This is a genomic window from Rathayibacter sp. AY1A2 (assembly GCF_002930935.1).
GTDB lineage: Bacteria > Actinomycetota > Actinomycetes > Actinomycetales > Microbacteriaceae > Rathayibacter.
This window is the reverse complement of record NZ_PSTP01000009.1, coordinates 53,535-111,205: the sequence shown is the minus strand read 5'-3', so window position 1 is coordinate 111,205 and position 57,671 is coordinate 53,535. Positions and strand designations below refer to the sequence as shown.

The window sequence follows — 57,671 nt, the reverse complement described above, 5'->3', positions numbered from 1 at the left end:
GACCGGAGCCGCAGTGATGGCGCTCACGACGACGCTCATGGCCGGGTGTTCCGGCCCCGATACCGAGGCCTACTCCGATTTCAAGCGGGCACAAGACGAGCGAGACGCTCTTCCCGACGTCGGCACTGTAGGAGACGGCTACGACCCCGCCTCGATCCGTTACGTCGGCTCAGCCTACGGATTGGAAGTCTGGATCGGGTCGCAGATCACGACCGGAGGCCGGTGCGTGATCGTGGACGGAGAAGGCGACAACGAAGACGGAAGCGGCTGTGGGGATGAGTTGTCGCTGAACGGAGCATGGGTCGTTCAGATACACACCGATGGCGCCGGTCCGGACGACGCTGATGGCCTCGACTGGACGAGCCTCGGTGAGAACGTCTCTATCCGCCGGTACTAACCACCCCGTTCCTCACGTCGACCGCGCGGACGAGCATGTGAGAACGACCCCTACCGGCCGTCCGGTCGACCATCCCTTAACGGGACGCTGATCAGTCAACCTTTCAACGATCTGATGACGTTCGCGGTTGTCAGTTCTCGAGGTCCTCTGCACAGATCTTCAAGGTCGTCTGCACAACTACCGGAGCCGTCTTTCGGAGCGTACGCCGACGTCGGCCAGCTGCGTCTAGGTGGTCTTCCGCCCGAGGACGCGGAGGCCGTCTGGTCGCACCTCACCCGTGGGCGAGACGTGGCGGTAGAACGTCTGGCGGGAGATGCCGAGTTCTGTGCAGAGAGCGCCGATGTTCGTTTCCGGCTTGCCCATCGACGCCATTGCGAGTCGCACCTTGGCGGGCGTCATGGTGAACGGGCGCCCGCCGACCCGACCCCGTGCTCGAGCGGACGCGAGGCCCGCGATGGTTCGTTCGGAGATGAGCTCGCGCTCGAACTCGGCGAGGGCCGCGAAGATCCCGAAGACCAGCTTGCCGGCCGCGGTGGTCGTGTCGATCGCCGCCCCCTGACCCGTGAGCACTTTCAGCCCGATGCCGCGGGCGGTGAGGTCATGGACCGTGTTCACGAGGTGGTGCAGGTCGCGTCCGAGCCGGTCGAGCTTCCACACCACGAGCGTGTCGCCCTCGCGCAGTGCTTTCAGGCACGACAGCAGGCCCGGGCGATCATCCTTCCGGCCGGATGCGAGGTCGGAGTACAGCTGAGCATCCTCGACGCCGGCCGCGAGCAGCGCGTCGCGCTGCGGATCGGTGGTCTGCGTCCCGTCGGTCTTCGAGACGCGCATGTACCCGACGAGCACCGCTGGCTCCTGTCACTTATACGGCCGAATACGTGACAAGCCAGCGTCAACGCGGTGTGGAGTTGATCGCTTTGTGGCGGCAGTCTTTGATCGCTCCTTGACGTCGCGCTACGCGTGCGTCGGATCACCGAGGATTTCAGCGAGTCAGGAATTTCGCGAGAAACGTGCGGTAAATCACTGTGAGCTGGTGCAGATCGCTTACCACGACGTGTTCGTCGATCTGATGGATTGTGCTGCTGATGAGGCCGAATTCGGCGACCTCGCCATAGTGGGCGATGAATCGCGCATCGGAAGTTCCTCCGCCGGTATCCAACGAGGGAGTTCGCCCGGTCACGGATGTTACCGCCTCGGATAACAGCGCGACGTGGCTCGATCCAGCAGTGATGAAGGGGTCGCCACTTACCTCGACTAAGAGGGTGAAGTCGGTTGCGAACTCTTCTGCCGCCCGGCGGATCAAGCCCTCGAGGCTCTCGGCTGAATGAAGGTCGTTAAAGCGAATGTTCAGATGCGCGGTTGCTTCGGCGGGCACCATGTTGTTCGCCGCATTGCCGACGTCGATCGTGGTGATCTGGAGACTCGACGGCTCGAAGCACTCGGACCCCTCGTCGAGTGGTGTTGTGGCGAGTCGGTTGAGAACGCGGATGAGGCGGTGCACCGGGTTGTCGACGAGGTGGGGGTAGGCAACGTGCCCCTGGAACCCGCGCACCGTCAGGTTGGCGTTAAGGCTTCCGCGCCGTCCGATCTTGATCACGTCGCCGATACGCTCCGGGTTCGTCGCTTCGCCGACAAGGGTGAAGTCCGGCATGTCGCCGCGATCGGCGAGCCACTCGAGCACACGCACGGTGCCACCCGTGGCCGGCCCCTCTTCGTCTCCGGTGATCAGGAGGCTGACCGACCCAAGGTCGAGCACTTCGGGCTGCGTCTGCGAGACCGCTGCGAGGAAAGCGGCGATGGCGCCCTTCATATCGCTGGCACCTCGACCGATGATCGTCCCGTCGCGGAGTGTCGCATCGAAGGGGTCGGAGCTCCACTCGTTAGAGCCTGGGGGAACGACATCGGTGTGACCGGCGAAGCACAGGTGCGGTCCGTCGATTCCTCGGCGGGCGTAGAGATTCGGGGTGCCATCGAAGTCCAGCCGATGAACGATGAAGCCAAGGCTCTCAAGTACGCCTGCCACGACATCGAGGGCTCCGTCGTCGCTCGGGGTGACCGAAGCACATCGGATCAAAGACTGCATGAGCGCGACGGGGTCCACGGGAGCGAAACTATTCGGCACGGAGACACCGTACCTGCAACATCAACTGCATCTCGGAAAACAACAGCTTTCTGAGACGCCCGGTCGGCATCGCTGTCGCGGTGTCGGGTCCGCGCGATTCCGAGGTCGCAGATGTCTCGAAAATGCGTCTCAACAGAAACCGTCTCAGGGTCATGACTGCGAGGGGTTTTTGAGTCACACTGGTCGAGTGAGACTTCTTGGATACACCCGCGTGAGCACATCGAGTCAGGATGCGCAGTTGCAGCTCGACGCGCTGGTGGCTGTCGGCGTTCAAAAGCGCGACGTGTTCGCTGATGTCACCTCCGGGAGCAAGACCGCGATCGAGCGCCGAGGGATGAAGAAGCTCCTCGAGCATGCAGAGTCCGGTGACACCGTGGTCGTGTGGCGAGTTGATCGGCTTGGCCGCTCCTTGATGGACGTCCTGAACACGGTGAACCTGCTGCGTGACCGCGGCATCCACGTCCGGTCTATCTCTGATGGCATCGATCCGGCGACGTCGACGGGCCGGCTGATGCTCAACATGCTGGCCACCCTCGCCGAGTACGAGCGCGAACTGATCGTCGAGCGGGTGAATGCGGGGATCGCAGCGGCGCGGCAGAACGGCACACGCTTCGGCCGCCCACTGTCCGATCCTGCAGTAATCGCCGACAAGCTCGCCATCGCCTCCGATGCTCGAGCGAAGGGCCGCACCGCCGAAGACGCAGCACGACTCGTTGGCTGGAGTCGCGCCACCCTCTACCGTCACCAGCAAGCCCTCGCCGGCCGCGAGAGCACCGCCATGTAGCAAATGCCATGGACGGTGACGAGCGGTGGCGAATTCTCCGACTTCACGTCGAAGATCAGATACCCCTCGCCGCCCTCGCACGAGACATCGGCATCGGCCTCCGCACACTACAGCGCTGGCATCAGCTCTACCGAGAAAGCGGCGTCACTGCTCTCGATCCGCACCAGCGATCGGACGCTGGTGTACGTCGAACGCCGCCTGAGCTCTTGGCGTTCATCGAACGACTGGCTTTGAGCAGGCCGCGACCAGCGCTGACCACGCTGCACCGCCTAGCAAGCGCTGAAGCAGATCATCATGGCCTGTCGGCGCCGAGCTACGCCACCGTCAGGGAAATCGTGCAAGCTCTAGACCCGGCGCTCGTAACACTCGCGTTGGAAGGACCGGCCGCCTATCGAGACAAGCACGAGCTGGTGTTTCGCCGACGCGCCGAACGTCCCAACCACATGTGGCAGGCGGATCACACCGAACTCGACATCCTCATCATGGGCACCGGGGGCGCGCCCGATCGGCCGTGGCTGACGATCGTGATGGACGACTATTCGCGCGCGATCTGCGGCTACATCGTCTTCGCCGGGGCACCGTCCGCGATGAACACAGCACTTGCTCTCCGTCAGGCGATCTGGAGAAAGCCCGACCCGACGTGGGCTATGTGCGGGATACCTGACGTTCTCCACGTCGACCACGGCTCCGACTTCACCAGCCACCACCTCGAGCGCACCGCCATCGAGCTGCGCATCCGCATCATCCATTCCATCGTCGGCAGACCCCAGGGCTGCGGCAAGATCGAACGCTTCTTCCGCACCATCAACACCGAACTCCTCGCTACCCTCCCGGGGCACCTCGGGCCCGGCAGCAGAAGCCCCCACCCAGTACTTGATCTGGCGGCCCTCGACCAGGCGATCGGCGCCTTCGTCAGGACCTACAACGAGCGCCCGCATCGCGAGCTCGAAGCCTCTCCGCGAGACGCATGGGTTGCTGACGGCTGGCTCCCGCGTATGCCTGACGGCCTCGAACAGCTCGATGGGCTTCTTCTCACTGTTCCGAAGAATCGCGTCGTGCAGCGCGATGGCGTTCACTTCCAGGGCCAGCGCTACCTCGCCCCGACGCTCGCACCCTTCGTCGGGCACACCGTCACGATTCGATATGACCCACGTGACGTCTCAGAGATCCGGGTCTACGACCGCGACACCTTCGTCTGTGTTGCCGTCGACGAAGCTCACCCCAACCTCCGACTCAGCCTCCGCGACATCGAAGCCGCCCGCCGCGCCCGCCGACGACGACTCCGGCACGTCATCAACGACCGCATTCCCACCGCCACCGTCCGGGAGGAGCCGCACAGCGTCGCGCCCGTTCCCCATCGGCGCCGGCTACGCACCTATGAAGAGGACGAGTGATGAACCAGGCCTTCATCGTGACCAAAGAGCACCGACGCTTCACCGAGTTCGCCAACGCCGTCCGCGAGGAACGAACCATCGGCATCTGTCACGGTGATGCTGGTGTCGGCAAGACCAACTCCGCCCGCCGCTATGCGAACTGGGACGCTCTCGAGCCCTACATCAACGAATGGGGCCCGCGAGGAGATCACGACGCCAAGCACTACGCCCTCGCCAACCGATCCCGCACCGTGTTCTACACACCCGAAGTACTCTGCCGACCCAAAGACCTCATGCACGACATCGACCATTGGCAAATCAAAGTCGGCCTCTGCGCCGACGAACATCTGCGCTCCCTCGAACCTGACCCGCCTTTCAAAGCACGACCAGTGGCTCACCTCGTCGAGCTACTCATCATCGACGAAGCCGAACGACTCACACCCACCGCACTCGAGCTGCTCCGCGACCGACACGACCGCGAACACCTCTCCATAATTCTGATCGGCATGCCCGGCATCGACCAACGCTTCCGCCACTACCCGCAGCTCTACAGCCGCCTCGGCTTCTCCCACCATTACCGCGCCCTCGGTCTCGACGAACTCCTCTTCGTCCTCGACCGCCACTGGAAGCGCCTCGGCCGCACCCTCGACCCCGACGACTTCACCGACGCCCAAGCCATCGCCTCCATCGAACGCATCACCCGCGGCAACTTCCGCCTACTCGAACGACTCTTTCCGCAGATAGCCCGCGTGCTCAAGATCAACGACCTCGAAACCATCACCGACGACGTCATCGAAGCCGCTGCCAGCATCCTCGTCATCGGCAACTAGCGCCACGCAACGATCAAGAGACGCCGCCACTTAGCGATCAACTCCACAAACGCGGCGCGCCGAGCAGTGTTGTCCTATAACTTGTCACTCATTCTACGACTCGTGAAAGGGTCGGGTTCGGGGTTCTGTGACGACCGATGCTAGGCGAGGGACGATGATCTCCGTGACTTCGCTGGTGCCATTACCGGGTTTTGATTCCCAGGCCCACGTCTCCTTCATTCGAAGCAGCCCGGTTGGGTCGAGAACAATCTCGGAGACGCAGGATCCCGTCGAGGTCTCGCCGTCCTCGTTGAGCTGGCAGTAGCGGAACGCCACCGTGTCACCGGTTCGAGTGCCGACAAGGAATCCCCGCCGGACTGCGCCGCCGGCGTAGGTGGCCCACACCTCGCCGTCCGCTTCGTGGTAGTCGAAGACAGTCTCAGGTCCTACTTCGCCGCCGACTGTGTCGCGGACAGCCGCGAAGCGGTAACCGTCAAGAGAGGGCAATGAGCTCGATGCGTTCATAGGAAAAGACTAGGGACGAAGTGACGGCAACTCCGGGGCAGGGGATCTACCGCGTCCAGTGCAACATCTCCGGCGAGGAAGATCATGCGCGAGCCGGCGGGAACTGTCGCGGCGTACGCATACTGCGCTGCGCCGGAGAGGCTGTTGGAGCGGATGAGGCTCACTACTGAAGTCACTGGCGTCACGCTCCGCTGTCGTCGGCCCAACGAGTCTTCCACGGCCGGGCACCAGATCGGCCCGGTGAACCATCCCGATACGGGACGGTGCCGGCCCCGCCTGCCGGTTGCAAGTAGACAAAGGCGCGGTCTTGAGTACGGTGGCGCCGTGAAACGAACAGGCGAGGGAATGGCGGGACGGCATTGCGCCGCTACGGCGCTCATTGCTGCTGGCGCACTGATGCTCGCCGCGTGCTCAGGTTCACCAGCTCCGGAGGGTGATCCGATCCGGGCAGCTCGCGCGTTGCGCGACGCGCCGCTGATCGTGCAGGAAGGCAACGCTGCCGACACCTGCGGAGAGTTCGTGCTTGATCACACCGAGCTCGTGCCCATCAACGCGGTCGCATGCCTCGACACGGCAGCAGCAGCGGGCGAGGAGGCGGAGCTCGCCTGGAGTTCTCTCACGGATGAAGGGGATCCCGTCGTCTCTTTCGCCTACACGGCACCCTGGAACGCAGGGATCGTCTTCTCTCTGACAAACGAATACAACTCCTACGCGGATGATCACGGTTGGACCACCGGCCTCTGCCCGGACGCAACCACCGCAACCTCCGATTTCAGCCCCGAGACGTGCCCCGGTCCTGTGGAGGGATGAGTCCACGCGGACGACGAAGATGGCCCGCTCAACCATCCCCTTACGGAACACATGATCGTGGAGTGCTGAACGTTCTGATTCATGGCGTGTTCACCGACGTGCCGGACCATGATGCTCATGGAAACACGAGAACTGGCATGGGGCATTCTGGCGTGGCCTGCCGTTGCGGTCCTCGCGCTGGTGCGAACCGCGGGCAGCTGGGATGTATCGGGCGGGTCCGCAGCAGGGCTCATCGCGGGCACGGCAGCTGCGTTCACTGTCGCGGGCGCACTCCTGTGGCTTCCCTCGAGTCTCTGGCTCGACCGGCGGACACTCCGCTTCCCGCGCGTCGGGCAGGCGGCCGCGTTCCTGGGCCTGGGACTCGCGATCGGCGCCGCCGCCTCCACCGCGCTGGTACTCGCGTCGGGAAACGCGACCTGGCCCTCCTCCGCGGGCCTCATCACGGAATACGCAGTCACGGCAGGAATCGCTTCCCTCCTCGGCTGGCTCCTCGCCGCCACCCTTCGTGCGAAGAAGCTGCCGATCGTTCAGACGGCGGCGAATCGCGTGAACCGCTGAATGATCCGGGTCGTCGATCGATCAGCGTGCCAGCAGCAGTCCGGCCAAGCCGATGACGACCGGCACCACGGCAAAGGCCAGGAAGAGGTAGGAGAGCACGAGTCCCACCGTCGACTCCCAGCGAGGACCGACGTGTCGTCGCGCCTGATGACCGACGAGGACGCCGGCCAGCGGGAGAAGGTACTGCAGCGTGGTCGCGACTCCGATGACCAGGGGATCGCCCACCCACAGGTGGGCCACCGCCAGGTATCCGACGGCGTAGGACACGACGGCGAGAACGCCCAGCACGAACGCAGCCCGCGTCCACCCTCGTCCGCTCCGCCGCGCGGTATCCGTCTCCTTCATCACACTCATACCTCCACTGTACGAATCGCTCCTCGCGCACGCCCGCCCCTCGGAGCATGTGCCGGTCCTTCGCCCGACGTCTCGTTCGGTGACACGACCACGCCTCGGCGAGCTGCTGTCCAGCGTCAGCCGGCGAGCCGGCGTCCACAACGAGGACGCGACTCGGATTCGGAACATGTCCGATGGCCGCCTCGATAGCCTCAGCGCATGAAGATCCGAGCCGGTTCGCCTGACGATCGCGGGCCCTGCATCGACCTCTGGCTGGAGGCACTCAGAGCACGAGACGGATGCAGTCAGGACGACGCGGTCGCCGAGAGGGCTCGAACGAAGTTCCACCGGCCTCTCGTTCGGTTCGCCGTCATCGGCTCGGATCCCCTCGGGTTCGCTCTCACCGTCGACACGGGCGATGGTCCGGGCCGACACAGTGCGCTGCTCGAACTGCTCGCCGTCGCACCGAGCGAGACAGGGCGCGGGCTCGGCCGGACACTGCTCGACGACGCGGTCCAGTCCGCCTCTCAGCTCGGCTACCTCGTCCTGAAGCTGCACGTCCGCGCCGGAAACGATCGGGCGGAAGGGCTTTACAAGGCGTCCGGCTTCGAGCCTCACGGGGATCCCGCGCCGCATCCGCTCGGTGGTCATCCGATGATCGAGTACGCGCGGACTCTGACTCACGTCAGCAACTGAGGACCTCCGGCCACCGATCCCCGTGCGGGCCACCTCGCGCGACCGGATCACATGCGCACTCAACGCTGGTCGAGCGGTCGGGTCATGGCAACCTCATCCCATGAGCGTGAGCGACGGACAGGCCTGTGCCCCACGGGACCTCGACGTGTTCACCGACCGGCTCCGACTGTGCCGGCCCGCCGAGACCGACCTGGACGAGCTGTTCCGCCTCTACACCGATCCGCGGATCGCGGAAGAGGATCCGCTCCTCCTCCATCTCTCCGCCGATCAGACCCGGGCCGTGATCGCGTATCGAAGGACCCAGTGGACACGGGACGGACTCAGCAGCTGGGTGATCCGCCGGCGCGACTCCCCCATCGACAGCCGTGATCTGATCGGAATGGGTGGATGCACTCTGCTCTCCGACGCAGCCTGGAATGTGGCGTTCACCCTCCACCCCGACCACTGGAGCAAGGGCTACGCGCAGGAGGTCGCCCTCGCCGGCATCGAACTCGCCCACCGCCTCCGACCGGAGCTGCCCATCACCGCGGTCGTCGCAGAACGCAACGCACGCTCCCGCCGCACCATCGAACGACTCGGCCTCGCGCTCAGATGGGAGGGTCCGGACGCGCACAGCCCAGACCCGACCGCACGAGTCGTGCTCTTCGCCGACCGCCAGCTCTCCGCTGAACAGGTCCGCCGGCTCACCGGCTGAACCCGATCGCCGATCGGCTCATCCGCCAGCTCAGCGAGAGCTCCCCTCACGGGCAGCGAGTCGGCACCGCCGGTGAGCATGGCGATCCTCCGCTGCGGGAACTGCAAGCGAAGCCGACCTGTCGGTCCACCAGCCGGCGCCTCCCCCTCCCCGCTCCTCGATCCCCGACCGCAGGGCAACGAGACACGACGACGCTGCGCTCGGGAGTCCACCGGCAACTCCTTGAAGGGGCACGGCCGTCCGTCGCCGGACGGATTCACGTCCACCTCTTGTTCATTCCGGCTTCGTTGTCCAGCGCCGTCGGCTGCCCTAGCGTTCGGCAGGTGGACACCAGGAGATCGACCTCGACCGGCTCTAGCTCCGTTGTGTCCTGGGTCGCTCTCGCGTCAACCGGCGTCGCCGCCGCGACACTCTGGATCGCGGACGCCGTCTGGTACGGGATCCCCGAGTCGGGTGGACCGGGAGTCAGTCTGCTCTTCATCGGCGGATGGGGTCTTCTCACGTGCGCCGCCCTGCTCACGGTCGGCGTGCTCATCCATCTGGCGCCCTCCGCGCTGAGCCGCCACGGAAAACGCCCCGTCGAGTTCGTGCTGCCGAGCGCCGCACTCGTCCTCATCGCGGGGATCCTGCTCGCGCATCCGCTGGCGGGCAGCGCTTTCGCCTGACCCTCACCGGCATCGACCCTCGAAAATGTCTCGGCGCCTCCGGGCCCTCTCGTCAACGGGCTCTGGTGGCTTCACAATTAGAGCGAGGGGTACAACCGTTCGGGTCGGTGCACCCCTCGCTGCCGGTTGGCCGAACGCGCGCCAACCTCGAACGACCAGCAGCCAGGGATCGCCGATCGAGCGGTCACAGCCTAGATTTTCTAGACGGTCTAACTAAGTCCCCTTTCCGGGTGAGGTGGATCGTGCAGGCGATGCTGGTGCTTCGGCTGACCGCGGGCGCCGAGTTGGGAGCGGCCGGCGTGTTCGAAGTACTCGCCGGCGACCGCTACACCGCCACCACCGCCGGGCTGTCCCCCGCAGACACAGTGAACCCCGCGATTGCCGCGACCGTCGCGGAGCTCGGTCTCGACATCAGCGACCGCACCCCCCCGCCGTCACAGTGGAGGACCTCGAGAACGCGGACATCGTCGTCGCCATGAAGCCCGGCCTCGCGATCCCCGCGACGACCCGACCGACTGGAGCGCCGAGAACGTCCGCCCCGCCGCGAGGCCGTCGCCGCCCGGAGGCAGGTCGCTTCGGCCGGTACGGTGACCGCATGGACGACGACAGCGAACGTCAGAATCTGGTGATGAGTACCGAGATCATCAACGCCTGCATCAGAGCCATCGAGAACCCCGAGAAGCTGTTCCGGTTGTGCGCGAGCGTCTCGGGAGGTCGCGACGACGAGAGGGCGGCCGTTGCCGCAGCATTCGGGACCAGCGACGTCGTGGCCGATGCGATCCTCGACATGCAGGTGAGGCGTTTCACGCCGAGGTCGATCGAGCAGATGCGTGCCGAACTGGCCCGCTATGACCGTCGACTAGCTGAACTCGGCTGGCCGTAGGACGATTTCCGTACTGGACAGCAGAGCCGAGACGCGCTTGAGGACGACACCGGCCGAGCGCGTCGAGAAGTCCCGCCGATGTCAGGAGGGATCCCGGTCTCCGCGCACTGTGAGGACCCAGACGGTGTCGTTGTCCGCGTCCGATGGGGTGGCGTCGACACTCGAAATCGGCTTCTCACCGAGCGACGCGGGATCGATCTCGTGTGGGCCGTCGGCGCAGTCGATAGCGTCGAGGGTGGTCGTCGTTCTCGTCGTCGGTCCCCCAGCCCTGGAAAGCGATCCGATTTCGAGGTCGATCACTCCTGGTACGGGTCGAAGCGGTGGGCGGGGCGGGGCGGGGTGCGGTGGTCGTGGTGGTCATGGTCGGGCCTTCCTGTGCAGCAGTGGGAGAAGAGGAGGGGGCGGGGACCGGCTCGAGCCGGTCCCCGCCGGGTTGGGCTAGCTGAGCCCTGCGGCGTCGGCGGGGGTGCTGTCGCCGGTGACGACCTGCTCGACCGGGGAGAGCGCGTATCCCCAGGCCGCGAGCTGGCGGAAGTGCTCGGCCGTGCGCTCGTCGCCGCGGCGCCAGGACTCCTTGCTCGTGTGCGCCTCCTGACCTTCGAGCACGACGGCCAGCGCGACCAGGCGGGCCTTCGCGGGGTTCCCCTCGATCAGCGCCGCGAGAGCGTCGGCGCGGTAGCCGGAGGGGCGCTCGATGCGCAGCAGCGCGTGCGCGAGGTCGCTGCCGCCCGTCATCCCGGAGGACACCGCGAACCGGTGAGCGGTGAGACCGAGGGCGATGACGCGATCCGCGTCCTTGGGGAGGGTCTTGCGGGCGAGGAAGGTCGCGATCCACTCGCGGCGCACCTTCTCGGCCGCGTTCCACGCCTTGTTGTTGGCGATGAGCACTTTGCGCTCCGCGGACTTCTCGGCCCGCTCCTCCTCGGCCTCCTCCTCGGTCTGCGGCTGCTCGGGGGCTCCGTAGGCGTAGGTGAATCCGGCGGCGGTCGGGGCCTGAACCAGGAGCGTGACCTCGACCTCGCCGCGCCAGCTGGTGCCGATGAGCACTCCGCGTCCGGGAACGGCCGCGACCTGCTCCGGGGTGACGCTCTTCCCGTCCTCGCCGCGCAGCTGCCGCACCGGCGTCCACGTCGCCTGGTCGCCGTAGGCGTCGGAGCGGGTGAGGATCTGGAAGCCGTTGCTGGTGTACTCGGCGGCGGTCGCCGCGAGGAGCGCCTGGTGCGCGGCCTCGTCGCGGAGGGTCTGCGCGGTGTGCTCGAACTGGGCCGGGTCGTGGGTGGCGACCTCGATCAGGTTCGCGCGGGCGTCGGCGTCGTCCTCGAACTCCAACAGCACCGCCGCCTGGTCCAGGGTCAGCTCGTGCTCGCGGAGCGCGGATGTGACGGTCGCGGACTCCGCGACCGCGAGACCCTTCTTCACGGCGTCGGTCTTGGTGCCGGTGCGCTTGGCGATCGCTGCGGCGGACACGCCCTCGAACGCGAGCTGCGCCCACGCGGCGGTGCGGTCCGCGACGCTCAGCTCGGCGCGCTGGTCGTTCTCGATGATCTGCTGAACGATCCGGTACTTCCGGGCCGCCAGCAATCAGTCAGGTGGACGAGCCGGTCGTCGGCCCGGCCCCTATGCGCACCAGTCGCGCGAGCGCCCGTTGACGCTGCGCGCGGTGTCGCCGGTGCCGAGGTCGACGAGCACGGTCGAGGTCGCGCTGAAGCCCGGCTCGCCCGGGTAGTCGTCCGGCCGACCCTCGACCGAGACGGTCTCGACGGCGAGGTGCTGCCCGTTCGGCGAGAGGCAGACGCCGCGGATGCGCCCCGTCGGCGAGGTGCGGAACACCTCCGAGGTGCCGGACGCGTCGACGCGGACGACGGAGTACTGGGTCGCCCCCGTCTCCGGCGCGTACTCGGCCTCGAGCTCGACGTAGCTCCCGGAGTCGAGGAGCAGGATCTGCACGGGCGACGCGGTCGCGCTCACGTCCGCCGGCGGGAGGGCGAGCGTCTCGACCGAGCCGTCGGCCAGGTCGATCAGCGAGCCCGACTCCGGATCGGCGACCACGAGCCGGTTCGCGCCGGGCACGAATCCGCGCAGCTCCGCGTGCTGCCCGAGCGGGCTGATCGAGCCGGGCGTCAGCAGGTCGAGCAGGAGCACCGTGTCGTCGAGCGAGTGGGTGACGACGGAGGTGGTGCCGGGCACGAACATCCAGTCGCGCGCCCGCAGCGGCCCGCCGTCGATCCCGAGCACGGGGACCGCCTCGGCCTTCTGGTCGGTGAGGTCGTAGGAGTAGAGGGCGCGGTCGAGCGGGCCCGACGGCGCCTGCCCGGTGAAGGTCCAGCCGAGCACGCCCTTCTCGGGCGAGGAGTGCAGCTCGCGCACGGTCCCGGGGCCGGGGAGCGGGATCACGCCCTCGGAGCCGGTGTCGAGCGTGACCGTGCGGAGGAGGTTCGTGTCGTCCGGCTCGATGGTCACGACGACCAGCACCGGGCCGACGACGGCGTAGTCCTGGATCCGGTCGGCCGTGACGAGGACCCGGGCGTCGCCTCCGGAGAGCGGGCGGACGCGGACGGCGTCGGGCTGCGAGGGGTCGTCGGCGGTGCGGTCGAGGGTGAACAGGTCGGGGTCCTTCGTGGTGAAGGAGGCGGAGACGTCGGCGGCCGAGCCGGTCGCGGCGCTGCGGGCGTCGTCGATCCCGATCTCGTAGCGGGTGGCGTAGCGGAGGGTGTCGGTGAAGGTGACGGTGAGCACGCCGCCGTCGAGCTCGGCGATGTGCGGGGCGTCCGGAGCGACGCGGACACGGTCGAGCGCGTCGGGCTCGAGCGCCTGGTCGAGGTGCAGGCGGGCGCGGGAGCCGTCGCGCTCGACCACGCCGTCGGTGCTGACCTCGAGGGAGGCGACCCGGGGCCCCTTCGCGACAGTGGCGGCGGTCAGGCCTCCGACCGCGAGGACGAGCACCGCGACGACCGCCCAGAACAGGCGGGGGAAGCGGGAGGCGCCTGCAGGGAGGAGGCCGGGAGCGGGCCGCGCGCCGCCACCGAGTCGTCGCCCGCTCTGCGCCGACGTGCCGCCGCCGGGAGACGCGCCGGGCTCGGGAGACGCGCCGGGCTCAAGCGACGCGCCGCGCTCAGGAGACGCGCCGCGCTCAGGATTCGCGCCGCGCTCAGTAGACATACGGCATCGCAGGCTCGTCGATCGGAGTGAGCGCCTCCGGCTCCAGCACGACCGCCTCGGCGCTGGTGACGCTCGGGTTCGCGCCGAAGCCGCCGCTCGCCTCCAGCCACTGCCCCTCCGACCAGGTGTCGGCCCAGCCGGCCTGGTACACCGGCACGCCCACCGGCTGGGCGTCCACCGCGCAGCAGGTGACGACGAAGCGGGCGATGTAGAAGACGTTCTCGGGGTCGGAGGCGTCGGGGGTCACGAATCCGCTCACCGTGGCCGTGCGGCCGGCGAGGAACTGCTCGCTCGCGCCCTGGCGCAGCAGGGTCGCCCAGTCGCGCACGCTGAACGAGGCGGTGTCGCCGGTGGGCGCAGCGGCGGTCACGGAGGCGTCGACGGCGCTGGTGTTGACCTCGCGCTGCGTCGCGGTCGAGGCGGTGAGGGCGGCCGGCGGGAGCACGAGCAGGGCGACGGCGGCGGAGGCGATCACCGCGACTCCGGCCGCGACCGCGACCACCCGGCGCCAGGGGCGGGCGGGCGCGGGGAAGTGGAGGTGCTCGACGTCGTCCTCGTGCTCGTGGGCGTCCTCCTCGGCGCCCGGCACGACCGCGAACGCCGCGATCAGCAGCACTCCGGCGATCACCGCGAGCACCACCGAGAACTCGAAGTAGCGGGGGTGGATGTAGAGGCCGAGCCGGCCGGTCGCCGCGAGCCACAGGGTCGAGACGACGCCGATCAGGCTGAGGACGACGCCCTTCCAGCGGGCGAGGAGGCGCTCAGAGCGCATAGTTCACCGCCAGTCCCAGCACGGCGGCGGCGAGGGCGACCAGCACGGTGACGCGCACCAGCGTCGCGGCCGAGAACGTGGTGCGCAGCAGCGCGAGCATCTTGACGTCGATCATCGGGCCGAAGACGAGGAACGCGATGATGCCTCCCGGCAGGAACGTGGAGCCGAACGAGAGCACGAAGAACGCGTCGACGTTCGAGCAGATCGAGATGACGAAGGCGAGCACCATCAGCGCCAGCACCGACCAGAGCGGGTCGCCGCCGAGCGTGGTCAGCACGTCGCGCGAGACGCCGACCTGGATCAGCCCCGCGATGGCGGCGCCGACGAACAGCGCCGGCATCATCGCCCCGGTCTCCTCGGCGAACAGCAGCACGCTGCGCCGGGAGCGGTCGCGGAGGGAGCGGGAGGGCCGCTCGCCCGCCTCGCAGGCAGCGCGGAAGCGGTCGGTGAGCAGGCTCATCGGCTCGGAGTGGCGGCTGAAGATCCAGCCGACGAGGTTCGCGATCGCGAAGCCGCCGACGATGCGCCAGACGAGGATCCCGTCGGCCCAGCCGAAGGCCTGGTAGGTCGTGACGATGGTGATCGGATTCACGATCGGCGCGGCGAGCAGGAACGTCATCGACTCCGACACCGAGAGGCCCTTGACGATCAGCCCGCGCGCGAGCGGCACGTTGCCGCACTCGCAGACCGGGAGGAGCACGCCGAGCAGCGAGATCACGAGCCGCCGCGGGAGCGACCGCTTGGGCAGGATCCTCAGCAGCACGGCCTCGGGCACCCACAGCTGCACCGCGATCGAGAGGACGATGCCGAGGAACACGAACGGCAGCGACTCGATGACGACGCTGATCGAGAGGGTGAGGAAGTCGCGCATCGCGTCCGAGAGGGCGTCGCCCGCCGCGTCCGGGGCGAGCAGGCGCGTCGCCACGAGGACGGCGACCAGGGCGAGCCCGAGGAGCGGCCCGCGCCGCGACCGCCGGGCGCCCGGGGACGCGCGGGTCGGGGCGGCGAGCGCGGATTCGGGGGACATCCCGACCCATCGTAGGCGGGGGCCCTGCGCGGGCCGGCGCGGGGCGCGGCTGCGACGTACCCGGCGAGTGTGAGCCCGGCCGCGCGAGGTCCGGCCGCCCGCGCGTGTCCGATGGTCGTCGCACTCGCGCTCGAGTGCGACGACTTCTGGACACTCGGTGCGAGGGCGGGCGCCGAGGGTCGCGGGAGGCAGTCGCGGCACTCGCGCAGCGGCCCTCCGGGTGCAGGATGAGCGCATGCCCGCCTCCCCCGCGCACCCCCTCCGCGTGCGGATGCAGCCGCGCGCGATCGACGAGGCGCACCGCGTCTCGAGTCCGCTCGAGCTGCTCGTCGACCTGACCTTCGTCGTCGCGATCGCGCAGATCGCCCAGCAGCTCGCCCACGCCACCGAGGAGGGGCACCTCGCCGAGGGGCTCCTCCCCTTCGGCATGGTGTTCTTCGCGATCTGGTGGGCGTGGATGAACTTCACCTGGTTCGCCTCCGGGTACGACACCGACGACGTGCCCTACCGGCTGCTGACCCTCGCCCAGATGGGCGGCGTCCTGGTGCTCGCGGCGGGAGTGCCGGCCGGCTTCGAGGAGGGCGACTACCGGGCGATCACCATCGGCTACGCGATCATGCGGTTCGCGCTGGTGAGCCAGTGGATCCGCGTCGCCGTGTCCACTCCGGAGCACCGCACCGCCGCCGTGCGCAACGCCGTCGGCTTCTCGATCGTGCAGGTCGGCTGGCTGCTGCGGCTGCTCCTGCCCGAGGAGGTCGGGGTGGTGAGCTTCCTGCTCCTGGTCGCCTGCGAGCTGGCGGTGCCCCTCTGGGCGCAGCGGGCGGGGGACGCGAACTGGCATCCGCACCACGTCGCCGAGCGGTACGGGCTGTTCACGATCATCCTGCTCGGCGAGGGCGTCCTCGCGGCGGTGATGGGCGTGCAGCGGGCGGTGACGGAGGCGGGCGTCAGCGCCTCGCTCGTGCTGGTCGCGGCCTGCGGGCTGGTGATCGTCTTCGCGCTGTGGTGGCTGTCGTTCTCGCATCCCTCCGGCGAGCTGCTGGAGCGGCGGCGCGGCCTCTCCTACCGCTGGGGCTACGCGCACTTCGCGGCGTTCGCGGCCCTCGCGGCGCTGGGATCCGGGCTGGAGGCGGCCGTCGCCGCGACCGCGGGCCACCTCGAGGCGTCCGACACGGTGATCGGCGCGGCCGTCGCGGTCCCGGTCGCGGTCTTCGTCCTGACCCTGTGGGCGGTGCACGCGCCGCTCGGCGAGCACCAGCCGATGCCCGCGCGCCTGGCTCTCCCCGGTGTCGCGCTGGCGCTCGCGACTCCGCTCGTGGCGGGGGCAGTCGGCGTGGGCGGGGTGCTGGTCGCGCTGGCCGCGGTCTCGGCGGGGCTGGTCGCCGCGGTGGTGGGGCGCGGGCGCACCGCGGAGTGACGGGGTCGGCGGGCGAGGCGCGGAGCCGTCGCGAGAGGCGCGTTGTCGGGGCGGAGGAGCGGACCGCGCCTCGAGACACAGCCCTCGTCGACGAGACGCCGTCCTGGCGGCGGTGTCCCGGCGGGGGCGGAACGCCTCGGCGAGCGCACCGCGGCAGCGGCTACCCCCGGCGCGGCAGCGGCTCCGGGCGGCGGGGCACCCAGCAGCGGACGCGCGAGCGGTAGCGCTCGAAGTCGGCTCCGAAGCGGGCGGCGAGGTCCGCCTCCTCCAGCGGGCGCACGGCCTGGTTCCAGACGACGGCGCCGAGGAGCGCGTACAGCACGACCAGCCACGACGAGAGCAGCAGCCCGACCGCCGCTCCCTGCACGATGCCGGCGACCGCCATCGGGTTGCGGACCCAGCGGTAGGGGCCGGCGATCACCAGCCGGTTGGTCATCGCGATCGGCAGCGGCGTGCCGTCGCCGAGGAGCGACATCGTGAGCCCCGACCAGATCCCGAGCGCGCTCGCCGCGACCAGCAGCAGGACGCCGACGCCGACGACCGCGGGCGGTGCCGCTCCGAGGCTCACGCCCCAGCGCTCCTCCAGCGCGGCGATCACCAGCGGGACGACGACCAGCGCGCCTCCCCAGAACACCACGATCTGCCCGAGGGTCGCGGCGAGGTGCGAGCCGGGCCGGTGGCCCGCGGTCGCGACGCGGAAGGAGAAGGGACCGGAGGCGATCCAGCGCGTGGGCACCCGGCCGAGCAGGAGCAGGCACGCCGCGACGACGGAGCCGCCCGCCGCGGTGAGCATCGCGACGACGCCCCAGCCCGCCTCCCCCGTCAGGGTGGCCCAGACGGTCAGCGCGACCGCGACGAGGAGCGTCCAGGCCGTCGCGGTGACGGCCGCCCAGCGGATCCCGGCGGCGGCGAGAGCGGAGGCGCCGACGAACAGCGGGAGGTCGAGTGCCGCGACAGGGACGGGATCGAGGCTGCCGAGCGTCGCGATCCGCACCGCGGGGACGAGCGCCACGGCGACCCACCAGGCCGCTCCGCCGAGCGCCTGCACGGCGAAGTAGAGGCGTCCCCAGGGCATGGCTGCACGGTACTTCATAGCTGAACCCAAGGAACGACCCAGGGCGTTGACGGGCTCAGCGCCCTAGGCTCGGAACCAGTTCCCGCCGCCTCCACGAGAAGCGGCCCACCACGACGCCAAGGACGACGCCGATGAACCGCACGACCGTGATCACCGCACTCGCCTGCGGGCTCCTCCTCACCGCCGCCGCAGCCACTCCCGCTGTCGCCGCGACCTCGGACACCGCCGGGGACTCCACCCGCTCCGTCGACGAGTTCGGCGTTCTCGCCGCGACCGACGGCGACACGCTGCTGATCAACGGGCGCGCCTTCCTCCTCGAGTAGGTCCTCCCCGCCGGGCACGGCCGCGAGGACGCCACTCGCGGCGCCGGCCTCCTGATCCGCCGCTGCGTCGACGTCGACGCCGCCGCGGCCGTATTCCTGGTGACGACGGTGCACGGCTTCTCGGGGCCCGAGATCCTGCCCGCCTACCGCGAGGCGCTGCGGCATCCGCGCACCGCGCACCTGGTGTCGATCTCGGACAGCGACCGCTCCCCCGAGCTCGACTACGCGGCGACGGTGCACCACGGGATCGACGTGGACGGCTTCCCCGCCGGATCCGGAGGCGAGGACCTCGTGATCCTCGGCCGGATCCACCCCGACAAGGGCACGGCGGAGGCGGTCCGGATCGCCGCCGCGGCCGGGCGCCGGCTCCTGATCTGCGTCATCGTCCAGGACGAGCGCTACTGGCGCGAGGAGGTCGAGCCGCTCGTCGACGGGACGCGCGTCGTCTACCGCGGCTCGGTCGGGCCGGAGGAGCGGGCCCTCGTGCTCGGCGGGGCGCTCGCGCTCCTGCATCCGATCGGCTTCGACGAGCCGTTCGGCCTCTCCGTCGTCGAGGCGATGGCGTGCGGGACGCCGGTGATCGCGTACCGCCGCGGATCCATGAGCGAGATCATCGACGAGGGCGTCACCGGGTTCGCGGTGGGCTCCGCGGCGGAGGCGGTCGCCGCGGTCGAACGGGTCGGACTCCTCGACCGCGCGTCCGTCCGGGAGACGGCGCGCCGCCGCTTCGCCGTGGACCGGATGGTCGACGAGTACCTCGCGGTGTACGCGGGAGTGCTGGGGCGCTGACGCGGGCGTCACGTCGGCATCGGATGCTCGCGTGACTCCCGGCCCTCTGCACCGAGTCGCCCGAGAAGGCTCGTTCTCGACGCGGAGAACGAGCCCTCCCGGGCGACTGAGCGATGCTGATAGGAAGAGGCCGTGCCTCGACCTCATCTCTTCGTCACCCGCGGAAGCCTCCTCCACTTCGCCTGCGACGCGTGGCTCCTGCCGACGGACCGCTTCCTCTCGTTCACCGACTTCTGGCGCGGGGTCCCGCAGCTGGAGGATCGCGCACGCGCCGTACTGACTCCGGAGTTCTCGGACGGCCGACAGGCGGCACTGCCGCTCGCGCCGCGCGACGGCGAGCCCACTCCCGTCCTCACCGCCGTCCCCGATCGCGCCGTGCACGACGCCGAGGACAGCGAAGGACTCGCCGACATCGCCCGCCGCCTCCGAACCTTCGTCGAGGTCGCCGCGCGGACGGCGACGAGGGATCGGCGCACGAGGCGGCCGCTGCCGCTCCTGGCCGTGCCGCTCTTCGCGACGGCGGGAGGAGGATCAGGGACCCTCCGCGACGCCGTGCTCGCCCAGCAGCTCCGCGTGCTGCGGGAGGCCGCCGAGGCGTTCCGGGTCGACATCGCGATCGTCACCCTCCGCGCCGACGTCCACGCCTTCGCCCAGTCCAGGCGACGACTCGATCCCGCGACGTCCTGGCCCGAGCTGGAGGCTCCGGCCCTCGAGGAGGCGCAGAGCCTCGCCGAGCGCGCCCGTCGCCGCCGGCTCGTGCCCTTCCTCGGTGCCGGGACCAGCGTCAGCGCCGGCGGCCCCTCCTGGGACGGACTGCTCGAGGAGCTCGGCCGCGAGATCGGACTCGACTCCGAGACGTCCGCGGTCCTCAGCGGGAAGAACGTGCTCGACCAGGCGTCCTACCTCGCGACGCTCTTCGACGAGGAGAAGCCCGGACGGTTCGCCGAGGCCGTCGCCCGTGAGATCGGATCCCTCGAGCGGTACGGTCTCGCGCCGGCGCTCCTCACCGCGATCGACTCCGAGCAGGCCATCACGCTCAACTACGACCGCCTCTTCGAGACGGCGTCCGAGGACGCGGGCGTCCCCCGCGCCGTCATCCCCGGCGACCACGAGGGCGACCACGAGCGCTGGCTGCTCAAGCTCCACGGCACCGTCGACGACCCGTCCTCGATCGTCCTCACCCGCGATGACTACCTCGGCTTCGATTCCTCCCGCCGCGCCCTCTCCTCGATCGTGAAGGCCACCCTCGCGACCCGGCACCTGCTCTTCGTCGGCTTCGGCCTCACCGACGACCACTTCCACGAGATCGTCCATGACGTCCGCCGCGCGTTCCCCTCCTCCGCCTCGGGAACGCTCGCGACCGCCCTCACCCTCTTCGCGGATCCGCTCGACGAGCGCCTCTGGCAGGGGAGGCTGCGGCTCGTGCCGATGCTGCCGGCGCCCCGCGATCCGTCCCGCGTCGGCGAGGCCGCCCGCGTCCTCGAGATCTTCCTCGACGCCCTGGCCGCCTTCGCGACGGACGCCCACTCGTACCTCCTCGCGCGGGGGCACGAGAGCGCGATGACGGCCGCAGAGCTGCGGCTGCGGGAGCGGTTGACCGGGCTGCTCCGGGAGGCGACGGCGGAGGAACGGGCGACCGGAGCGTGGCAGGAGGTCGCGGGGATGAGTGAGCGGTTGGGTGGGGACGGGCGCTAGCTCGGACAGCGCTCGTCGCTCGAGGGCCGAGCGGCCGAGCCGGCGGTCGTCGGCGAGTCCTGCGCGAATGGACGAAGGACCAGCGGATCGACTGATCGCGGGCGAGAGGTCACCGACCTCCCGCCCGGCACCGCTCAGACGGCGTCGTGGAGCTCGACGTTGTCCTGATACTCGAAGTGCGTCTGGACACGATCCGAGACGTCGATGTTCTGCAGCTTGCTGGACGCTGGGATGAAGCCCACCAGACCAGCTGCCGTCTCACCGGCCTGAGCCGTCCGGTAGACGAACTTGAGGATCGCGTCGTTGCGGGAGTGGTAGCCGTAGACCGCTTCGTCGACCGAGGCGGTCAACGAGTCCCAGTTGCTCTTCGCACCGATCGCGGTGCCGAGGAGATGTGCGGCCTGGATCCGCGGCCCTCCGGGCTTCGTGCCCATGGACTGCGCGGCGACGACCATCGCCCTCGCTCCCAGACTGTGACCGATGAGCACGTACGACTTCGCGTTCGTGCGTGCAAGGAGATCACCGATGATCACGCCGGTCTTGTCGGCGCGGTTCTTCGCGACGTGCCAGGGGTTCCTCGCGAGGTCCGAGGCGATCATCGCCGGCCCGGCGACGCCTCCGAGAAGCTTCGCCCCCGCCTTGTGCCCGAGCGCCGCCGCTCCTCTGAGCAGCCCCATGGCGACACCCTTGCCTGCTGCGCCCAGGGCGAGATCCGTCAGATCCCGCAACTCCTTCGACCCCCATCGGACGCGGTAGACGGGCGAGTCCGGGTAGCGGGAGTCGACGATCGACTTCCACTTGCCCCATCGGTCTCCCTCACCGTCGGTGAGGAATCCGTTAGCGACGACCACGGGGACGCCGCCCGTTCCCGGACGGAGCAGCTCGATCTGGAACGACTTGTCCTCGCTCAGGTAGGCGTTCGCGACCGATGCCCCGAGGACACCTCCCACCGCCGCTCCGACGGCCGTCACGACCGCCGTGCCGCCGGCCATGCCGAGCCCGCCCGCTGCGAGGGTGCCGCCGCCGAGCAGCGCAAGTCCGTGTGAGCTCGCCGCTGCGCCGGTGAATCCGCCGAAGACGCCGAGCGAGCCGATCGCGCCGCCGATGGCGGGAGCGGCGAGGAGAGCGACCGGCGCCGCCATCGCGAGGACAGCGATGCCGCCCACGATGATCTTGGAGGTCGCGTCGAGGTCGGGCTTCTCGTATTCGAGGAAGGCCTCGTAGTCGTGCAGCTCGCCGAAGGTCCCCTGGGCCTTCTCGAAGCCCGGGATCTCGTGCTTGTGCTCGGCGCAGAACTGGGGGACGCGCAGAGCGCCGCGCTCGCGCACCGCCATGTTGCCGCAGCCCACAGCCACGCACGGGAGCGTCGCGGATCCGCAGCCCTGGCAGACGTAGACGGGAAGCTGCCCCGCGGGACGGTTCGACTTCCGGTGCTCGGTGTTGAAGAAGCACGACGAGCACCATCCGTGCTGGACGTCCAGCAGCGAGACGTCGTCTGCGACGTCCGCGATCCACTGCGCCGTCTTCGCGTACGTCTCGGCCACTTTCTGTGCGGTCCGCCGCTCCTGCTCCACCTGCTGGAGAGCGGCCTTCTGCTCGGCCGGATCCGAATGCGCGAGAGCCTCGGCATTGGACGTCATCCGGGCGCGGTACCAGGTCTTGGCGTACGCCCACATGTTGCTGCGCAGTGCAGGATTGCTCTCGAGAACGCCACCGCTCTCCGTCACCGGCTCGAGATCGGTGAATTCCCCCGCAAGGGAGAGAGTCGCCCCCTGATCCGAGACCACATCCACTCGGAGACGGGTTCCTTCGACGACATAGGCGTGCAGTGAGCCGGGCATGGGTTGATCGTGCCATACCGGTCGAGGTCCGGTTCGCTGCGGAAGGGCTGTCGCTTCCTTTTCGATCGGTCGCCGTCCCGTTGGATTCTCCGCGCTCATCGCGTCGGACTCTCCCCCATACCAAGACCGGAGCAGACGGACTCGAAGACGGTCAGTGACACCCCCTCTTCTCCCGGCGCGAGAAGGGAGCCGATGCGGTGAAAGTCGGTACCGTCCGACAGACTCACCGGAACGACGAAGGGGACGAAGTGCAGTTCACGATCAACGGCGCCACCTACGAACTCACACGGGAACAAGTCGAGAGCACCCTCGCCCGTACCGCGCCGGCCGAGGTGAGCACGTACTCCGTCGAGGTGAGCGGCAGCCGCTTCCCCGTGAAACAGGTGATCTCCGAGGTCACCGGTCTGCAGAGGAGCGAGTTCACCTCCGGCCAGGCACAGCGGGTCCTCACAGGGCTCGGATTCCTGGTGCTCAGCACTGCTCCGGGAGCTCGAGGGCGCATCTCCGGTTCCACGCGGTCCTTCGACGGCGTCGAGTGGGGGCTCGCCGCATCCGAGCACGGTTACGAGGAAGCGTCCTCGGGCAAGCTGCATCTCCCAGGATGTGCTCACGGCGTGACGACTCCGATCCGCATCTGGGCTCAGGACGAAGTGCTGAAGGCCTGGGGTGCTGCGCCGGATGTCGATCTCAGGACGCTGACGCGACCGGGATGGTGCTCGGACTGCGCGGCCATAAGAGGAACGACCGACCCCGGCGTTCCAGCGGAGCAACCGGAGACGTCCGGACGGACGGGCCGGGCGGAGCGGACGGCGATCGCGCAGGCCGCCCGGGTCGTCCTCGACGGTGGTCTCCGACGCCAGGCCTCCGCGTTCGACGGCCGGACGGTGACCTGGACCGCTGATACTGCGGCGGCACTCCGGCGAGCGATCGAGACACCCGGGTCGACCGGCACTTTCCGTGAGCGGATCGCCGAGCAGATGACTGATCAGCCGAGGGCGGTCGTCCTGCTCGCCGCTGAGCTCTGCTTCCTGCAGCGCCTCCCCCTCATCAACATCCGGGCGCAGACGAAGCTCGCTCTTCTGCAGGAGATCCTCGACGTGCTGCCCGATCGCCCCCGGGTCCCTGATGTGATCGTCGACGCCCTCGACACTCGCGGCGTCTTCAACGGCGGTCAGGGGTTCAACCAGCAGATCGCACAGCATCTCCTCTGGTTGTGCGATTTCGTCCGGCAGTGGGACGCCCTCGCGTCCGACGATCGCGAAGCCGCGCTCGGCGATCCCTGGCTCTTCCGCGACCGCACGCTCGACATACAGGGTGATGCTCCACCGATCCGGAGCTCTCTGCTCGCTCTGGCCTGGCCGAGCTGCTTCGAAGCAATCGTCTCCGTCGCGCAGAAGCACGCGATCCGCGACGCCTTCGCGGGAGCGCTCCCGACGGTGACGGACGACGTCGACCGCGATCTGCTCGCTCTGCGGGACAGCCTCGACCCGAGCGGCGAGCTCGACATCGCCTGCTACTCGCCACCGTGGGACGCGGAATGGTGGCTTGCGGCACCGCCGACCGAGCATCGCGGCTGGGCCGTACCCTCGGCCGCTCCCGGCGCGCCACTCGCCCTCCCAGGCCCCCACGTCACGCTCCCGCCGGATGGCGGTCGAAGCGGCATCCGCGACGAAGCGCTCCGTTCATGGAGAGACTGGCCGACGTCCGGGGCCGGTCCGCGACCGCTCATCACCGATCTCCTCACCGAGGTGGATTCGGCTGCGCAGTTCCTCGTGACGATGGCGGCCGGCGACCAGGTCTTCGTCGACGGCTCCGACGACGTGCACTGGGGCGTCATCGGAGAACTCGATTCCCGAGGACGACGCGGCGTCGACTGGCGAACGCCGGTCTCGAGGTCGGAGATACCGAACGCCGTCCTCGACGTCCTGTCCGGCAGCGCTCCGATCACCGACGTCGGCTTCCTGATATCGCCGCCGATCGCACCGACGCCCGCACCTCCGCTGTCCGGCCCCCTCCGCCTCCCCCGCAGCACGCCCGAACTCGCGGGTCGCCTGCATTACGACTCACTGTGGCTGAACGAGGTGCTGGGTCTCCTCGAGGAGCGTCGCCAAGCGATCTTCTTCGGGCCTCCCGGAACGGGCAAGACCTATCTCGCCCGTGCTCTCGCCGACTTCATCGCGCCGAAGGGCGCGGTCCGCATCGTCCAGTTCCATCCCTCCTACTCCTATGAGGACTTCTTCGAGGGGTTCCGGCCGACGGTCGATGAGAAGGGGTCCGCGAGTTTCCGACTCGCACCGGGGCCGGTACGTCTTCTCGCTGCTGCGGCGGCGGCGAACCCGACAGTGCCGCATGTGCTGATCATCGACGAGATCAACCGGGCGAACATCGCGAAGGTGTTCGGCGAGCTCTACCTGCTCCTCGAATACCGCGACGCCGGGGTCTCACTGCAGTACTCGCCGGAGGAGGACTTCCGTCTGCCCGAGAATCTCTTCGTCATCGGAACGATGAACACGGCAGACCGCTCGATCTCCCTGGTGGACGCGGCGATCAGGAGGCGGTTCTCGTTCGTCGAGCTGCACCCCGCAGAGGAGCCGGTACTCGGCCTGATCGAGCGATGGTCGAAGGCACAGCACCATGAGATCAGCCGAAGTGCTCTGCTGAGGCAGCTCAACGAGCGGATCGGCGACCTCGACCGCGATTTCCAGATCGGCCCGTCCTACCTCATGGGCGCTTCTGCCCGCACGGACTCCGGATTGGCGAGGATCTGGGAGTACGACATCCTTCCGCTGCTCGACGAGCACTACTACGGACGCTTGTCTCGCGCGGAGGTCCGGGCGACGTTCGGTCTCAGCGCTCTCGAGCCCGGTGCTGTCGCGGATCCGGACGAAGCGGTCGACGACGCTCCGGCCGGATGACCCGCGTCGAGTTCGACGAGAACGGCGGCTGGACGGCGGTCTCGTTCGACCCTGAGGTCATCGGTCGCGTATGCAGCGCAGGGCTGCTCGAATCCCGCATGACAGCGTCAGGCGCCGAGGTGAAGCCTCAGCTCAACAGGATCGGGGCGATTCGGATCGATGGCGACGAGGTCGTCGTCCGTCCGAAGGCCGCCTTCTCCTCGGTGCTCTTCATGCTGGGGTACGCGGCGGACCCGGGCTTCCGACCGGAAGAGGTCTCCGGCGACGGCAGGGAGATCTTCCCCGCGGTCGCCGAGACGTACGCGCGCATCGCGGAACGTGCACTCGGGCACGGCCTCCTGCAGGGGTACCGACGGTACGACGAGAGCGCCATGACGGTGCGCGGGCGGGTCCGGTTCTCCGACCAGATGTCGCGCCGCGGCGGACGACTCCTCCCGATCGAGCTGACGGTCGACGACTACTCGGCCGACATCGTCGAGAACCGGATCCTGCGTGCGGCCGGCCGGCTGCTGCTCGCCGTGCCCCGCGTGTCGCCGGACGTCCGGCGGCGCCTGGCGCACCTCGACTCGAGACTGTCGGAGGCAGCCCTCCTGCGGCCAGGGACGATGACACCGTCGTGGCAGCCGTCGCGGCTGAACCAGCGCTATCAGCCCGCCCTGCGCTTCGCCGAACTCGTGCTCGCACGCATCACGCCCACCACGACGAACGGCGGCCACACCGTCGCCTCCTTCGTCGTCAATATGGCGGAGGCGTTCGAGGCATTCGTGACCACGACTCTGAGCAGCGCTCTCTCAGGGGTCTCGCGGGGCGTCAGTATCGGTCAGTTCCCCGCTCATCTCGATCTCGAACGACGCCAGCCGATCCGACCCGACTTCGTCCACGTCGCCGGCGGCCGACCAGTGGTCGTCATCGATGCCAAGTACAAACTCGGGCCACCGAGGGTCGAGGACCTCTACCAGATGCTGGCCTACTGCACAGTGCTCGGGCTGGCTGAAGGGACGCTCGTCTACGTCTCGAGCGCCGGAGACCCGAGTGATCGGACAGCGACGGTGAAAGGCTCCGGTGTCGTGGTTCGGACGGTGCGGATCGACGTCACGAGGCCGCCCGCCGAGATGCTCGCTCAGCTGGACGACATCGGTCGAGCGGCTGCCAGGCGGGCAGGGATCAATACTTCTTCCGGCCTCTGAACTCCGCGCCTCGTCTTAGGGCCGCCTGCTCCATCGGACGACTCAGCCCAGACGGCCCGCCGCCTCAATCCCGCCCCGCACCCCACTCCCCCAGCAGCTCCCGCTCCCGCTCCTCCCCCAGCCCGGCTCCGCGTCCCGGCACGTGCGCGGCCGCCGCGTCCCGCAGCGTCTCGGCGAGGTCGCGGCGCTCGAAGCCCGCGGCCTCCGCCCGTGCCGTCGAGCGGGCGTTCATGCCGCGCCAGTCCGAATCCGCGATCCACAGCGGGAGCGAGCCGGGGCCCGCCCACTGGCCGACGCCGCGCTCGAGCAGCCACTCCTTCGGCACGGCGACCGGCTCGGCGGACGACCCGCCGCGCGCCGCGGCCAAGTGCTCGCCGAACGGCACGGGGGTCCCGCAGACGTTCATCACGCCCGCCAGCCGCGCCTCGGCGGACGCCGCCAGCCAGGCGGCGAGGTCCCGCACGTCGACCACGGACGTCGGCAGTCCGGGCGCATCCGGCACCAGCACGGGGCCGGACCGCGCGCTGAAGCGCCAGGGCCAGTAGGAGGAGCGGCTCGTCGGGTCGCCGGGGCCGCCGATCAGGCCGGCGCGCGCGATCAGGGACGGCGCGGATCCGGCCAGCACGGCCTGCTCGCAGGCGGCCTTCGCGGCGCCGTACGAGGCGAGGTCGTCGGAAGGAGAGAGCAGCTCGGCGTCCTCGTCCGCGCCGACGACCGCGTTCTCGGCGTAGACGCTCGTGGTCGAGACGAGGACGTAGGCGCTGCAGCGCAGGTCGCGGACGGATCGGCGGACGTGCTGCGGGGTCGAGGAGACGTCGATCACCGTGTCCCACGATGCCGCAGCCACGGCGTCGAGAGCGTCGTCGCGGTCGCGGTCGGCCCGGACGAGGGACGCCCCCGCGGGCACGGCCGTCCCGCGCACGAGGCAGGTCACGTCATGGCCGCGCCGCAGCGCCTCCTTCGCGAGGTGCCCGCCGAGCCAGCCCGTGCCTCCGAGGATCAGCGTTCTCATCCCCGCATGCTCGCACGGGCCTCCTCCCGCGAGGCCCGTTGAGGCGCGCGAGATGGTTCCGACAACGCTGTAACAGCTGCATTCTCGGGCGACTCGACGCAGTGGGCGCCGAGCGAGCGACTCAGCGACAAAGGCCCCCTCCACGAGCCCCCGCACACCCGGCCACCCGAGCCCGCCCGCGTCCTCTGTCCGGAATCACGCGGCCGGCTCGGGCGCCCGAGCGGCTCACACGACGACGAAGGCGTCCAGGATCAGCGAGTTGCCCGTGGAGGCGGCGTTGCGCTTGCTGCCGCGGCGGATGGTGATGGTGTGCTCGCCGGCCCTGAGGGTGCTGCTGGTGAACACGGTGCGGGCCGAGCGGTTCGTGGCGCTGTAGCGGTCGACGGAGGCGACGAGCACGCCGTCGATCAGGACCTCGTTGATGCCGGAGGTCGGGGTGATCCGGCTCACCCAGCTGACCTTCGTGCCCCGGAAGCGGAGGGTCGCCGAGGCCGTGGAGGTGCTGGAGTACGAGATGCTGCCGCCGCTGTCGGCGGTGCTCGAGAGCGTCGCCCAGGTGCCGACGGTCGCGATGACGGCGGCTCCGTTCTGGTACGTCCCCGCCGCCGGCAGCGTCGAGGTCGGGGTGGGCGTGGACGTGGCCGTCGGGGTCTCGGTCGGAGTCGGCGTGTCGGTGGGCGTCGGCGTGTCCGTCGGCGTCGGCGTGCTGGTCGGAGACGCCGTCGCGGTGGGGGTGGGCGTCGACGTGGAGACGGTCCCCGCGGTCACGACGAAGGCGTCGAGGATCAGCGTGGATCCGGTGGACGCCGGGTTGCGCGTCGTCCCGCGGCGGATCGTGACCGTGTGGGTGCCGGCGGCGATCGGCCCGCTCGTCCAGACCGTCTGACCCGAGCGGGTCGTGGGGCTGTAGCGGTCGACGGTGGCGACGAGGACGCCGTCGAGCAGCACCTCGTTGATGCCGGAGGTCGCCGTCATCCGGCTCACCCAGCTGACGCCCGTGCCCGAGAAGCGGAAGCTCGCGGACGCTCCGGCCGAGCTGGAGTAGCTGATGCTCCCACCGCTGTCGGCGGAGGAGGAGATCGTGCTCCAGGTGCCCGCCGTCGTGATGAGCGGCGAGGAGTTCTGGTAGGTGCCCTCGCCGGGGATCGACGAGGCGGGCTCGTCGGGCAGCGGAACGACCGGCTGCTCTGCGAGCCAGCGGTCGAACGTGTCGAGCATGTCCTTGTTCGTCAGGCTCGGCACGTTGTGGCCGTTCGGAGCGCCCTCGGTCGGCGTGTAGAGGACCACCGCCTCCTTCGCGACGGGCTTCGCGAGCGCGACCCACGCCCCTCCGTGCACGGCGATCGGGACGAGGACGTCCTCCGTCGAGCCGGTCGTGCGGATCCGCGCCCCCGCCCACGAGGCCTGCGGCAGCAGCGCGGGGTCGGTCGCCGGGATCGTCGAGGGGTCGTTGTCGTAGTCCGGCAGGACGCGCCCCGGGTCGCGCCGGGCCATGTCGGCCATGTCGTAGACGCCGGCCGCGTGGTACGCGCCGCGGATCTCGGGGACCAGCTTGTTGCCGTACGCCCAGCAGAGCAGTGCGCCACCGCCGGAGTTCGAGCGGAGGAAGCTCGCCCCGATCCGCCACGTCTTCTGGAACCAGGCGACCGCGTCCACCTGCATGGCGACGGCCCGCTTGTTCGTGTAGATGCTGCCGCCGTAGTTGGGGCAGATCGAGATGACGCCCTTGTCGACGGCCTGGTCGGCGCTGTACTGGTAGGCGCCGGACAGGGCCGCGTAGGTGCTCCCGTTGGCGTGGTAGTACCAGTAGACGACCCGGCCGATCCGCTGCGAGGGGACCGCGGTGTGCGGGACGAAGAGCCGCGCGCGGTCGGTGCCGATCATCACGTCGATGATCTGGTACGGCTTCTTCCCCACGCGCGAGATCGCCGTGTCGCTGCGGCCGAGCTCGTTGGGCAGCGGCGGGATCACGCTGTAGTCGGGCGCCGCGGACGCGGTCATCGCGTAGGCGAAGGCGGATCCGACGCCGAGGGCGGCTCCGGTGAGGACGAGACGGCGGCTGTGGCGCGCAGGAGAGGACATGGGATCCCGACGTGGAGAGGGCTGCTCGGTCGGCGGAGCCTGACCGGAAGGTGTGAGGGGGGGTGCTGCGGTCCGGATCGAACCACCGTGGAGGGGGCGCGGTGCGGTCCTTCGGGGGACCGTGCGGGCGGGCAGGCGCGAATGCATCCTCCCGCGTCCGCCGCGCGACCACTAGACCCACTTCAGGGACACCCGCGGCGGCGCTCCCACCTGGCGTCGAGCAGCGGAGCGATCCGGAGAAGGTCCTGGTGAGAGCGCTATCTCGCGCCACTGCTCCGGAGATGCCCGCCACGGGAGCGGAACCGCATCGTGTCGGTGGCGGAACTCCGGGGTCCCGCGGGGCCGGCACGGATCCAGGCCGCCCTGAGCCCGGCGCGAGGGCCGTGCGCACGTCAACACTCTCGCGGGGGACCCCCGGATAGGTCGCGTTTTCTGGACACCACCTGAGCGCTGGTTCAGCGCTCGCTCTCCCCCTTCTGCGTGCCCACCGGATCGGGGGCCCGTCGTCCGCCGCCCACGTCCCGTCTCAGGGGGACAGGGCGCCTCCGAGCCGCGACCTATCGTGATCCCGCTCCATCCGGAAGGCCCGGCGAGGCGCCCCGGGGGGAGGTCGATCCGTGTCGAACGCGCATGCCCGGCCGAGCCACGACCGCTCGATCGCCCTCGGCCTCGTCCTGCTCCTGCTCGCCGCCGTCCTCGTGGTTCTGCCGGCGACGAGAGCTGCGGCGGCCACGGTCCTGCTCCAGGAGGGCTTCGGCGGCACCAGCGTCGCGGACTCGGCCTGGCAGGCGCTCGACGGGGGCTGCATCACCCGGGCGACGACCGCACCCCCGGCCGGGTCCTCGAACCTCGGCGTCTGCGCCAACCGGACTCAAGCCCCCGTCGCCGCGACGAGTCCGGGCTTCCTCCAGCTCACCGATGCCCGCAACGACGCCAAGGGCGGCGCGGTCTTCAACCGGCCCATTCCTGCCGCGGGCGGCATCGACGTCCAGTTCGACCAGTACCAGTACGGAAGCTCGCTGACCGGGGCCGACGGCATCGGCTTCTTCCTCACCGACGGCTCGAGGTCCCTCACCGCGGCGGGAGCTCCGGGCGGATCGCTCGGCTACGGCCAGTCGGCGACCGTCGACGGGGTGAACGGCGGCTACCTCGGGATCGGAATCGACGCCTTCGGGAACTTCTCGGCCAGGCCCCCCGCCGCGCCTACCCTCGGCCTCGGCTCCGACTGCCCCTCGAACTCCGGGTCGGCGCTCCTCACGGCGAACAAGATCGTGGCGCGCGGACCCGGGCAGGCCAAGAGCGGATACTGCTTCCTCCAGTCGGCCTCGCCTCCCCTGCTGACGTCGGTCCGCACGACGGCCACGACATCGACGGGCGCTCCGCCCGCGTCCTACGGGCGCACGATACGGATCATGGTCTCGGCTGCCGCCACTCCCGTCGTCACGGTCTACTGGGGAGGGACAGCGGGTCTGCCCGCCGGGCAGCTCGATCAGCTGATGCAGTTCACGATGCCGACCGCAGCGCCCTCGACCTACAAGCTCGGCTTCACGGCGTCCACCGGTGGATCGAACGACACCCACCTCGTCCGCAACGTCTCCGTCTCGTCCATCAACACTCTCGACGACATCACTCTGGTCAAGCAGATCGACCGCACCACCACGCAGCCCGTCGCCTACGCCGAGGGATCCGTCATCCCTTACCAGTTCGTCGTCACGAACGGGTCTATCCGGGGCACGCTCACCGGCATCGTCGTCACGGACCCGAAGGCCGCGAGCATCTCCTGTCCGACGACGACCCTGCTCCCGCTCGCCTCCACCATCTGCACGGGATCCCATACGGTCACGGCCGCCGAAGCGGTGGCCGGCTCGTTCGTCAACACGGCGACCGCCGCAGCGACGAAGACGGAGACGATCTCGAACGTCGTGACAACGACCCCCGTCACGAGCAGGACCGCCACCGCCACCGCCCCCATCGCCACCCCGGCTCCCGCTCTGACCCTCACCAAGACCGCCCTGCTCACCGACACGAACGGCAACGCCCAGGCCGACCCGGGCGAGCAGATCCGCTACTCGTTCCTCGCCCGCAACTCCGGCACCGTCACCCTGCAGGACGTGGCGATCACGGACCAGAAGGTCACCGGCATCACGCCCGCCTCGACTCAGCTCGCCCCCGGAGCGAGCGCCACCTTCTCGTCGGCGCCGTACACGGTCCTTCAGACCGACATCGACAAGAACACGTCGCTCGTCAACACGGCGACCGTCTCCGGCCGCACCCTGGCCGCCACGCCCGCGACGGTCACCGCGACCTCCACGGCCACCACGCCGATCCGCTACGCGCCCTCGATCTCGCTGACGAAGAACGGCACGATCCCGCCCGGGGCCGCCGTGGGCTCGACCGTCACCTACAGCTTCACCGCCACCAACACGGGCAACACCGGGCTGAGCGCCGTCGCGGTCACCGACCCCAAGAGCGGGCTCTCCGCGCTCGCCTACTCCTGGCCGGGGATCGCCGGGCGCCTCGAGATCGGCCAGTCGGTCACCGCGACCGCGTCGTACACGCTCACGCAGGCCGACGTCGACGCGGGCCAGGTCCTCAACACCGCGACCGCGACCGGCACCCCTCCGACGGGCGCCGCCGTCACGGCCACCGCCTCGCGGACGGTGACGATCACCCGCACGAACGACCTCGCGCTCGCCAAGACCGCGAACCCCGCCTTCATCAGCGCCGCCGGCACCGTGGTGACCTATACCTTCCGCGCGACCAACACCGGCACCACCACCCTCACCGCGGTCGCGATCAGCGACCCCAAGAGCGGGCTCTCCGCTCTCACTTACTCCTGGCCGGGCACTTCCGGACGACTGCTGCCCGGCCAGGTCGTCACCGCGACCGCCGCCTACACGACCACCGCCGCCGACGTCACCGCCGGCACGATCGCCAACACCGCCACGGCGACGGCGACCGGCCCGACCGGCGGGGCGTTCACCCGCACGGCCTCGGTGAGCATCTCGGTGGTCCCCGATCCGGCGGCCGACGCCGCGACGGTCGTGCAGGGCGGATCGGTCGTGATCGACGTGCTTGCGAACGACGGGCCCGCCGCGACCGGAGCGACCTTCTCGCGCGCGCAGCTCTCGGCGACCCCGAAGGCGATCGGAGGCGCGGCGACCCCCGCCCCCGCCACTCCCGTGCAGGGGTCCGTCTCCTGCGTCGCGAGCGGAGCGACCCGCGGCCAGTGCACCTACCGCCCGATCGCCGCCTTCGTCGGCACCGACGTCTTCGACTACTCCCTCTCGGGCCAGTACGGCACCTGGAACGTGCGGGTCACGGTCACCGTCACCGCGCTGAACCGCGCGCCGGTCGCCCGGCCCGACCGCGTGGTCGCGACCACCGGCGGCCCCGCCGTCACCGTCGCTCCGCTCGCGAACGACACCGACGAGGACGCGGGCACGACCCTCGCCCTGGCCGGCACGAGCGTCTCGGCCGGGCTGCGCGGCACCTTCTCCTGCTCCGGATCCACGTGCACCTACACGCCCGCGGCCGACGGCTGGACCGGGAGCGCGACGATCGCGTACACGGTCACGGACGGCGCGCTCACGGCGGGCGGCACGATCACGGTGTGGGTCGATCCCGCTCCCCTCGTCCGGCGCGGATTCTCCGACACCGGCACGACGAGCGGAGCGGTCGGGCTCGGCGCCTGGACCAGCTCCTCCGTGGTCGCCACGCCCGTCGCGAGCTGCACGGCCGGTCGGCCGAGCACCCTCGTGAGCTGGTCGGCCGCCGCCGGAGCGACCGGCTGGACCCTCGAGCGCCGCCTCGCGGGGACGACGCCCGGCCCGTGGACCGTGATCGCGGCACCCGCCGCCTCCGCGACGAGCTTCACCGACGACCGGGTCGGTGAGGGCCGCAGCTACCAGTGGCGGGTCCGCCCGGACCTGCAGCGCTGGCTCGGAGTCGCGTCCGCCGCCTCGACCGCCGTCGCCCAGCCGGCCGTCACCACCGCCGGAGGCTGCTGATGCCTCCCCGCCGACACCCCTCTCGTCCTGCACGTGTCCTCGTGAGGGAGACCACGCCCGCACCGGGCACCACCCACCAGAAAGGAACGGTCGCCATGACCACCACAGCACCCACCCGTCGCAGCCCCTGGAAGAAGATCGCCCTCACCGGCGGCGTCCTCCTCGCCGCGGGAGCCCTCGCCGGCGCCGGCGCCTTCGCCGTGTTCACCGACTCCGGGACCGCCAGCGTCACCGCGGACGCCGGACAGCTCGACATCAACCTCGACGGCACCTTCATCGTGACGGACATCGCGCCCGGAGACACCATCCAGCGCCCGGTGACGATCGTCCTGCCGAACGCCACCAACGACGGCGACCTCGTCTCGTCGGTGCGCTTCTCGCAGGCCGTCACCAACGACGTCGTGGGATCCGACACCACCGACCAGAACCGTGTCGGCCAGTCTCTCGTCTCCGGCCCGAACGGCCTCGACTACCGCCTGCTGACCTGCTCCACCGCATGGACGACCGCCCCCACCACGACTCCGGCGGGCCCGTACTCCTGCAGCGGGACCACCACGGTCACCGGATCCGGCAAGCTGTCGTCCATCGGCGGCCAGGCCGGCGCGGTCGACTTCACCCCGGCGAACTTCGGCATCACCCCCACCACGACCGGGACCTTCCCCTCGGACGCCGGTGACGTGACGCTGAACACGCTGATCGAGCTCGTCCTGCCGACCGCGGCCGACAACACGTACGAGAACGCCTCCGCCACGGTCACCTTCACCGCCGCCGCGATCCAGCGCGCCGGCATCCAGAAGTAGACCGTCCCCCACCGCCTCCGCCCTGCCCGGCCGCCACCGGCGCGGGGCGGAGGCATCCCCCTTTCCTCCCGGAGTCGTCCCCATGCCCCACGCCCGTGCGCTCGTCGCCGTCCTCGCGGTGGTGCTCCTCGCGCCCGCGGCGAGCGCCGAGCCCGTCGGCGTGCTCGACGTGCGCGAGCTCTCGGCGCCCGGATCCCTCACCGACCTCGCTCCGGGCGACCGCGCCGAGTGGGCGGTCGAGGTGACCAGCACCGGCCTGTCGCCGCAGGGGGTCTCCGTGGCCTTCGCGGTCGACGGAGGGACGCTGGCGCAGGACCCGCGCGACGGCCTCCAGCTGTCCGTCGAGCTCTGCGACTCGGCGTTCACCGTCGCCGAGGTCGTCGACGGGGGGCGCACGGTCGAGCGCTACCTCTGCCCGGAGGACGCGATGCCGCTCGGATCCGGGCCCGCGGCGACGCTCGGCCGGCTCGACGGCGTGCGTCCGCTCGAGCGCGGGGCCACCGTGGGCGTGCGCGTCCGCGTCCTGTTCCCGGAGTCGGCCGGCAACGGGACCGAGCTCGCGGCGGCGTCGCTGCGGGTGCTCGTGGGCACGACGGAGGAGGATCCCTCCGCGACGCCCGGCCCCGGCTCCTTCCCCGGAGCGGCGGGCGGCGGGCTGGCCGTCACCGGCCGCGATCTGGGCGCTGCGCTCCTGGGCGGGATGCTCGCCCTCGGCTCGGGCACCCTGCTCGCCGCGGCGGCGCGCCGTCGTCACCGGAGGGAGCAGGCGTGAAGGCCCTCCGCGCTCTCCTCGGCGGCCTGGTCACGATCGTGGCCGTCGCCGGCATCGCCGTCTTCGTCCTCTCCGCGCTCGGTCTCGTGCGGCTCGTGCCGGTGCTGTCGAACTCGATGGCGCCCGGGATGCCCGTCGGCTCCCTCGCCGTCACCCTGCCCGTCGACCAGGCCGCGATCCGCGCCGGTGACGTGATCGTCTTCACCGACCCGGACGATCCGGGCCGCCGCGTCATCCACCGCGTCACCCTCGTCTACTCCGAGGAGGAGGCGGCGGCACTCCGCGGCCGCGAGCCCGGCCAGCTGGCGCTCACCACCAAGGGCGACAACAACGAGTCGGCCGACCCGTGGATCGTGACGATCGCGGACGAGCGGATCTGGCGCGAGAGCTCGGTGGTGCCGCTGCTGGGCTGGCCGAGCATCGGCCTCGCCCACCCGGAGGCGCGGTTCGCGCTCTTCGCCGCGGGCGGCGCGGTCATCGTGGGCGCGCTCCTGATCGCCATCTGGCGCCGCCCCGCGGAGGTCGCCCCGTGAGCGGCGCGCACCGCTCGTCGGACGGCACGCCGCCCCCGGAGCCCCTGCGTCCGCCCGCTGAGCACGGACGGCACAGCGCCCGGCCGTCCTCCCGCGACCGCGGAGCCCCGCGCCACTCCCCCGAGGTCCGCCGCCGCGTGGTCTCCCGCGCCGGCCTGGCGGGACTCGTCGCCGGCGCGCTCGTCCTCGGCGCCGCCGCCACCGCCACCGCCGTGCTCCTGGACCGGGGCTCCGTGAGCGCGCGGGTCGCCTCCGGCACCGTCATCGCGACGTTCACCGGCACCGGAGCGACGACCGTGCCGGTCCCCGTCGCGGGACTCGTCCCCGGCGGCACGGCCCGGCGCCTCCTCGACTTGACGAACGCCGGGACCCTGCCGATGTCGGCCCTCCAACTGCAGACGGCCACCGGCACCGACCTCTCGGACGGCCTGCAGCTCGCGATCGAGCGCTGCTCGCTGTCCTGGTCGGCCGATGCCGCGACCTGCCCCGGCACCGTCACCACCGTGTCGGCCGACCGCCCCGCCGCCTCCCGCCTCGACCTGCCCGGCTCCCCCGCCCTCGCCGTCGGAGCGACCGACCACCTCCGCTTGACCGTGCGCCTCTCGGAGTCCGCGCCGTCCGCCGCGCAGAGCACTTCCGCGACGCTGACCGTCACCGTCGTCGGCGTGCAGCGTCCGGGCCGCCAGCTGTAGGCGCGGCGGGCCCACGCCTCGGCGGCACCACCGCCGCGCCGTCCACTCTCGCGTCAGCGCTGAGGCGCCCGAGACGGTCGTCGACACGCCGGAGCGGGCGACCGTCTCGGGCGACTGAGTGGGGCCGCGGAGTACTCAGTGGTGCGGCGCTACTCGCGCAGGGCCGCCACGGCGTCGTGGAAGCTCGGCACGTCGGAGAGCACGCCCTCGGGGCCCAGCACCGTCCAGGTCGTGCCCGTGCGGATCAGGACGCCCAGCTCCTCGGCGGGCCGGCGGCGGGTGCGGCGCAGCTCGAGCACGAAGACTCCGGGACGCGCCTCTCTGATCTCGGGAGTGCGCCGGTCGGGCAGCATCACGAGTCCTCCCCGAGGGTCAGCGGTAGACGCTCCACTCCTTCTTCACGATCCGGCGCTCCTCGCCGTCGACCGCGACGATCCACTCGCCGTCCTTCTTGGCCACGACCCGCCCGCGCAGGTACTGCGGCTCCCAGCCGTCGGCCTTGTTGACCCACTTCACGAACCGCGCGAACCGCCCCGGTGCCACGTCGTCTCTGGACATTTCTCGACTCCCCTCGTCGTCACCGGCACGTCCATCGCCCTCCGTCAGGAGAGCACCTCGCCCAGCGCGAGGGGGACCTCTCCTGTGAGGTCTCGAAGCCGGTTCACCGACGGTAGAACGCGCTGCCAGAAGTGGACGAGACCGTTGACTGATCGACGATCGTCTGGCAGTGGGGTCAGGATGCGGCAGCGGAATCAGGAGTCGAACAGCACGTGCGGCCGTCCGGCGTCGACGATGACGCGGGCGCGCACCCCGTAGACGTCCGCGATCAGCGCCGGAGTGAGCACCTCCTCCGGGGTGCCGCCCGCGACCACGCGCCCCTCGCGCAGCACCAGCAGCGCGTCGCAGAACAGGGCCGCGAGGTTGAGGTCGTGCAGCGCGACGACCGTGGTCACCGGCAGCGCCCGCACTAGGGCCAGCAGCTCCAGCTGATGGCGGATGTCGAGGTGGTTGGTCGGCTCGTCCAGCAGCAGCTCGCGCGGCTCCTGCGCCAGCGCCCGGGCGATGTGCGCGCGCTGCCGCTCGCCGCCCGAGAGGGTGTGCCAGAGGTGGTCGGCCTTCGCCTCGAGACCCACCTGCTCGAGGGCGCGCTCGATCGCGCGCAGGTCCTCGGCCGAGTCTCCGCCCAGAAGGGAGCGGTGCGGTGTCCGCCCCAGCCGGACGACGTCGCGGACGGGGAGGTCCGCCTCCGTCTCGGCCTGCTGCGTCACCGTGGCCACGGCCCGGGCGACCTCGCGGCGGCGGAGCGAGCGGAGCGGCGCGCCGTCGAGGGTGACGACGCCGGCGTCCGGAGCCGCGGTGCCCTGCAGCAGCCGCAGCAGCGACGACTTGCCCGAGCCGTTGGGCCCGAGCAGTCCCACTGTCGAGCCGGGAGCGGGGCGGAGCGAGACCCCGTCGACCACCAGGCGGCCGCCCCGGCGCCACGAGACCCGGTCGGCCTCGAGCGTCACGAGCGGCCCCTCCGCCGCAGGAGCAGCAGCATGAACACCGGCACGCCGACGAGTGCCGTGCCGACCCCCACCGGCAGCGGAGTCGGCGCGAACGCCACCCGCGATCCGGCGTCGACCCACACCAGGAACACCGCGCCGAGCAGGATCGTCGCGGGGATCACCCGCGAGTGCCGCTGGCCGAACACGAGTCGCGCGGCGTGCGGCAGCACCAGCCCCACGAAGCCGATCGCGCCGGCGATGCTCACCAGGGTCGCCGTCAGCAGGGCCGTCACCACCAGCAGGAGGAGGCGGGTGCGGCTCACGTGCACGCCGAGCGACGCGGCCACGTCCTCCCCGAAAGCGAACGCGTCGAGCGTGCGCGCCGCGGCGAGGCAGACCACGGAGCCGAGCAGCACGACTCCTCCGCTCAGCGCCACGTCGTCCCAGCGCATGCCCTCGAGGGAGCCGAGCAGCCAGAACATCACGCCGCGCGTCTCGTCCGAGTCGGCGAGAGCGAACACGATCAGCGAGGTCAGCGCCGAGAACAGCTGGGTGCTCGCCACCCCCGCCAGGATCACGCCCGAGGTGCCGCCCGCCGAGAACCGCGTGAGCAGCAGCACGAAGCCGAAGGCGACCAGCGCGCCGACGAAGGCGCCTCCGGAGAGCCCGACCACTCCTCCGCCCACCCCGAGCACGCCGACGAGCACCGCGCCCGTGGACGCTCCGGAGGAGACGCCCAGCACGAACGGGTCGGCGAGCGGATTGCGCAGCAGCGACTGCAGGATCACTCCGCACACGCCGAGCCCCGCCCCGCAGGCCGCGGCCACGAGTGCGCGCGGGAGGCGCTCCTGCCAGACGATCGCGTCCTCGGCCGCACGCACCGGGACGGAGGCGAGCCCGAGGTGGTTGAGGAGGATGTCGCGGACGTTCACGAGCGAGACGTCGGCCGGGCCGAGCGTCACCGCGACGCCGACCGAGAGCGCCAGCGCGAGCAGCCCGCCGACGACCAGCGCAGCGGCGGCCAGACCCCGCGGCACCCGGCGGACGAGGACCGTGCTCGTGCCCGTGCCCGTGCCCGTGCCCGTGCTCAGAGCGAGGCCCCGTTCTCGTCCCACCAGGCGCGGATCTTCTCGAGCCCGTCGACGAAGCGGATCGACGGGTTCATCTCGGCGCCGTGGAGCGCGATGAAGCGGCCGTCCTGCACCGCGGGCAGGCTGCTGGTCAGCGGGTCGGAGCGGAGGAACGCGGTCTTGTCGTCGAGGCGGTCGCCGGGGAAGCGGTCGCGCTGCAGGTCGCCGAGGACCAGGACGTCCGGGTCGGCCGCGACGACGCTCTCCCAGCCGACGGCGGGCCAGTCCTCCGTGCGGTCGGCGAAGACGTTGGTCATGCCGGTCGTGGTGCCGAGCATCGAGGCGAAGTTGTAGCCGCCGGCCATGTAGGGCGTCTTGGTGTCGGCGAACCAGAAGGCGACGCTCCGGCCGCCGAGGTCGACCCCCTCGGTGGCGGCGGCGGCGCGCTCCTGCAGCTGCGCGACCAGGGCGTCGCCGCGCTGCTGCACGTCGAAGACCTCGGCCAGCTCGTGGATCTCCTGGTAGAGGACGTCGACGGTCAGCGGGACGGTGCGCGTGCCGCTCCCGCCGTTGACGCTCGCCCCGTTGTCGCAGTCGGAGGGGGCGAGGTAGGAGCCGATCCCCGTCTCGGCGAGGCGGTCGCGCGAGGCGACGCCCTCGGGCGCGTAGTGCCGGCCGAAGGAGGCCGTGACGAAGTCCGGGTCGGCGCCGAGCAGCACCTCGTAGGTAGGCGCGTTGTCGGCCAGGCGCGGCACGCTCTCGTTCGCGGAGGCGAGGGTCGCGAGCACGGGGTCGGTCCAGGAGGCCGTGCCGACCATCCGGTCCTCGAGGCCGAGGGACAGCAGGATCTCGGTCGAGTTCTGGTCGAGGGAGACGACCCGCTGCGGAGGGGCGGTGACGGTGGTCGTGGTGCCGCAGTCGTCCAGCGTGAGCGGGTACGAGGTCGTGCCCTCCCCCGCGGCGGCCGTGCTCTCGGGCTCGATCTGCTCGGAGGCGCCGCAGCCGGTGAGGGCGAGCAGGGTCAGGGCGGCGAGGGCGAGGGCGGCGGGGCGCCGTCGGTGCGTGGACATGGATCTCCCGTGGTTCGTGGGCGTCGGTCGTCGGCCCGGTTCATCGGCGGGCGGCACCCGCGTCTCGGCGTGGAGCCCGGGTAAGCATAGCCTTACCTCACCTAAGCCCGTCCATCCGCGCCAGTCGATCCGCGCCACCCACCTTCGATCCACCCTCGGTCCCGCCCGCCGGCGACTCCGCAGAAGTCGCCGTGGTCGCGCGCGAGAACGGCGACCTCCGAGTTCTCATGTCACCCAGAAGGCCCGGAACAGCCGAGTAAGCGGACACCTGTCGCGCACCTCGCCTCCGCAGCCCCCAACCAGGTGGACAGCACCCCGGACACGGTTCCCCTGGGGGCGGGAGAGCGCGATCCTGAACACCGACGATCGACGACTCCCGCCCCACCGCCCGCCGACCGTCACGGAAGGAACCCGTTGCCCCGCCACTCCGCCCGCACCGCCCCCTCCGGCCGGTCCGCGCTGGTGCGCAAGGCCGACGCGTCCGGCTACCGGCCCGAGATCGAGGGACTGCGCGCCGTGGCGTCCCTCCTGGTCGCGACCTTCCACATCTGGCTGGGCCGCGTCTCCGGAGGCGTCGACGTCTTCTTCGTGATCGCCGGGTTCCTCACCACCCTCACCCTCCTCGGCCAGATCCGCCGGTTCGGGCGCGTGCGTCCGATCGCCTTCCTCCGGAGGCTCGCCTCGCGGCTCTTCCCGGCGGCCGCGGTGGTGCTGGTCGTCGTCGCGGCGCTCGCTCCGCTCCTCCTGCGCCCCTCGCAGCTGCTGCAGACCTTCACCGAGGTGCTCGCCTCGACCTTCTACGTCGAGAACGTCGCGCTCGCGCGGGCCGGAGTGGACTACCTCGCGCAGGACGACTTCCACTCGCCGGTGCAGAACTTCTGGGCGATGTCGGTGCAGGGGCAGTTCTATCTGGTCTGGCTCGCCCTGGTGCTCGTCGCGACCCTCGCCGCCGTGCTGCTGCGGCGACGCGCGCAGCTGCCGCGGTTCCTGCTGGCGCTCGTCGCGGCGCTCACCGTCCTCTCGTTCGCGTTCGCCGTCGTGCTGGTCGGGATCGACCAGCCGACCGCGTACTACAGCACCCTCGCCCGCTCGTGGGAGTTCGGACTCGGCTCGCTCGCGGCCCTCGTGCTCCCGGGCCTGGCGATCCCGGCGGCCCTGCGGACCGTCGCCGGGTGGCTGGGGCTGATCGGAGTCGTCTCCTGCGGATTCGTGCTCCAGGTCTCGAGCGCGTTCCCCGGCACCGCCGCGCTCTGGCCGACCCTCTCGGCGGTGCTCGTGCTCGTCGCCGGGACCGGCCCCGCCCCGGAGCGCGGCGTCGGCCGACTGCTGGCCCTGCCCCCTCTCGTGTGGCTGGGCGGCCTGAGCTACGGGATCTACCTCTGGCACTGGCCGCTCCTCGTCTTCTGGCGCGAGAGCACCGGCGAGGACCCGACCGCTCCGGCGGGCCTGGGCGTCATCGCCGCCGCGATCCTCCTGGCCGCCGCCTCGAAGCGCTTCCTCGAGGACCCCCTCCACCGCCGCGCCCCCGCCGAGCGCCCGCACCGCCTCCGCGCGCTCGCCCCGGCGGCCCTGCTGGCCGTCGCCGCCCTGGTCGGAGCGACGGGCCTCACCGGAACGAACGCCGCGATCGCCGCCGACCTCACCCGCGCGCACGCCCTCCCCGTCTCGACCGAGGGCTGCGTCGGAGCCGCGGCGCTCGCGAACGCCTGCCCCGACTCCTGGACCACGAGCCTGCCCGCCGTCGACGCCTCGGAGGACGGCTCCGCCCTGAACACCGACGAGTGCAGCACGGGCAACTCCGGCACCGCGCTCAAGGAGTGCCGCTTCGGCGATCCCGCCGGCCTCCGCGTGCTGCTCATCGGCAACTCGCACGCGGCGTCGTTCTTCCCGGCGCTGCGCGGCGTCGCGGAGGAGCGCGGCTGGGATCTGCACACCTACTACAAGACGGGCTGCGTCTTCTCGACCGCGGAGCGGCGCGACGACTCCGCCTCCTCCCGCCGCTCCTGCGACGTCTGGAACGAGAAGCTGCAAAAGGAGCTCGCGGGCCAGGAGCCGTACGCGCTCGTCGTCACCGCCTACTCCGCGAAGAAGTCCGTGTTCGTCGACGCGTCCGGCACCCCCGACGAGCAGGCCGGCATCGACGGGTTCCACGAGTCGTGGGCGCCGCTGATCGCCCGCGGATCCACGGTGGTCGCGATCCGCGACAATCCGGTGCTGCCCTCGCTCTCCCTGCTGGCCTGCGCCGAGGAGCCGGGCTCCGCGGCCGACTGCAGCGTGCCGCTCGACGAGGCCTTCGCCGACCGCGAGCTGATGGCCGCCGCCGCCGAGGACTGGCCGGGCGCCGCCGCCGTCGACCTCACCCGCTGGTTCTGCGACGACCGCGGCTGCCCCCTCGTGATCGGCGGAGTGAAGGTGTACCGCGACCTCGGGCACCTCACCGAGTCCTACGCCCGGACCCTGGCGCCCTACCTCGGCGAGGCGCTGGACCCGCTGGTCGGCTGAGGGCCCTCGCGCTCGCCTCCGGACGCATGCAAGACTGTTTATACGAACAGGGATCGGAGGAGCCGATGGGCCACTCTCACGGCGTTCCGGCCGGCTCCGCCGCCGCACGGCACCGGCGTCCGCTCGTGGCCGCCTTCGTGCTGACCGCGGCGTTCATGGTCGTCGAGTTCGCGGTCGGAGTCGCGACGGGCTCGCTCGCGCTGCTCTCGGACGCCGCGCACATGGGCACCGACGTGCTGGCCCTCGGGATGTCGATCGCCGCGATCTCGCTCGCCGCCCGCCCCGCCGCGAAGGGCCGCACCTACGGCTCCTACCGCCTCGAAGTGCTGGCCGCCCTCGCCAACGGCCTGCTTCTGTTCGCGGTCGCCGCGTTCGTGATCGTCGAGGCCGTCCGCCGCTTCGCCGAGCCGCCCGCGGTGCCCGGCGGCCCCCTCCTGATCACCGCCCTCGTGGGCCTGGCGGTCAACCTCGTGAGCCTGCGCCTGCTGTCGGCCGGGGCGAAGGAGAGCATCACCCTCCGCGGAGCCTCCCTCGAGGTGCTCGGCGACGCGCTCGGCTCGATCGGCGTGATCGTCGCGGCGATCGTGCTGCTCACCACCGGCTGGGCGTGGGCGGATCCGATCGTCGGCGTGCTGATCGGGCTGCTGATCCTTCCCCGCACCTGGTCGCTGACGCGGCAGGCGCTGGGGATCCTGATGGAGTCGGCGCCCGCGCACGTCGACCTCGCAGCGCTCGAGCGCGACGTCTGCGCCGTCCCCGGCGTGCTCGCGCTGCACGACCTGCACGTGTGGACGATCACCTCGGGCATGGAGAGCGCCACCGGCCACGTGGTCGTCGCCCCCGACGCCGACTACCGCACCGCGCTCTCGCGGGTGCTCGCCGTCCTCCGCGAGCGCCACGGCATCGACCACGCGACCATCCAGTGCGAGCCCGAGGCCTTCCCGGAGACGACGCACCGCGTCTGAGCGCGGGGGTGGCGTGGCGCGCGGCCGCACGCCTCCGCATGCCCACGACCCTCCAGGAGTCGTCGCACTCGGCGCCGACTGCGACGACTCCTGGCTTCTCGACGCTGCGGGCCCCGCGCGTCCCTGAGCACCTTCCGATTGTTGACGTGAACATGTACAGTCGGCCGTCAGGGCGCGTTCACGTGAACATGCCCGCATTTCGATGGCGAAAGAGAGACCGCATCAATGTCGATGTCCTTCAGAAGGGTCGCCGCGCTCGCCACGAGCGCCGCCCTGGCCACAGGAGCACTGCTGGCGATCCCCGCCGCAGCGGCCCCCGCTCAGGCCGCGGACGCGTTCCGCATCACGCCGAACCCCGCCGCCGCCGGTGAGGCGTTCGAGGGCTGGGGCACCAGCCTCGTCTGGTTCGCGAACGCGACCGGCGATTATCCCGAGGCCCTCCGCGAGGACCTCTACCAGAAGGTCTTCGGCGACAGCGGCCTCGACCTCAACATCGCCCGCTACAACATCGGCGGCGGCAACGCCTCCGATGTGAAGGACTACCTCCGCCCGGGCGGCGCCGTCGAGGGCTGGTGGAAGCCGAACCCGGCCGGCGACGCGTCGACCTACGGCGGCACCTCCACGAAGCTCGCCGACCGCGACGCGCTCCTGGCGAAGTGGAACGCGGACGACCCCGCCTCCTACGACTGGACCGCCGACGAGACGCAGCGCTGGTGGGTCGAGAGGCTCGCCGAGGAGAAGCAGATCTCGCACTGGGAGGCGTTCTCCAACTCCGCCCCGTACTTCATGACCGAGAGCGGCTACGTGACGGGCGGCTTCGACGGCAACAGCGAGCAGCTGAAGCCCGCCGCCGAGGAGCAGTTCGCGAAGTACCTCGTGAAGGTCACCGAGCACATGGAGGACGAGTACGGCATCGAGTTCGACACGCTCGACCCCTTCAACGAGCCGAACACGAACTACTGGAGCACCCAGCTCTCCAACGGCGTCCCGACCGGCGGACGCCAGGAGGGCATGCACGTCGGCCCGACGCGCCAGGCGGGTCTGATCCCCGACGTCACCGCCGCGCTGGACGCTTCGACCACCGACGCCGGCCTCGCCGCGATGGACGAGACCAACCCCGACATCTTCGCCACGAACTGGGCCGCCTACTCCGCCGCGATCCGCGCCGAGGTCGACCGGATGAACGTCCACACCTACGGCACCTCGGGCCGCCTCAAGGTCCGCGACCTCGCGAAGCAGGCCGACACCGACCTGTGGATGAGCGAGATCGAGGGCAACTGGGTCACCGGCTTCGACCCCACCAACATGGAGAACGGCCTCGGCATCGCCGGCCGCATCAACGACGACCTGCGCGAGCTCGAGCCGAAGGCGTGGGTGCTCTGGCAGCCCGTCGAGGACTACTACAACATGCAGCAGCCCAAGCCCAAGGGCGAGAACCTCAACTGGGGCTCCGTCTACATCGACCTGGACTGCAAGCCGTACCAGGAGAACGGGACCGAGGTCTGGAAGTCGGTCCGCCGCGTCGCCGACGCCGGTGGCGACTCCACCAAGGCCCCGGTCTGCGGCGTCGAGACGAACTCGAAGTTCAACACCATCCGGAACTTCACCAAGTTCATCCACGAGGGCGACCACCTGATGCCCTCCAACGACAGCTCCTCCACCGCCGCCGTCCGCGGCGACGGCTCGGGCGCGACCGTCGTGCACACCAACAGCACCGCGACCGAGAAGACCGTCGTGCTCGACCTCTCCCGCTTCGGCACCATCGCCGACACCGCGACGGTCACCCCGTACGTCACCACGAAGGCCTCCTCGGCCGCCGCTCCCACGAGCAACGCCCTGGTCGCCAAGACGCCGGTGAGCGTCGACCGCATCTCCCGCACCGCCACGATCACCGTGCCCGCCAAGTCGGTCACGAGCTTCTCGATCGACGGAGTCTCGGGAGTCGCCGACTCCGCCCCCGCCCTGCGCGACGGCCACCGCTACCAGCTGGTCGGCACCCAGAGCGGCAAGGCCCTGACCGGCAACCCCTCGGGCGCCGCGACCACGATCACCGGCCTCGCCACCGACTCCGCCACGGCCGCCAAGCAGACCTGGACGGTCCGCGAGGTCGCCGCCGGCGAGCGCGAGGCCACCCGCCGCGTCGTCCTCGTCAACGGCGACGGACGCGTGCTCGGAGCCACGACCGCCGGCACCGACCTGCGCTCGCTGTCCGTCGACACGGCGAAGACGACCGCCGCGACCCGCTGGATCGTCAACACCACCGACGGCGTGAACTTCTCGCTCGTCAACGAGTCGATCGCCCAGTCGCTCGACGTGAACGGCGGCTCCAGCGCCGACAACGCGTCGGTCGGCGTCTACACCTCCAACGGCGGAGCGAACCAGTCGTGGTCCCTCCGCGACCTCGCCCCGACCGCCGGCCAGACGATCGCCGTCCGCACCACCGCGGGCGTCGCTCCGACCCTGCCCGCGAGCATCACCCCGCAGTACTCCTGGGGAGCCGGCGCACCGCTCGCCGTCACCTGGCAGCGCCCCGCCGACTCGGCGTACGGCGCGACCGGCCGCGTCGAGGTGCCCGGCACCGCGACCGACCTCTACGGCCAGACGATCACGGTCACCGCGCTCGTCGACGTCGGCGGACTGACCGCGACCGACCCCGTGTCGGTCACGGCCGCCGCGGGCGCCTCGGTCGCCGGAGTGAAGGCCTCGGCCCCGACGACGGTCCCCGCCCGCGTGGGCGCCTCGGCCAGCACCTTCCCGGTGCCGGTCGTCTGGGACTGGACGCCGCTCACCACCGCCTCCCTCGCCCGGGCCGGGCAGGTGACGGTCTCGGGAACGGCGACCGCCGACGGCGCGACGCTCCCCGCCACGCTCACGGTGCTCGTCACCACGGGCACGCTCCGCAACTTCAACCCGGACGCCGGCATCGTCGCGACCGCGTCGTCGTCGGAGTCGGGCTACGGACCGGAGCGCACCCGCAACGGCGTGGACGGCGACAAGGGCTGGTCGAACTGGACCAACGGCACCAAGGCCGCGCAGAGCTCGCTGACCTACACCTTCCCCTCGACCCACCAGGTCGAGAAGGTGTCGGTGCAGTTCCTGGCCGACGGCGGCACCAGCTGGGCGCAGACCTACCAGCTGCAGTACCAGGCCGCTGACAGCACGACCTGGACCGCGGTCCCCGGCTACGAGTCGGCCGTGGCCCTCGCGTCGCCGGCCGGCGGAACGGCTCCGACCCTGGTCGCGTCGTTCGCGCCCGTCACGGCCAAGGCCTTCCGCGTCGTGATGAACGCCTACGACAACACGCACCTGATCGTGGCCGAGACCAAGCTCTACGAGTCGGTCGCCTCGCCCGCCGCGGTCGCCACGCTGGGCGCCCTGCGCGTCGGAGGAGCGGGCATCGCCGGGTTCGACCCGGCCCGCACCTCCTACGCGGTCACCGTCGAGGGCACGGCGATGCCGGTGATCGGAGCAGTGGCGACCGACTCGGCGGCCACCGTGCGGATCACCCAGCCGACGACGGCGAACGGCGGAGTCGCGACCATCGCGGTCCGCGCGGCCGACGGCTCCGTCACCTCGACCACGACGGTGACGGTGACCCTGAAGGCGCCCGCCGCCCTCGCGGTCGCGGTCACGGCGACCACCCGCTGCATCGCCGGCAAGGTGACGCTCACCGTCGCGGCGAAGAACGAGTCCGGCGTGCCGGTCTCGATGACCATCGCGACGCCCTCCGGGTCGAAGCAGGTCACCGGAGTCGCGCCCGGCGCGAGCGGCAGCGCCGCGTTCACCACGCGCGCGGCCTCGGTGCCGGCCGGCCAGGCCACCGTCACCGCGACGGGCAAGGTCGACGGTGAGCAGGTCACCTCGGTGGCGACGGGAGCGTACGCGGCCCGCAGCTGCTGACGCCCCCTCCGACACGGACCGCCTCCGCCCCTCCGGGGACGGGGGCGGTCCGTCGTTCATCGGGAGCGGCGCTGCGGGGGCGGCACGTCGCGGGATCCCGATGCGCCCGCGGCGCGGGCTACTCGATCAGCATGGATCCGTGCCGGTCGGGCAGCCGCACACCTCCGCGCCGGTGGAGCGACCGCGCACCCCCATGCCGGTCGACCGGCCGCGGCACGCGGCGCATCGAGACGCCGCTCAGTGCCCCGCGGCCGCCTCGTCGCGGGTGCGCAGGCGCGAGACGCCCATCACGACGGCGGCGATGACCAGACCCAGCACGAGGCCGAAGATCATCGAGACGAAGGTGTCGGCCAGCCAGATGACGACCGGGCCCGCGCCCTCGACCGCGTGGGTGACGACGTGCACGAGGTCGTACGGACCGTGCCACACCGTCTCGGCGAGGTTCGCGACGACGAGGTGCCCGCCGACCCAGAGCATGGCGAGCGTCCCGATGATGCTGATCGCGCGGAACACGACCGGCATCGACGCGACGATCCTCGCCCCGGTGCGCCGCACGCCGCGGGCCGCGTTCTTCATCAGGCGCAGGCCCACGTCGTCGATCTTCACGAGCAGCGCGACGGCGCCGTAGACGAGCACGGTCATCCCGAGCCCGACGACCAGGAGCGCGCCGAGCGTGGGCCAGATCCCGAAGTCGGGGTCGAGGCCGTCGAGCGCGATCAGCATGATCTCGGTGCTCAGGATGAGGTCGGTGCGGATGGCGCCGAAGACGAGCTTCTTCTCGTCGCGCGCCTCCGTCTCGTGGCCGCCGTGCGAGACGCCGAACCACTCGAGCACCTTCTCCGCCCCCTCGAAGCAGAGGAACGCGCCGCCGAGGATGAGCAGGTACGGCAGCACCTGCGGCGCGAACGCCGAGAGCAGCAGCGCCAGCGGGATGATGATGACGAACTTGTTGAACAGGCTCCCCAGCGCGATCCGCCCGACCACCGGCAGCTCCCGCGCGGGCGTGAGGCCCTGCACGTACTGCGGAGTGACGGCCGCGTCGTCGATCACGACGCCCGCCGTCTTGGCGCTCGCCTTCAGGGCGGCGGTGAGGATGTCATCGACAACCGCGAGCAGGCCGACCGACATGTGCGTCTCCTTGGAGGTCCGGGGTGAGAGGGCTCACAGTATCGCGAGCTCCGCGGTCGAGCGGGCACGGGGAGGGGCGTGGGTGCGGCAGAGGGGGTCCGGTGCAGGGGATCTCGGTACGCCGGCGGGGCCGGCTCCTCGATCAGCGTGAAGGGCGGGAGGGCTCGGCGGGGCGGGCTCCGCGGAAGCGTCAGGAGGCGGCGGGGGCCGGGCCGGTGCTCTCGCGGACGATGAGGCGGGTCGGCACGAGCGAGACGCCGGTGCGCTCGCCCGACTCGAGCTCGCGCAGGAGGATGTCGACCGAGCGGCGGCCCGTGTCCCCGAAGAACTGGCGCACCGTCGTGAGAGGCGGCCAGAAGCTCGCCGACTCCTGCATGTCGTCGAAGCCCGCGACGCTCACCTCGCCGGGCACGGCGCGTCCGGCCTCGTGCAGGGCGCGCAGCACGCCGAGCGCCATCTGGTCGTTGGCGGCGAAGATCGCGGTGACCTCCGGATCGGCGGCGAGCCGCTTGCCGAGGCGGTAGCCGGAGTCGGTGGACCAGTCGCCGACCAGCACCTCCGGCACCGGGGCGCCGCGCTCGATCAGGGTCGACTCCCACGCCTCGTGGCGGCGCTCGGCGGAGTAGGAGCGGTCGGGACCGGCGATGTGGTGCACGGTGCGGTGGCCGAGTCCGAGCAAGTGCTCGACGGCCTGGCGGGCGCCCGACATCTGGTCGGTGTCGACCACCGGGTACTTCTCGCCGCCGGCGGAGTCGACGACCACCACGGGCAGTTCCGGCGGGAGGACGATGTCGGCCTCGTCGAGCAGGTGCGCCTCGACGATGATGATGACGCCGTCGACCGCTTCCTCGCTCAGCCGGTGGAACGCGACCGACACCTCGCCCTGGGTGGGGTGGGAGACGGGGATGAGGGTGATCGAGTAGCCCGCGTCGGCGGCCGCGATCGCGATGGCGTCGAGGGTGCGCATGTTGCCGAACGAGGACAGCGTGAACATGATCACGCCGATGCTGTGGAAGCGGCCCGTCCGCAGGGCCCGCGCCGCGCTGTTGGGCCGGTAGCCGAGGGCCCGCATCGCCTCGAGGACCCGCTCGCGCGTCTCGCCGTCGACGTTCTGCTTGCCGTTCGACACCCGCGAGACCGTCTGGCCCGAGACGTTCGCGCGCCGGGCCACGTCGGCCATCGAGACGCCGCGTCGCGGCCGGGTGGACGGGGACGGGCGGTCGGTCTCGAGTGACATGGGCTTCCCTTTATAGCGCGCCGCCCGTCAGCCGTGGTGCATCGTGCGCCGAACCGTGACGCAGGAACAGTCGCGGGTGGCGACGTGGACATGCTACGGTGACGCTCTGCCATGTTGACGTGAACATGACGGGCCCGCACTACTCCCCGAACGGAATCCCATGACGACGACGTCTCCCCCCGTCCCGCTGAGCGAGGTCGCCCCTCCGGCGTCCCCCCTCGCGGCCCCGAAGTCGCGGGCGAAGAGCGAGTGGAAGGGCCTGGCGTTCGTCGCCCCCTTCCTCGTCGTCTTCCTCCTGGTCTTCATCGCCCCGGTCGTCTACTCCATCTACCTCAGCCTCTTCCGCGAGCAGCTGGTGGGCGGTAACTCCTTCGTCGGCTTCGCGAACTACGCCGCGATCTTCACCGACCCGAACTTCTGGGAGGGCTTCGGCCGCGTCCTGCTGTTCCTCGTCGTGCAGGTCCCCGTGATGCTCGTGCTGGCCCTCGTCGCGGCCCTCGCGATCGACAGCGGCCGCCTCCACGGCACCGGCTTCTTCCGCATCGTGGTCTTCCTCCCCTACGCCGTCCCCGCGGTCGTCGCGGTGCTGATGTGGGGCTTCATCTACGGCGACAACTTCGGCCTGGCCGCGAACGTCAACGACCTGCTCGGCTCCGACGTCGTCCAGCCCTTCTCGCGCGACTGGATCCTCGCCTCGATCGGCAACATCGTCACGTGGGAGTTCGTGGGCTACAACATGCTCATCTTCTACTCCGCGCTGAAGACGATCCCCGGCGAGCTCTACGAGGCGGCCGAGATCGACGGCGCCGGCCCGATGCGCGTCATCCGCTCGATCAAGCTGCCCGCCCTGCGCGGCGCGATCGTCATCGCCACGATCTTCTCGATCATCGGCAGCTTCCAGCTGTTCAACGAGCCGAACATCCTCCGGACGCTGGCGCCGAACATCATCACCACCTACTTCACCCCGAACATGTACGCCTACAACCTGTCCTTCGCCGGTCAGCAGTACAACGCGTCGGCCACGGTCGCCATCGTCATGGGCGTGATCACCGCGGTGATCGCCTACGTCGTGCAGCTCCGCGGCGCGCGGAAGGAGAACTGATGGCCCTCGCGACCGCTCCCCGGACGCCCGCCCGCGCCCCGAAGCGCCCGGCCGCCCGCCGCGGCTCCTCGGTGCAGCCCAAGAAGTCGATCGCCTTCACCCTGCTGATGTCGGTCTTCATCCTCTACAGCCTCGTGCCGCTGGCCTGGCTGGTCATCAACGCGACGAAGACGCAGGCCGGCCTGCTCTCGAGCTTCGGCCTCTGGTTCGACGGCGACTTCGTCTTCTTCCAGAACATCGCCGACACCCTCAGCTACCGCGACGGGATCTTCCTCCGCTGGCTCGGCAACACCCTGCTCTACGTCGTCGTCGGCGCCGGAGGAGCGACGCTCCTGGCCACGCTCGCCGGCTACGGCCTCGCGAAGTTCCGCTTCACGGGCCGCAAGGCGGTCTTCGCCGTGGTGCTCGGAGCGATCGCGGTCCCCGGCACGGCCCTCGCCGTCCCGACGTTCCTCATGTTCAGCCAGCTCGGCCTGACCAACACCCCGTGGGCGATCATCATCCCCTCGCTGATCAGCCCGTTCGGCCTGTACCTGGTGTGGGTCTACGCGGTGGAGTCGGTGCCCACCGAGCTGCTCGAAGCGGCGCGGATGGACGGGGCGGGCGAGTTCCGCACCTTCTTCACCATCTCCATCCGCCTCCTCGCCCCCGGCATCGTGACCGTGCTGCTGTTCTCGGTCGTCGCGACCTGGAACAACTACTTCCTCCCGCTGATCATGCTGAGCGACCCCACCTGGTACCCGCTCACCGTCGGCCTCAACCAGTGGAACGCGCAGGCCACCGGCGTCAGCGCGCAGCCGATCTACAACCTCGTGATCACGGGCTCGCTCCTCACGATCATCCCCATCGTCGTCGCCTTCCTCGGACTCCAGCGCTTCTGGCAGTCCGGTCTGAGCGCCGGCAGCGTCAAGGGCTGAGCCCTCCCCCTACCCATCCCCCGGCCGGAGCGTCCTGCCCCGTCCACAGCACCCGCAGCACGAAGAAGTGAAGGGAAACACCACCATGAAGATCGCCCGTTCCGCCCTCAGGCGGACCCTGACGGTCGCGGCCGTCGCGGCCCTGGCCGCCGGCTCCCTCGCGGCCTGCTCGTCCACCTCAGGTGGCGGCACGACCACGAGCGCCGGCTCCGCCGCCGACCTCGACTCCGCCCTCGAGGCCGGTGGCAAGATCACGTACTGGAGCTGGACCCCCAGCGCCGAGGCGCAGGTCGCCGCGTTCGAGAAGGCCTACCCGAAGGTCGACGTCGAGCTCGTCAACGCCGGCACCAACAAGGACGAGTACACCAAGCTCGAGAACGCGATCAAGGCCGGCTCGGGCGCCCCCGACGTCGTCCAGATCGAGTACTACGCCATGCCGCAGTTCGCGCTGTCGGACTCGCTCCTCGACCTGTCGCAGTACGGCATGGGCGACCTCGAGGACAAGTACTCCGCCTCCACCTGGGGCAGCGTCAACATCGACGGCAAGCTCGTCGGACTCCCGCAGGACTCGGGCCCCATGGCGCTGTTCTACAACAAGACCGTCTTCGACCAGTACGGCATCGCCGTCCCCGCCACCTGGGACGAGTACGTCGCCGCGGCCGAGAAGCTGCACACCGCCGACCCGTCGAAGTACATCACCGCCGACACCGGCGACGCCGGCTTCGCGACCAGCATGATCTGGCAGGCGGGCGGCGAGCCGTTCACCACCGACGGCACGGACGTGAAGATCGACCTCGCCGACGAGGGCACCGCCAAGTGGACCGGCGTCTGGAACCAGCTCGTCGAGAAGAAGCTGCTCTCGGACACCCCCGCCTGGGGCGACGAGTGGTACAAGGGCCTCGCCGACGGCTCCATCGCCTCGCTGGTGACCGGCGCCTGGATGCCCGGCGTGCTGGAGTCCAGCGTCCCCGACGCCTCCGGCGACTGGGCCGTCGCGCCGATCCCGACCTACGACGGCACCGCCGTCAGCGCCGAGAACGGCGGTGGCGGCCAGTCCGTCACCAAGCAGAGCGAGAACCCGGCGCTGGCCGCCGCGTTCCTGCGCTGGCTGAACAGCGACCAGGCCTCGGTCGACGTCTTCCTGCAGAGCGGCGGATTCCCGTCGACCACGGCCGACCTCGACAGCTCGGACTTCACCGGTCAGGAGTCGGAGTACTTCGGCGGCCAGAAGATCAACGAGGTGCTGACCCAGGCCTCGAAGGACGTCCGCTCCGGCTGGTCGTACCTGCCCTACCAGGTCTACGCGAACAGCGTCTTCGGCGACACCGTCGGCCAGGCGTACGCCAACGGCACCAGCCTCGACCAGGGCCTCGCCGACTGGCAGAGCAAGCTCGTCCAGTACGGCAACGCGCAGGGCTTCACCGTCTCGGAGTAGCACCACTGCTCGACGCGGGGCCGGCCGGATCGCTCCGGTCGGCCCCGCGTCGTTCTCACGCTCGGACACTCCGGGCACCGATCCTGAGGGGGATCCAGATGACCACCGCTCCCGAGAGCCGCTTCGCCATCGGCACCGTCGACTTCGAGCTCGACGGCCGCCCGCACCGCATCCTGTCGGGGGCGCTGCACTACTTCCGCATCCACCCGGACCTCTGGGCCGACCGGATCCGCAAGGCCCGCCTGATGGGCCTGAACACCATCGAGACCTACGTCGCCTGGAACGCGCACGAGCCGCGCCGCGGCGAGTGGCGCGAGGACGCCGGGCTCGACCTGGGCCGCTTCCTCGACCTGATCGCCGCCGAGGGCCTGCACGCGATCGTGCGCCCCGGCCCCTACATCTGCGCGGAGTGGGACAACGGCGCCCTTCCGGCCTGGCTCTTCCGCGACCCCGAGGTGGGCGTGCGCCGCTCGGAGCCGAACTACCTCGCCGCGGTCAGCGACTACCTGCGCCGCGTGTACTCGATCGTGGCCCCGCGCCAGATCGATGCCGGCGGGCCCGTGGTCCTCGTGCAGATCGAGAACGAGTACGGCGCGTACGGCTCCGACAAGGAGTACCTGGCCGAGCTCGTGCGGGTGACCCGCGACTCCGGCATCACAGTGCCGCTGACCACCATCGACCAGCCCACTCCGCAGATGCTCGCCGACGGCAGCCTGCCGGGCCTGCACCTCACCGGCTCGTTCGGCTCGCGGACCACGGAGCGCCTCGCGACGCTGCGCGAGTTCCAGCCCACCGGGCCGCTGATGTGCATGGAGTTCTGGTGCGGCTGGTTCGACGACTGGGGCACCCAGCACCACACGACGGACGCCGACGCCTCCGCCCAGGAGCTCGACACGCTGCTCGCGGCCGGCGGCTCGGTCAACATCTACATGTTCCACGGCGGCACCAACTTCGGCCTGACCAGCGGCGCGAACGACAAGGGCCGCTACGCCGCGATCACGACGAGCTACGACTACGACGCCCCGCTCGACGAGGGCGGCGACCCGACCGCGAAGTTCTGGGCGTTCCGCGACGTCATCGCGCGCTATGCGCCGGTGCCGGAGGAGGTGCCCGCGGTGCGCCCGCCGGCCCCCGCCCTGACCGCTCCGCTCGTCCCCGGCCCGGCGCTGCTCGGCCTCGGCCAGGCGTTCGGACCGGCCGCGCACCTCGACGCGATGGCCAGCTTCGACGACCTCGGCCACGACGACGGCTTCGTGCTCTTCACGACGACGCTCGACGGCTCCTCCGCTCCGGCCCGCCTCGTGGTGGGCGAGGAGGTGCGCGACCGCGCCTGGGTGCTGCTGGACGGCGTGCCGGTGGGCGTGCTGGCGCGCGACCACCACGAGCGGGCGCTGACTCTGCCGAGCGGACGCGGCGAGCTCGCGATCCTGGTCGAGAACCAGGGCCGGGTGAACTACGGCACGCGCATCGGCGAGCACAAGGGCCTGATCGGAGGCGTGACGCTCGACGGCGCCCCGCTGACCGGCTGGGCGGCGCGTGCCCTCGCGCTGGAGTGCCTCCCCGACCTGGCCGTCGCGGCACCGGCGTTCTCGGCCGGACCGCAGCTCGCCTCCGGCTCGTTCGACCTCGACGAGCAGGCCGACCTGTACGTGGACACGCTGCACTGGGGCAAGGGCCTGGTCTGGGTGAACGGCTTCCTCCTCGGACGCTACTGGCGTCGCGGACCGCAGCGGACGCTGATCGTCCCCTCGCCGGTCACCCGCGCCGGCCGCAACCGCGTCGTGGTGCTGGAGCTGGAGGGCATCGCCGAGCCGGAGATCCGCCTGCTCGCGGGAGCCGAGCTCGGGCACACGGAGATCTGAGGTGCGGAGCGGAGGCGGCGGGAACGGCCTCGGAGGCATGGGTTCGCGGTTCCGGCCTCCGTTGTGCGGGCGGGGCCGGGCCGACTCCGATCCGCACGCGCTGCCGGACCGCCTCCGGTCTGCGGGTACCAGCGGGTCGCCACCGTCCTGCGGGCGGCGCCGGGCCGCCTCCGGGACGCGGGGCTCTGCTAGCCTCAGGCGCCCCGGTGCGGCGCCGGCGGGCGAAGGGGGAGACATGATGTCCAAGGCACTGCTGCGCACGACTCTGATCGGAGGCGCGCTGCTGCTCGCCCTCTCGGGCTGCGCGGGGACCGCGACGAGCGGGTCGACCCTCCGCCCGTTCACTCCGACGCTCCCCTCGTCGTCGGCCGCCCCGTCCGCCACCGCGACGGCCGCCGCCCCTGCCGCCGACACCGCTCAGAAGACCGGCGAGCAGGTGGCCGCCGTGCTGACCGGCGTGCAGTTCGTGCCCGGCGAGTACGCGAGCATCCAGGAGATGCTCGACTCGATCTACCCCGGCCTCACCGCGACCGACGCGAGCTGCCTCTCGCCGTTCGGCCTGGGCTGGGACACCGCGCAGCCCGCCGCCGGACTCTCGTACGGCACCAGCGCCGACCGCTCCATGACCGCCGTCGTGTCGAGCACCGGCACCGCCGACGCGGCCGCCTCGCTCCTCGCGAGCGCCACCGACGCGACCACGCGCTGCGCCTCCGGCTCGACGCTCTTCGCCATGCAGGGCGTGCCGGTCGAGACGACCGTCGAGCGCACCGAGCAGACGCTGACCGGCGCCGACGAGACGCTCGGCTGGAAGGTGTCCGGAGCCGTGGGCGGCAAGCCGTTCTCGCTCGTGGGCATCACCGCGCGCGTCGGCGGCGACGCGGTCGCGCTCGTGGGCTGGGACCCGACGACGAACACCTCGTACGTCCCGCGCGCGACGCAGCTCGTCGTCGACGGACTGTAGGGCGCTGGAGCGCTGGGCGCTGGACGCTGGACGCTCTGAGCTCTGGCTCTGAGCTCTGAGTCCTGCGCTCGGCCGTCCTCCCCTCCGCGAGAGTCCAGGAGTTGTCGCACTCGACGCCGAGTGCGACAACTCTTGAACAGTGGGCGGACGATCGGGCCGAGCGCCTGAGCTCAGAGCGCTGGTCGCTGCGCGTTGGGCTTCGGGCTTCGGGCTTCGGGCTTCGACGCTCGCTCCTCCGCGAGAGTCCAGGAGTCGTCGCAGTCGACGCCGAGTGCGACGACTCTTGAACAGTGGGCGGAGGATCGGGACGGAGCGGGCACCGGGCACCGGGCACCGGGCACCTCCCCGGGCTCCGGTCACCCCGCACCCGGCGCGGGAGCGCGGCTCAGGCCAGCCAGGAGAGGGTGCCGCCGTGGGCGGCCGCGCTCGCGAGCGGGACGCCGTCGGCGGCGAGCAGGAACGGGGTCGGCTCGGGAGCCGTGCGGTCCCCGCGCGCGGCGACGAGGTGCGGGAGCAGCGCCTCCGCCTCGAGCGTCACCAGGCTCGCGCCGCGATCGGCGACCGTCGCCAGGACGCTCTCGCGCGCGGCCCATGGCAGGTAGACCAGGGTCCCGAGCGAGACGACGACCGTCCGCAGACCCGGCGGCACCGCGTCGAGCAGGGCGGGCAGCTCGGCGGCCGCATCGCCCGCGACGATCGTGGGAGGGTCGTCCTGCAGAGTCTCCACGGCCGAGCGGAGCCGCGCGGTCCGCTCCGGGCGGTCGGGCGGGAGCAGTGCCTCCAACCAGGCGACGTCCTCGGGCGAGCGGACGTCGAGCGGCGCCAGGTCGAGCCCCCGGCGCCACGCGACGACCGGCAGCCGCCCCGGCGCCTCGCCTCCGCTCACTGCGCACCGCAGCAGAGGCGCGCCCGACCCGAGCCGCGTCTCGCCGTCGCTCGCCGTGACGGCGTAGGAGTACCGCTCCGGCGCCAGGCAGAGCCCTGCGGAGGCGCCGATCTCGACGAGCGCCACCGGCTCACCGGGCTCCGTGATCCGCTCCAGCGCCGCGACCAGGGGCGCGCACCGCAGCGCCTCGTTGGTCTGCGTCCTCCGCTCCGCCGCCACCGGCGCCACCCGCGCCCACTCGCTCCGGAGCCACGCGGCGAATCCGGCGCCGTCGACGTCGGGCACGCCGAGCAGCCGCGCGACCGAGAAGAGCAGGGACGGCTGCCGGTGCTGCGCGGGCAGCTCGTCGATCAGGGCGAGGAGGCGCGCATCCTCCGCGACGGCGAGCGCCCACTCGAC

Annotated in this window: 51 protein-coding genes (2 of these 51 cut by a window edge); 30 read left to right on the top strand and 21 right to left on the bottom strand. The window is 70.9% G+C overall.

The features are described 5' to 3' along the window. A protein-coding gene (locus C5B93_RS09905; protein WP_146078481.1) for a hypothetical protein crosses the window boundary here: on the top strand, positions 1-397 show its 3' portion. 29 nt of this gene lie to the left of the window's left edge; 397 of the gene's 426 nt are visible here — the last part of the coding sequence; the start codon falls outside the window, past its left edge; its stop codon occupies positions 395-397. Positions 398-622: 225 nt separating this feature from the next. Here the strand turns inward: C5B93_RS09905 and C5B93_RS09900 are convergent, their stop codons facing one another. Continuing rightward, positions 623-1,243: a recombinase family protein gene (locus C5B93_RS09900; RefSeq protein ID WP_104292382.1), complete on the bottom strand. Its 621-nt coding sequence runs from the start codon at positions 1,241-1,243 to the stop codon at positions 623-625. 136 nt (positions 1,244-1,379) lie between these two features. Beyond that, on the bottom strand, positions 1,380-2,498 hold the full coding sequence (gene dapE, locus C5B93_RS09895) for a succinyl-diaminopimelate desuccinylase (protein ID WP_219814036.1): 1,119 nt from the start codon (positions 2,496-2,498) through the stop codon (positions 1,380-1,382). A gap of 208 nt (positions 2,499-2,706) precedes the next feature. Between dapE and C5B93_RS09890 the strand changes: the two genes are divergently transcribed. From C5B93_RS09890 to C5B93_RS09880, 3 genes are read left to right on the top strand one after another with little or no spacing between them, the layout of a single operon-like run. Further along, on the top strand, positions 2,707-3,303 hold the full coding sequence (locus tag C5B93_RS09890; protein WP_104223370.1) for a recombinase family protein: 597 nt from the start codon (positions 2,707-2,709) through the stop codon (positions 3,301-3,303). A gap of 8 nt (positions 3,304-3,311) precedes the next feature. Next, positions 3,312-4,697, top strand: a complete 1,386-nt coding sequence (locus tag C5B93_RS09885; RefSeq protein WP_104292381.1) for a Mu transposase C-terminal domain-containing protein — start codon at positions 3,312-3,314, stop codon at positions 4,695-4,697. Further along, positions 4,697-5,506 (top strand): AAA family ATPase, encoded by an 810-nt coding sequence (locus C5B93_RS09880; RefSeq protein ID WP_104292380.1) that lies wholly within the window; start codon positions 4,697-4,699, stop codon positions 5,504-5,506. The genes C5B93_RS09885 and C5B93_RS09880 overlap by 1 nt, the downstream gene beginning before the upstream one ends. 93 nt (positions 5,507-5,599) lie before the next feature. On the opposite strand, the gene C5B93_RS09875 is transcribed toward C5B93_RS09880, so the two are convergent. Beyond that, complete coding sequence (locus tag C5B93_RS09875) at positions 5,600-6,010, bottom strand: hypothetical protein (RefSeq protein ID WP_104223373.1); 411 nt, start codon at positions 6,008-6,010, stop codon at positions 5,600-5,602. Positions 6,011-6,334: 324 nt separating this feature from the next. Here C5B93_RS09875 and C5B93_RS09865 point away from each other — a divergent pair, with 324 nt between their 5' ends. Next, positions 6,335-6,820 carry a hypothetical protein gene (locus tag C5B93_RS09865; RefSeq protein WP_146078480.1) on the top strand — a complete coding sequence of 162 codons (486 nt, stop codon included), beginning with the start codon at positions 6,335-6,337 and terminating at the stop codon, positions 6,818-6,820. 117 nt (positions 6,821-6,937) lie between these two features. Next, complete coding sequence (locus tag C5B93_RS09860; protein WP_146078479.1) at positions 6,938-7,378, top strand: hypothetical protein; 441 nt, start codon at positions 6,938-6,940, stop codon at positions 7,376-7,378. 21 nt (positions 7,379-7,399) lie between these two features. Here C5B93_RS09860 and C5B93_RS09855 read toward each other — a convergent pair whose 3' ends face one another. Continuing rightward, positions 7,400-7,732 carry a hypothetical protein gene (locus C5B93_RS09855; RefSeq protein WP_104292378.1) on the bottom strand — a complete coding sequence of 111 codons (333 nt, stop codon included), beginning with the start codon at positions 7,730-7,732 and terminating at the stop codon, positions 7,400-7,402. Positions 7,733-7,930: 198 nt separating this feature from the next. On the opposite strand from C5B93_RS09855, the gene C5B93_RS09850 reads away from it, so the two are divergent. The 5 genes from C5B93_RS09850 to C5B93_RS09830 all read left to right on the top strand — a co-directional run bounded on the left by C5B93_RS09850 (position 7,931) and on the right by C5B93_RS09830 (position 10,649). Then, entirely contained in the window at positions 7,931-8,407 is a 477-nt protein-coding gene (locus tag C5B93_RS09850) for a GNAT family N-acetyltransferase (RefSeq protein WP_104292377.1), read from the top strand. Positions 8,408-8,507: 100 nt separating this feature from the next. Beyond that, complete coding sequence (locus tag C5B93_RS09845; protein WP_104269213.1) at positions 8,508-9,101, top strand: GNAT family N-acetyltransferase; 594 nt, start codon at positions 8,508-8,510, stop codon at positions 9,099-9,101. A 323-nt stretch (positions 9,102-9,424) separates the two neighbouring features. Then, the gene (locus tag C5B93_RS09840) at positions 9,425-9,766 is read left to right on the top strand and encodes a hypothetical protein (protein WP_146081495.1); all 342 of its coding nucleotides are present in this window, start codon (positions 9,425-9,427) and stop codon (positions 9,764-9,766) included. Positions 9,767-9,996: 230 nt separating this feature from the next. Continuing rightward, on the top strand, positions 9,997-10,245 hold the full coding sequence (locus tag C5B93_RS09835) for a hypothetical protein (RefSeq protein WP_146078478.1): 249 nt from the start codon (positions 9,997-9,999) through the stop codon (positions 10,243-10,245). 116 nt (positions 10,246-10,361) lie between these two features. Continuing rightward, positions 10,362-10,649: a hypothetical protein gene (locus C5B93_RS09830; protein ID WP_104292375.1), complete on the top strand. Its 288-nt coding sequence runs from the start codon at positions 10,362-10,364 to the stop codon at positions 10,647-10,649. A gap of 81 nt (positions 10,650-10,730) precedes the next feature. Here C5B93_RS09830 and C5B93_RS16970 read toward each other — a convergent pair whose 3' ends face one another. The 5 genes from C5B93_RS16970 to C5B93_RS09810 all read right to left on the bottom strand — a co-directional run bounded on the left by C5B93_RS16970 (position 10,731) and on the right by C5B93_RS09810 (position 15,607). Further along, positions 10,731-10,949: a hypothetical protein gene (locus C5B93_RS16970; protein ID WP_146078477.1), complete on the bottom strand. Its 219-nt coding sequence runs from the start codon at positions 10,947-10,949 to the stop codon at positions 10,731-10,733. Between the two features lie 138 nt (positions 10,950-11,087). Beyond that, positions 11,088-12,230, bottom strand: coding sequence for a hypothetical protein (locus C5B93_RS09825; RefSeq protein ID WP_104292374.1), 1,143 nt, complete (start codon positions 12,228-12,230; stop codon positions 11,088-11,090). Between the two features lie 36 nt (positions 12,231-12,266). Beyond that, on the bottom strand, positions 12,267-13,808 hold the full coding sequence (locus C5B93_RS09820; protein ID WP_146078476.1) for a hypothetical protein: 1,542 nt from the start codon (positions 13,806-13,808) through the stop codon (positions 12,267-12,269). Then, a complete protein-coding gene (locus tag C5B93_RS09815; protein WP_104292372.1) occupies positions 13,798-14,580 on the bottom strand; it encodes a TIGR03943 family putative permease subunit in 783 nt (260 codons plus the stop codon). Before C5B93_RS09815 ends, C5B93_RS09820 begins: the two co-directional genes overlap by 11 nt. Then, entirely contained in the window at positions 14,570-15,607 is a 1,038-nt protein-coding gene (locus C5B93_RS09810; RefSeq protein WP_104292371.1) for a permease, read from the bottom strand. Before C5B93_RS09810 ends, C5B93_RS09815 begins: the two co-directional genes overlap by 11 nt. A gap of 235 nt (positions 15,608-15,842) precedes the next feature. On the opposite strand from C5B93_RS09810, the gene C5B93_RS09805 reads away from it, so the two are divergent. Next, the gene (locus tag C5B93_RS09805) at positions 15,843-17,024 is read left to right on the top strand and encodes a low temperature requirement protein A (protein ID WP_219814035.1); all 1,182 of its coding nucleotides are present in this window, start codon (positions 15,843-15,845) and stop codon (positions 17,022-17,024) included. 160 nt (positions 17,025-17,184) lie between these two features. Here C5B93_RS09805 and C5B93_RS09800 read toward each other — a convergent pair whose 3' ends face one another. Further along, positions 17,185-18,099, bottom strand: a complete 915-nt coding sequence (locus C5B93_RS09800; RefSeq protein ID WP_104292370.1) for a methyltransferase — start codon at positions 18,097-18,099, stop codon at positions 17,185-17,187. A gap of 131 nt (positions 18,100-18,230) precedes the next feature. Here C5B93_RS09800 and C5B93_RS09795 point away from each other — a divergent pair, with 131 nt between their 5' ends. The 3 genes from C5B93_RS09795 (at position 18,231) to C5B93_RS09785 (ending at position 20,906) form a co-directional block, all read left to right on the top strand. Next, a complete protein-coding gene (locus tag C5B93_RS09795) occupies positions 18,231-18,422 on the top strand; it encodes a hypothetical protein (RefSeq protein WP_104223384.1) in 192 nt (63 codons plus the stop codon). A 99-nt stretch (positions 18,423-18,521) separates the two neighbouring features. Then, a complete protein-coding gene (locus tag C5B93_RS09790; RefSeq protein WP_258068190.1) occupies positions 18,522-19,211 on the top strand; it encodes a glycosyltransferase in 690 nt (229 codons plus the stop codon). Between the two features lie 132 nt (positions 19,212-19,343). Continuing rightward, positions 19,344-20,906, top strand: a complete 1,563-nt coding sequence (locus tag C5B93_RS09785) for an SIR2 family protein (RefSeq protein ID WP_104292368.1) — start codon at positions 19,344-19,346, stop codon at positions 20,904-20,906. A gap of 134 nt (positions 20,907-21,040) precedes the next feature. Here C5B93_RS09785 and C5B93_RS09780 read toward each other — a convergent pair whose 3' ends face one another. Next, the gene (locus C5B93_RS09780; RefSeq protein ID WP_219813638.1) at positions 21,041-22,747 is read right to left on the bottom strand and encodes a DUF726 domain-containing protein; all 1,707 of its coding nucleotides are present in this window, start codon (positions 22,745-22,747) and stop codon (positions 21,041-21,043) included. A 248-nt stretch (positions 22,748-22,995) separates the two neighbouring features. Between C5B93_RS09780 and C5B93_RS09775 the strand changes: the two genes are divergently transcribed. Both C5B93_RS09775 and C5B93_RS09770 read left to right on the top strand, forming a co-directional pair. Further along, positions 22,996-25,662, top strand: coding sequence for an AAA family ATPase (locus tag C5B93_RS09775; RefSeq protein WP_104292366.1), 2,667 nt, complete (start codon positions 22,996-22,998; stop codon positions 25,660-25,662). Further along, on the top strand, positions 25,659-26,849 hold the full coding sequence (locus C5B93_RS09770; protein WP_104234076.1) for an McrC family protein: 1,191 nt from the start codon (positions 25,659-25,661) through the stop codon (positions 26,847-26,849). The genes C5B93_RS09775 and C5B93_RS09770 overlap by 4 nt, the downstream gene beginning before the upstream one ends. A 64-nt stretch (positions 26,850-26,913) precedes the next feature. On the opposite strand, the gene C5B93_RS09765 is transcribed toward C5B93_RS09770, so the two are convergent. Beyond that, complete coding sequence (locus C5B93_RS09765; protein ID WP_104292365.1) at positions 26,914-27,861, bottom strand: NAD-dependent epimerase/dehydratase family protein; 948 nt, start codon at positions 27,859-27,861, stop codon at positions 26,914-26,916. Between the two features lie 225 nt (positions 27,862-28,086). Continuing rightward, positions 28,087-29,943: a hypothetical protein gene (locus tag C5B93_RS17260; RefSeq protein WP_181068375.1), complete on the bottom strand. Its 1,857-nt coding sequence runs from the start codon at positions 29,941-29,943 to the stop codon at positions 28,087-28,089. 617 nt (positions 29,944-30,560) lie between these two features. On the opposite strand from C5B93_RS17260, the gene C5B93_RS09755 reads away from it, so the two are divergent. The 5 genes from C5B93_RS09755 (at position 30,561) to C5B93_RS09735 (ending at position 36,750) form a co-directional block, all read left to right on the top strand. Next, entirely contained in the window at positions 30,561-33,953 is a 3,393-nt protein-coding gene (locus C5B93_RS09755; protein ID WP_104292364.1) for an Ig-like domain-containing protein, read from the top strand. Between the two features lie 95 nt (positions 33,954-34,048). Then, positions 34,049-34,753 carry a TasA family protein gene (locus C5B93_RS09750; protein WP_104292363.1) on the top strand — a complete coding sequence of 235 codons (705 nt, stop codon included), beginning with the start codon at positions 34,049-34,051 and terminating at the stop codon, positions 34,751-34,753. An 82-nt stretch (positions 34,754-34,835) separates the two neighbouring features. Continuing rightward, the gene (locus tag C5B93_RS09745; protein WP_104292362.1) at positions 34,836-35,525 is read left to right on the top strand and encodes a hypothetical protein; all 690 of its coding nucleotides are present in this window, start codon (positions 34,836-34,838) and stop codon (positions 35,523-35,525) included. Beyond that, positions 35,522-36,058: a signal peptidase I gene (locus C5B93_RS09740; RefSeq protein ID WP_104223395.1), complete on the top strand. Its 537-nt coding sequence runs from the start codon at positions 35,522-35,524 to the stop codon at positions 36,056-36,058. The genes C5B93_RS09745 and C5B93_RS09740 overlap by 4 nt, the downstream gene beginning before the upstream one ends. Next, positions 36,055-36,750, top strand: coding sequence for a peptidase (locus C5B93_RS09735; protein WP_104260823.1), 696 nt, complete (start codon positions 36,055-36,057; stop codon positions 36,748-36,750). The genes C5B93_RS09740 and C5B93_RS09735 overlap by 4 nt, the downstream gene beginning before the upstream one ends. A 149-nt stretch (positions 36,751-36,899) precedes the next feature. Here C5B93_RS09735 and C5B93_RS09730 read toward each other — a convergent pair whose 3' ends face one another. From C5B93_RS09730 to C5B93_RS09710, 5 genes are all read right to left on the bottom strand, one after another. Next, positions 36,900-37,103: a hypothetical protein gene (locus tag C5B93_RS09730; protein ID WP_104234084.1), complete on the bottom strand. Its 204-nt coding sequence runs from the start codon at positions 37,101-37,103 to the stop codon at positions 36,900-36,902. Positions 37,104-37,122: 19 nt separating this feature from the next. Beyond that, positions 37,123-37,308, bottom strand: coding sequence for a hypothetical protein (locus C5B93_RS09725; protein WP_104223398.1), 186 nt, complete (start codon positions 37,306-37,308; stop codon positions 37,123-37,125). A gap of 194 nt (positions 37,309-37,502) precedes the next feature. Then, positions 37,503-38,258, bottom strand: coding sequence for an ABC transporter ATP-binding protein (locus C5B93_RS09720; RefSeq protein ID WP_104292361.1), 756 nt, complete (start codon positions 38,256-38,258; stop codon positions 37,503-37,505). Beyond that, positions 38,255-39,352, bottom strand: coding sequence for a FecCD family ABC transporter permease (locus C5B93_RS09715; protein WP_374953141.1), 1,098 nt, complete (start codon positions 39,350-39,352; stop codon positions 38,255-38,257). The genes C5B93_RS09720 and C5B93_RS09715 overlap by 4 nt, the downstream gene beginning before the upstream one ends. After that, the gene (locus tag C5B93_RS09710; protein WP_104250405.1) at positions 39,325-40,377 is read right to left on the bottom strand and encodes an ABC transporter substrate-binding protein; all 1,053 of its coding nucleotides are present in this window, start codon (positions 40,375-40,377) and stop codon (positions 39,325-39,327) included. The genes C5B93_RS09715 and C5B93_RS09710 overlap by 28 nt, the downstream gene beginning before the upstream one ends. A 414-nt stretch (positions 40,378-40,791) precedes the next feature. On the opposite strand from C5B93_RS09710, the gene C5B93_RS09705 reads away from it, so the two are divergent. The 3 genes from C5B93_RS09705 to C5B93_RS09695 all read left to right on the top strand — a co-directional run bounded on the left by C5B93_RS09705 (position 40,792) and on the right by C5B93_RS09695 (position 47,744). Beyond that, the gene (locus tag C5B93_RS09705; RefSeq protein WP_146078474.1) at positions 40,792-42,879 is read left to right on the top strand and encodes an acyltransferase family protein; all 2,088 of its coding nucleotides are present in this window, start codon (positions 40,792-40,794) and stop codon (positions 42,877-42,879) included. Between the two features lie 65 nt (positions 42,880-42,944). Further along, positions 42,945-43,844, top strand: coding sequence for a cation diffusion facilitator family transporter (locus tag C5B93_RS09700; RefSeq protein ID WP_104292359.1), 900 nt, complete (start codon positions 42,945-42,947; stop codon positions 43,842-43,844). 231 nt (positions 43,845-44,075) lie between these two features. Beyond that, positions 44,076-47,744, top strand: coding sequence for a glycoside hydrolase (locus C5B93_RS09695; RefSeq protein ID WP_181068374.1), 3,669 nt, complete (start codon positions 44,076-44,078; stop codon positions 47,742-47,744). Between the two features lie 237 nt (positions 47,745-47,981). Here the strand turns inward: C5B93_RS09695 and C5B93_RS09690 are convergent, their stop codons facing one another. Then, entirely contained in the window at positions 47,982-48,872 is an 891-nt protein-coding gene (locus C5B93_RS09690) for a DUF808 domain-containing protein (protein ID WP_104292357.1), read from the bottom strand. Positions 48,873-49,062: 190 nt separating this feature from the next. Next, the gene (locus C5B93_RS09685) at positions 49,063-50,109 is read right to left on the bottom strand and encodes a LacI family DNA-binding transcriptional regulator (protein WP_146078473.1); all 1,047 of its coding nucleotides are present in this window, start codon (positions 50,107-50,109) and stop codon (positions 49,063-49,065) included. A 160-nt stretch (positions 50,110-50,269) separates the two neighbouring features. Here C5B93_RS09685 and C5B93_RS09680 point away from each other — a divergent pair, with 160 nt between their 5' ends. The 5 genes from C5B93_RS09680 (at position 50,270) to C5B93_RS09660 (ending at position 56,386) form a co-directional block, all read left to right on the top strand. Then, positions 50,270-51,211, top strand: coding sequence for a carbohydrate ABC transporter permease (locus tag C5B93_RS09680; protein WP_104223405.1), 942 nt, complete (start codon positions 50,270-50,272; stop codon positions 51,209-51,211). Between the two features lie 107 nt (positions 51,212-51,318). Continuing rightward, entirely contained in the window at positions 51,319-52,128 is an 810-nt protein-coding gene (locus C5B93_RS09675) for a carbohydrate ABC transporter permease (RefSeq protein ID WP_258062773.1), read from the top strand. Between the two features lie 85 nt (positions 52,129-52,213). After that, positions 52,214-53,563: a sugar ABC transporter substrate-binding protein gene (locus C5B93_RS09670; protein ID WP_104223423.1), complete on the top strand. Its 1,350-nt coding sequence runs from the start codon at positions 52,214-52,216 to the stop codon at positions 53,561-53,563. A 98-nt stretch (positions 53,564-53,661) separates the two neighbouring features. After that, positions 53,662-55,425 carry a beta-galactosidase family protein gene (locus C5B93_RS09665; protein WP_104292356.1) on the top strand — a complete coding sequence of 588 codons (1,764 nt, stop codon included), beginning with the start codon at positions 53,662-53,664 and terminating at the stop codon, positions 55,423-55,425. Positions 55,426-55,660: 235 nt separating this feature from the next. Next, positions 55,661-56,386, top strand: a complete 726-nt coding sequence (locus tag C5B93_RS09660; protein WP_104349472.1) for a hypothetical protein — start codon at positions 55,661-55,663, stop codon at positions 56,384-56,386. 385 nt (positions 56,387-56,771) lie between these two features. Here the strand turns inward: C5B93_RS09660 and C5B93_RS09655 are convergent, their stop codons facing one another. After that, positions 56,772-57,671, bottom strand: partial view of a DUF2332 family protein gene (locus tag C5B93_RS09655; protein WP_104234092.1) — the 3' portion only. Its footprint extends 66 nt past the window's final position; the window shows 900 of its 966 coding nt (coding positions 67-966); its start codon lies off the right edge, out of view; the stop codon is at positions 56,772-56,774.

Excerpts from the sequence above, each read along its gene's own strand:
- C5B93_RS09805 (WP_219814035.1), top strand. The coding sequence starts at position 15,843 with ATGCCCGCCTCCCCCGCGCACCCCCTCCGCGTGCGGATGCAGCCGCGC.
- C5B93_RS09850 (WP_104292377.1), top strand. The coding sequence starts at position 7,931 with ATGAAGATCCGAGCCGGTTCGCCTGACGATCGCGGGCCCTGCATCGAC.
- C5B93_RS09800 (WP_104292370.1), bottom strand. The coding sequence starts at position 18,099 with ATGCCCTGGGGACGCCTCTACTTCGCCGTGCAGGCGCTCGGCGGAGCG.
- C5B93_RS09675 (WP_258062773.1), top strand. The coding sequence starts at position 51,319 with ATGTCGGTCTTCATCCTCTACAGCCTCGTGCCGCTGGCCTGGCTGGTC.
- C5B93_RS09875 (WP_104223373.1), bottom strand. The coding sequence starts at position 6,010 with ATGAACGCATCGAGCTCATTGCCCTCTCTTGACGGTTACCGCTTCGCG.
- C5B93_RS09670 (WP_104223423.1), top strand. The coding sequence starts at position 52,214 with ATGAAGATCGCCCGTTCCGCCCTCAGGCGGACCCTGACGGTCGCGGCC.
- C5B93_RS09660 (WP_104349472.1), top strand. The coding sequence starts at position 55,661 with ATGATGTCCAAGGCACTGCTGCGCACGACTCTGATCGGAGGCGCGCTG.
- C5B93_RS09880 (WP_104292380.1), top strand. The coding sequence starts at position 4,697 with ATGAACCAGGCCTTCATCGTGACCAAAGAGCACCGACGCTTCACCGAG.
- C5B93_RS17260 (WP_181068375.1), bottom strand. The coding sequence starts at position 29,943 with ATGTCCTCTCCTGCGCGCCACAGCCGCCGTCTCGTCCTCACCGGAGCC.
- C5B93_RS09765 (WP_104292365.1), bottom strand. The coding sequence starts at position 27,861 with ATGAGAACGCTGATCCTCGGAGGCACGGGCTGGCTCGGCGGGCACCTC.
- C5B93_RS09710 (WP_104250405.1), bottom strand. The coding sequence starts at position 40,377 with ATGTCCACGCACCGACGGCGCCCCGCCGCCCTCGCCCTCGCCGCCCTG.
- C5B93_RS09730 (WP_104234084.1), bottom strand. The coding sequence starts at position 37,103 with ATGCTGCCCGACCGGCGCACTCCCGAGATCAGAGAGGCGCGTCCCGGA.
- C5B93_RS09810 (WP_104292371.1), bottom strand. The coding sequence starts at position 15,607 with ATGTCCCCCGAATCCGCGCTCGCCGCCCCGACCCGCGCGTCCCCGGGC.
- C5B93_RS09845 (WP_104269213.1), top strand. The coding sequence starts at position 8,508 with ATGAGCGTGAGCGACGGACAGGCCTGTGCCCCACGGGACCTCGACGTG.
- C5B93_RS09745 (WP_104292362.1), top strand. The coding sequence starts at position 34,836 with ATGCCCCACGCCCGTGCGCTCGTCGCCGTCCTCGCGGTGGTGCTCCTC.
- C5B93_RS09750 (WP_104292363.1), top strand. The coding sequence starts at position 34,049 with ATGACCACCACAGCACCCACCCGTCGCAGCCCCTGGAAGAAGATCGCC.
- C5B93_RS09860 (WP_146078479.1), top strand. The coding sequence starts at position 6,938 with ATGGAAACACGAGAACTGGCATGGGGCATTCTGGCGTGGCCTGCCGTT.
- C5B93_RS09780 (WP_219813638.1), bottom strand. The coding sequence starts at position 22,747 with ATGCCCGGCTCACTGCACGCCTATGTCGTCGAAGGAACCCGTCTCCGA.
- C5B93_RS09695 (WP_181068374.1), top strand. The coding sequence starts at position 44,076 with ATGTCCTTCAGAAGGGTCGCCGCGCTCGCCACGAGCGCCGCCCTGGCC.
- C5B93_RS09885 (WP_104292381.1), top strand. The coding sequence starts at position 3,312 with ATGGACGGTGACGAGCGGTGGCGAATTCTCCGACTTCACGTCGAAGAT.
- C5B93_RS09690 (WP_104292357.1), bottom strand. The coding sequence starts at position 48,872 with ATGTCGGTCGGCCTGCTCGCGGTTGTCGATGACATCCTCACCGCCGCC.
- C5B93_RS09815 (WP_104292372.1), bottom strand. The coding sequence starts at position 14,580 with ATGCGCTCTGAGCGCCTCCTCGCCCGCTGGAAGGGCGTCGTCCTCAGC.
- C5B93_RS09830 (WP_104292375.1), top strand. The coding sequence starts at position 10,362 with ATGGACGACGACAGCGAACGTCAGAATCTGGTGATGAGTACCGAGATC.
- C5B93_RS09685 (WP_146078473.1), bottom strand. The coding sequence starts at position 50,109 with ATGTCACTCGAGACCGACCGCCCGTCCCCGTCCACCCGGCCGCGACGC.
- C5B93_RS09725 (WP_104223398.1), bottom strand. The coding sequence starts at position 37,308 with ATGTCCAGAGACGACGTGGCACCGGGGCGGTTCGCGCGGTTCGTGAAG.
- C5B93_RS09795 (WP_104223384.1), top strand. The coding sequence starts at position 18,231 with ATGAACCGCACGACCGTGATCACCGCACTCGCCTGCGGGCTCCTCCTC.
- C5B93_RS09680 (WP_104223405.1), top strand. The coding sequence starts at position 50,270 with ATGACGACGACGTCTCCCCCCGTCCCGCTGAGCGAGGTCGCCCCTCCG.
- C5B93_RS09700 (WP_104292359.1), top strand. The coding sequence starts at position 42,945 with ATGGGCCACTCTCACGGCGTTCCGGCCGGCTCCGCCGCCGCACGGCAC.
- C5B93_RS09770 (WP_104234076.1), top strand. The coding sequence starts at position 25,659 with ATGACCCGCGTCGAGTTCGACGAGAACGGCGGCTGGACGGCGGTCTCG.
- C5B93_RS09665 (WP_104292356.1), top strand. The coding sequence starts at position 53,662 with ATGACCACCGCTCCCGAGAGCCGCTTCGCCATCGGCACCGTCGACTTC.
- C5B93_RS09855 (WP_104292378.1), bottom strand. The coding sequence starts at position 7,732 with ATGAGTGTGATGAAGGAGACGGATACCGCGCGGCGGAGCGGACGAGGG.
- C5B93_RS09820 (WP_146078476.1), bottom strand. The coding sequence starts at position 13,808 with ATGTCTACTGAGCGCGGCGCGAATCCTGAGCGCGGCGCGTCTCCTGAG.